Origin of the sequence: Paenibacillus sp. SAF-068 (genome assembly GCF_051967555.1) — a bacterium.
GTDB lineage: Bacteria > Bacillota > Bacilli > Paenibacillales > Paenibacillaceae > Paenibacillus.
Map to the genome: position 1 here is coordinate 1 of NZ_JBQCJX010000011.1, position 55,207 is coordinate 55,207.

The following is a 55,207-nucleotide window of genomic DNA, read 5'->3' on the forward strand; positions in this document are numbered from 1 at the left end:
CATTTTGAATCTGACGAGATTAAACATCTCATTTGTGCTCCAGCCGATTCAAGCCAAGGCTTGTCTCGAACTTTCGCATTCATTCTGCAAGCAGAATGTTTACTCACTCGTTGTTCAGTTTTCAAAGATCAAACATTCAATTTGGTGCTATTTTTCATGTTGTCGTCGTTTCAGCGGCGACTTTTATAATATATCATGTTGTAGTTCTCTTTGCAAGCATTATTTTTTCGATTCTTTTCAATCGTTTTATTTTCATGCTTGTTTCGGTGAACCGCTCCTAAAAAAGGAACGAAAATTAATTTACCATATGAATTTAGAAAGGTCAACCCTTTTTCGACAAAAAGTATGATCCCCTCAACAATTCCACACTTTCACGGTTCAGAGGTACAGCCCCCGCTATTAAGAGCCGCACCTCACTTCAACTACGGTAAATCCCAATATATAACCAGCTACAGCATTAAGGCTTCGACTTTTTCAGCTTCCCACCTCTTGCATATTTGGACAGCTCTTTTGGCGGGGCAAAGCGTGCATACATACGGAACACAGTCTTATATCGGCTCGCGATAGCATATTTGATCTCTTGGTCAAGACGATTATCACTTAGATCGAAAAGCATCTCATCTAGTTCTTTACGCAGCACATAGTCCAGTTCCTTGCATTCCTTCTCGTTAAACAACATACCCAGCATCAGAGTTCTCCTTTTTGTGCATAGCCTCTTTATCACACACCTTCACAAGTTCCATGCAGCACCCCGTGCATTCGCTTTTTGTGAGTGCTGCAGGAACCCGTTTTATTGTTATGGTCAACTTTCAGAAAATTTATGAATGCCAACCATCACAAAATTTTATCCTCTCACCAGAGTATACGTAAGTGTGCTTTCGATGATTGCTGCAACAAGAAGCAAGATGACAACCCAGAAGGATGCTGTTAGCGTCCTGTTTATAAACGCTCTCCACCGGCTACCCATCGTATTTCGTTTATCACTTCCAAGTTGTACAAGACTTTTAATCACCAGGCCCCCCAACTTCAATCCAAATGCGCAAGCAATAATAATGACGGGAATCTCAATAATGCCATGCGGAAGCAAGCCTTTAACCACAATATCGTAGAAGCTCGCTCCGTAATTCATGGTGGTGTGCACTACAAATCCAAGGACCATACCATTGATCAGCAGGAAAATGACTGGCAGAATACCGAAGAATATACCGGCATAGATGACAAGCACACTTTTGATCGCATTATTAAAAAAGATAAACAGGAAGAAGTTCCATTGCACATTGCCCCCCTGCTCCAGCCGTTCACTGACTTCACGTAGTCCTCCAATTTGATTCAATAATAATTCTTCCAATGGCCCTGTACTCACCCATCCTGCCCCTATTCCAACGACAAACAATATCACAGCCCAGATTAAGGCACTGCGGATGGAACCAAGATCTCTAAGAAATGTACTGAATTTTAACATAATAACCTCCTGTAGAATCTAAAATGATGGACAAACAAGGTTCGTTACGAATAACTGGGGAGTACGAGCATACATTGGAGAGTAAACAAGCATTTCTTATGGGAGAGGGGCGCTTATTGAAATGAACTCGTTCTATGTATTTAGCGGCAAAAAGATTAAACGGTACCTGATTGTCCTCGTTGCTGCCATCTTTGCGATCGGTATTATTTATCTGGAGAGTGGCAATGTCTCCGTATTCTCGGAGGAAGCACCATCAGCCGTCTACAGCGTTCCAACCGAGAAGAAGGTAATTGCACTTACCTTTGACATTAGCTGGGGAGATAAACGTACTGAGCCAATTCTGAAAGTTCTTCAGGAAAACAAAGTGCAAAAGGCTACCTTTTTCCTTTCCTCCCCCTGGAGCAAGACACACCCCGAAATTGTCACTGCCATCAAAGAGGCAGGATATGAAATTGGCAGCCATGGGCACAGACATGAGAACTACAGCAGCCTGACCGAGGATGAGATTCGCAAAGAAATTTCGACAGCTCATAGCATTTTAACCGATTTAACGGGAAAAGAACCGAAATTACTGCGTCTGCCCAACGGGGACTTTGACAAGCGGGTACTTCAGGTAGCCAATAGTCTCAATTATCAGGTCGTTCAGTGGGACACCGACTCTTTGGATTGGAAAAACCCCGGTGTACAGACCATTGTTGATCGCGTAGTTAGCAAAGCACATCCAGGGGACATCGTACTTCTGCATGCAAGCGATTCTTCTAAACAAACTCATGAGGCACTTCCTGTCATTATCGACAAATTAAAAAATCAGGGCTATGAATTCGTAACCGTGTCTGAGTTGCTTAACCATTCCAGTGTCGAGGGTAAGGAAGTCCGTGATCAAGCCAGCGGTCAGTGATTGGAAAATTAAATCAGAACTACAGCTCCTATACAAATGACAGAGTGTAAAAAGAGTGTAAAAGTTGAAAAGAGCTAACCAGGTTAGCTCTTTTTGGTATGTTTTATACTAAACGAAATTTATGCTCGACTTTCTTTCATCTGTTCTGCTTCTCCACTTACGCTGCGCTTCACCGATACATCCACCAGCCTATGCAATATCAGCATTTGGTATGCATTACATAAGAGCAAGGGAACCACAATAAATATGGTTGCAGCATTTACATCAATACGCAATACGCCGATCGTCTCCACAATGGTGACGGCAATCATGAAAAAGAGTGTAGGTACGAGCGCGGAGATATGCGTCAGCTTAACTTTAACGTAAGCGGTAACAATTGCAGCTGCCAAAATAATGATACCTAACACAATATCCGATATACGCTCCCGGTCTCCCCCAACAAACAGACGTAAAAACATCACGTCAAACAGGGCTAACACCGTTAATACAACCTGCACGATCTGCCAACCGCGCTTTGGGAATACACCTTTACCCATATAATTCAATATCAGATATGCAAAGAAACCCATTTGTGAATACACGCTGATCATAACCCCTGATCCAAATAGGATCAAAAGATACAGAAGAAAATCATTTAACCCATTTGTTTTCTCCCCGTTCACCAGCATCATAATCAATCCTGTACCTAACGCTCCCGCGGCCCCAATAAGCAAGGCTGTCCAAAACAGGAAAAACCATTTACGTAAATTCAAATGTTTTCCACCCCCGAGTGTTTATTTTACCAACCTTCTCAGCAAAAAACCATCATTGCTCAACATATTTCACCCTTTCCCATCACATACTACATCCAGTATCTAATCAAGGAGGGATTGTAAACATGAAACGGCCTTTGTGGCAGCTATGCTGTGTCGTACTGGGGCTATCCGTCATGCTTGCCGGCTGCGGTTCAGATCAAAGTTCTTCGCCTCCTCAGGGCAGTTATAAAGAGATGAAAACAATGGTTGTAGATATTTTGAAAAGTGATGAAGGCAAGAAAGCAGTGGAGGAAGCTCTTACAGGTCAAAGCTCATCGAGCGGAAGCAGCGGTTCGGAAGAAGGTGGCGGTTCGGGTGGTGCTTCGGGATCCATTGGTATGAAAATGTTAATGCCTGTGCAATCTTCGGAACAAATACGTATTGCAGTAAAAGATACCATTACAGCTCCCGAATATAAGAAAGAATTCGAAAAGATTATGACCGATCCGCAGTTTGCGGGTGAATTTGCCAAAGTAATCAACGCACAAAGTAAACAACTTCATATGCAATTGATAAAAGATCCCACCTATCAAAAGTCTGTTGAAGACATCATGAAGTCACCTGAGGTATCCAAGATGTTCATGGATATGACGAAGACTCCGGATTATCGTAAACAGACGATGACTGTCATGCAGGAAGTGATGCAAAACCCGTTGTTCCGTATGGAAGTACTCACTTTGCTCAAGAAAGTAGTACAGGACGAGTTGCAACCCAAAGTAGAAAGCGGAGGTAAACAAGGGCAAGAGCAAGGCGGACAGCAAGACGGTCAAGGTGGTAGTGATGGCGGCGGAGATGGTGGAGGCAGTGGAGATTCGGGCGACGGCGGATCATAAACACAGGTGTGAATGTGCACCACAGATACTGAAAAGCCTGCATCCAAGTGGACGCAGGCTTTATTTGTATCTATAACACTCAATACCATTAGAATTTGGATTCAATGGACCGGGCCACTTCATCATAGATAGCCCCGATACGAGAATCTGCTTTGTAGACAGAAGGTGAGAAATCAGGCTCAGAAGGATGATTATCCGGCGTGCCTAACGGAATCTGGGCAAGCAAGCTTGTATGCAGACTTTCCGCAAGTCTTCCCCCGCCACCTCGACCAAAAACATAATCCTTCTCTCCGCAACTGCCACACTCATAGTAAGCCATGTTCTCAACCACACCAAGTAACTCATGATCGGTCTGTATGGCCATTGCACCCGCACGTGCTGCAACAAAGGCCGCTGTTGCATGCGGGGTAGTAACGATAATTTCCTTGCTCTGTGGCAACATCTGATGCACATCCAAAGCGACATCTCCCGTACCTGGTGGCAAATCCAATAACACATAATCCAACTCGCCCCACTGGACATCGGTAAAGAATTGACGCAGCATCCGACCAAGCATGGGCCCTCGCCAGATCACTGGATTGTTCTCCCGAATAAAGAAGCCCATCGACATGACTTTGACTCCGAAACGTTCAACCGGTTGGATAACACCATCTTCAACAACCGGATATTCTTCAATCCCCATCATGTCGGGTACGCTGAAGCCATAGATATCCGCATCAATTAAGCCCACTTTTTTGCCTTGACGTGCCAAGGCTGCAGCGAGATTAACGGTTACCGTTGATTTGCCAACGCCACCTTTACCGCTGGCCACTGCAATAAAACGAACACCTGATTCAGGACTTAACAGCTCATGTCCATCCAGGCCCGCTGCATGACCTTTTACGAGCACTTCGTCCCGATCCGGCTCTTCATCGGGTTGTCCCATATTCAGGCTCTCACGATCATGCTCAGAAGCTGCACGCACACGAATATGTACGTCCTTCAGTCCGTGCTGGGACAACAGATTACGCGCTGCATCACTCAAGGCTGTTGTATCCTCAGGTCGATTTTCCAGTGTCACTATGGTCAGAGCCACATGATTTTCTTTTACCATAATATCTCGAACCCATTCCAGTTCAGTCAGACTTACTCCCAATTGTGGTTCTTGTAATGGCTGTAATAGTTCAAGTACCTGTTCTTTTGATAACATCAGACAGCACCTCAGCTTTATCTATTGGCATGTAATTAGGTATGCTGATCCAATTATATCATTACCTTTCTTATTCTGACTAACTTTTAGGCCGTTCCCCTGAGGAATATCTGAGAATCCCATTATAGATCGATGCAGCTACCTTGCGTTGATACGCTTCATCCGCAAGCATACGTGCCTCTTCCGGATGAGAAAGAAAACCCACTTCTACCAGCGCTGAAGGTATCTTCAGAGCCTGTAACAGATAAACCGTATTCACCGTTTTGGCGATTCGATCCGTATTCTCCAGATTACGAACCATCTCTTGTTGAAGCAGATTAGCCAAACCTTCGTTATCCGGATGGTTAGGTGTATAGAAAACCTGCGCTCCACTCCATCGGTTGGATGGAACACTGTTCATGTGAATGCTAATAAAGAGATCTGCTTGTTTATCCTCTATCCGCCGTACTCTTTGTTTCAAATCTTCCGTCTTGCGTTTGGAATACCCCTTGGTGTCCGATTCTGCCAAATCGGTGTCTATCTCTCGTGTCATAACCACTAGGGCCCCTGCCTGTTGCAAATAATCCCTCACATACAAGGCGATCGACAGGTTGATATCTTTTTCAATAACCCCCTGCTTACTTACGGCTCCTCCATCTGGACCTCCGTGTCCTGCATCAATGGCAATGACTTTACCCGCCATCGGCAAACTCCAATAACCAGATGTCTTTGTGGAAGGCAGTTCATAGGACATTACCGCCACTAACATGGCCAGCAGACAGAGGCTCAGCATGACCCTTTTGATTGTTTTTAACCTGATCCAGACTACAAAGTGCTTCCCCATATTTTTACGCATAAAAAAACCACCTCGTCCCTATAAATGACTCTAATCATCTATATGGGACAAGATGGACAAATATACCGTTAGGACCGGACTTGCTCCGCCATTCCTTCAATCAGTACCTCAGCTACCTCAGGACGTGTAAATTCAGGTGGAGGGCACTGGCCGTCACGGAGCAACCCGCGTACTTTGGTGCCGGAAAGTTTCAACTGCTCACCAATCTGGACGGCTTGTTTATCATCAACAGCAAGTGTAATCGGTATACTCCAGACTGTTCCATCTGCGAGACGCATGCGAGACACAACCGAAAGGTAATCTTCCTCATTCAAGAAACCTTAAAGTGGTGAGAACGCACCAACACCAATCAGATCCAAATCGGATATCGTACAGGTATTAATAAGTAAAGAGGATAAGCATTTACTGTCTTGCAACAATTGCTCCCGTTCTTCTCCTTGTACGATACGCTGAACCAGCGTACCTCCATGAGGCAGAATCGATGTCTTCTGGGTCAGCTCCTTGTATATCTATTATTTATGAAGGCCACATTCCGTTTTATCATTACCAGACCAGCGTCCAGCACGAGGGTCCTCACCAGGCATAACCTGACGTGTGCAATGCTCACAACCAATACTCGGGTAGTTCTGATCATGAAGAGGATTATACACAACGTTATTCTCACGGATATATTGCCATACATCCTCTGTCGTCCAGTGGGCAATTGGATTAAACTTCATCAGGCCAAATTTAGAATCATATTCAACCTTTTTCGAGTTAGCACGAGTTGGTGCTTGATCTCTGCGAATACCTGTAATCCATGCATCATACTGTGAAAGAATACGTGTTAACGGTTCAACTTTACGAATGTTACAGCAGCCATTGGGATCCGACTTCCACAACTCTTCACCGTGCTGAGCTGCCTGCTCTTCCGGAGTAATTTTAGGTGAAACGCGTACAAATTCAAGATTATAGTTCTCCTGCATCTTGTCCCGTGTTTCGTATGTTTCTTTGAAATGAAAATCAGTATCCAGATAAAAAATATCTGTCGATGGGCTGATCTTCTGCAACATATCTACAAGTACAACATCCTCTGCTCCGAAGCTACAAGCAAAAGTGATATTGGGAAATGTTTCAATAGCATACCGAATGATATCCTCTGGACTGGCATGTTCCAGTTCCTCAGCCTTCGTCCGTGCCAATTCCTCTTTCTCCAACAAGTTCATCTGTGATTCCCCCCATTCTGCATTTCAATGAAACTTAAAGCCGACTAATCTAATATGAATTATGTTTAGTATAAATCTTTCATTGCGGATGTCAATGCCTGCCATATGGTAAAATAAATCAGTGTTGAACCATTTTTGATCATTGCTCTCACACAATATTTTGGTTCAATTTATCCATTTCTCTGTTAATGAGATAAAAACAATGTTGTTGATCCAGTTCATTAGGCAAATGAAAATACATTGCTTACCCATGGAAACCTTTGTTCTTGCTGGGTTGAACAGTTCATGACGATAATAACTGCGTCAAAAAATCACTGATCGATTGAAAGTGAATGAAGAAAAGAAGAAGATTTAATGACCGTATCGTTGGCACATTTAGCGAAAGATATGTAAGATACTTTTATCAATTCCATAAGAAAAACTGATAAGATTTGCAGTTATGAATATATGCTAAAACAATAACCCGAGTCCATTCAGGAAATCCGGCATGAGCGGTAATAGATGCTTTTATAAGGAGGTATAATAGAACGAGTGGTAAGCGAAGATGATCTATAACGATTAGAGAGGTTCAGTACGATCCATTCACACCTATAATATAGGACTGTCCTGAGGGACATGATGAGATCAATAAAGCTGCGTTAAAAGAGGGAAACGTACAAGCATAAGGAGAGGCATCAGTAATATGAGAACTCTTTACTAAGATCTAAAGTATCAGACTGAATAGTTATGAATATATAAAAAAGCCTTTGGCCGAGGCCAAAGGCTTTTAATATTAACGTTTGGAGAACTGAGGTGCGCGACGAGCCGCTTTAAGACCGTATTTTTTACGCTCTTTCATACGTGGGTCACGAGTCAGGAATCCTGCTTTTTTCAGGGATGCACGGTATTCCGGATCTGCTTTAAGCAGAGCGCGGGAGATACCATGACGGATTGCGCCGGCTTGACCGGAGATTCCGCCACCATGAGCAATAACAAGAACGTCATAGTTGTTCAGCGTTTCTGTCAAGTTCAGTGGTTGTTTTACGATCAGTTTGAGTGTTTCCAAACCGAAGTATTCATTAATATCACGTTTATTGATGACAATGCGTCCTTCACCCGGTACAAGGCGAACACGTGCTACCGAATGTTTACGACGACCTGTCCCATAGTATTGTACTTGTGCCATGAAACTGTCCTCCTTTTAATTAACCGCGAAGTTCGTAAACTTCTGGTTTTTGTGCTGCATGTGGATGCTCAGTGCCTCTGTACGCTTTAAGTCTCAACTTCATTTTCTCGCCCATGCGAGTTTTAGGAAGCATACCGCGAACAGCCAATTCCAACATACGCTCAGGTTTGTTTTTAACCATCTCTTCAGCTGTAGTTACTTTCAAACCACCTGGGTGCATCGAGTGACGGTAGTATTTTTTACCTTGCATTTTCTTACCAGTCAATACGATTTTCTCAGCATTGATGATAACAACGAAATCGCCAGTGTCCACATGTGGAGTGAATTGTGGCTTGTGTTTGCCGCGAATCAAAGCAGCTGCTTCGCTCGCCAAACGTCCGAGGGTTTTGCCTTCAGCATCAATGATGTGCCATTGGCGCTCAACTTCGTTAGGCTTCGCCATGTACGTAGTACGCATGAAAAGTTCCTCCTTAAATGTTCAAAATCATCATTTTCATTTATCTTCGTTCGTTAAGTTATAACTTTAGGTGTTGATGGATTGTAAATTTGATGTGAACCTCTTAATTGGGGCTGTGGGAAAGCCATTAAGAAAACACAACTTTTATATTACATGATAGGCGATTAAATCGCAAGTGTTAATTAAGCTTTTCACTCACCAAATTTAATCTTTTTTGTATTCAAGATCCCAGAGCATTAAACCGCAGCTAACTGCAGTAGGTCCTGCAGCAGATCGATTACATGCAGCAATCATATTCGGTACATCAGAGGCTTTCCGTTTGCCCTCTCCGATCTCCAGCAGTGTCCCTACAATGATACGAACCATATGCTGCAAAAAGCCGTTACCACTCACATAAATGTGAATGACACCCTGATCGCGCGGATGGTCTCTGCACATTGAACGGTCCACTTCAATCCATGCTTCGTATACCGAACGGACATGATTCTCTTTCTGAGACTTGCGTGAAGCAAAAGAGGTATAATCATACGTTCCTATGAAATGTCGTAATCCTTCCTGCATGGCCTTAATATCAAGCTTCGCATGATGATGATACTGCAGTCTTCTGTTGAATACATCCGGAAATTGATTCGCATTGACTGTATAACGATACGTTTTCTTTTTCGCCGCATAGCGAGAATGAAAATCAGCCGAAACTTCAATCGCATCAATAACGACAATATCAGAGGGTAATCTCGAGTTGAGTGCAATACACCAACGTTCAATCGGGATCTGGGATTCCGTAGGAAAATTGAAGATCTGTCTGCGAGCGTGAACGCCTGCATCTGTTCGGCCTGAACCTGTAATCTTAACAGACTCACCGGTCAAAGCACGAATTGCATCTTCAAGATGGTCCTGAATGGTATTCCCTCCCGGTTGTACTTGGAAGCCGTAATAGGCAGTGCCATCATAAGTTAACGTCATACATAAGTTCCGCATTATTACCACACCTTTGTTCCATACTATACATATCCCTATCCCGAACAGCAAAAGAAGCCCCTTACGGAGCTTCTATTACAGCACGAATTCCGAAATGAAGAGAAAAAAAGGGTTAATCCAGAATCGTTGATTCTGTCCCCTTTCCTCATCTCATCTGTTTTACGCGCGGTCTACCAGTTCCAAGTAAACCATTGGCGCTGCGTCACCACGACGAGGTCCCAGTTTCAGGATACGAGTGTATCCACCTGGACGCTCAGCGTAACGACCGGACAATTCGCTAAACAGTTTTTGGATTGCATCTTGCTCACCATCGATAGTTTCGCGGCGAACATAAGCTGCCACTTGGCGACGGGCATGAAGATCTCCCTTTTTCGCTTTAGTGATCAGTTTTTCAGCAATAGAGCGAACCTCTTTTGCTTTCGCTTCAGTTGTCTGAATGCGTTCGTATAAGAACAGGTCGGTTACCAGGTCACGGAACAAAGCTTTACGTGCGCTGGAATTACGGCCCAACTTTTGGTATGCCATTGTTTTCCCTCCTTCACTTCAAGCACTCGGCTGTCTATTCTTCTGTACGGAGTCCCAAACCAAGTTCCTCAAGCTTCTCTTGAACTTCTTCCAAAGACTTGCGTCCGAGGTTACGGACTTTCATCATGTCTTCTTCCGTTTTCGTAGTCAGCTCTTGCACGGTATTAATACCGGCACGTTTGAGGCAGTTGTAGGAACGAACAGAGAGATCCAGCTCTTCGATCGTCATTTCGAGTACTTTTTCTTTTTTGTCTTCTTCTTTTTCGACCATGATCTCTGCATCTTTCGCTTCGTCTGTAAGACCCACGAAGAGCATCAAATGCTCAGTCAAAATTTTAGCGCCGAGGCTTACTGCCTCTTCAGGACGAATACTTCCATCAGTCCAAACTTCCAACGTGAGCTTGTCATAGTTGGTCACTTGACCGACACGCGTATTTTCCACAGCGTAGTTAACGCGACTGATCGGGGTGAAGATGGAATCGACTGGGATGACGCCGATCGGCTGGTCATCGCGTTTATTCCGATCTGCCTGGACGTAGCCGCGACCGCGATTGGCAAAAATACGCATGTGAAGTCTCGAACCTGGTCCGAGCGTAGCAATGTGAAGATCCGGGTTAAGGATTTCCACATCGGAGTCAGCACGGATATCTCCAGCCGTAATTGCTCCTTCGCCTTCAGCATCAATCTCGAGCACTTTCTCCTCATCCGAATGAATCTTAAGCGACAAAGCTTTCAGGTTAAGAATAACCTCCGTAACATCTTCCATTACGCCAGGAACTGTAGCAAATTCATGCAGAACGCCATCGATTTGAACCGAAGACACTGCCGCACCCGGCAGTGACGAGAGCAAGATTCGGCGAAGCGAGTTTCCAAGCGTCGTACCGTATCCGCGCTCAAGCGGTTCTACTACGAATTTCCCATAGGTGCCATCATCGTTGACGTCTACCGTCTCAATTTTCGGCTTTTCGATTTCAATCACTGCAATACCCCTCCTTCAAAACGTCGGTCCTCTATGAAACATTTACCTTCTCTTGCGAAAACATGTAGTAGTATGCCTAAACAACCATTATTAGCAGATTGTGCCGGAAATATACCACACGCAGGGGCAAATCTCATTAGACACGACGACGTTTTGGAGGACGGCATCCGTTATGCGGGACTGGAGTTACGTCTTTGATCAGGTTAACTTCAAGACCAGCAGCTTGCAAAGAGCGGATCGCTGCTTCACGGCCTGCGCCTGGTCCTTTAACCATAACCTCAACGGCTTTCATCCCATGTTCCATTGCAGCTTTGGCAGCAGTCTCAGCAGCCATTTGTGCAGCAAACGGAGTCGATTTACGGGAACCTCTGAATCCGAGGCCGCCTGAGCTTGCCCACGAAATTGCATTTCCGTGAGGATCCGTAATAGTAACGATAGTGTTATTGAAAGTGGAACGGATATGTGCCACGCCAGATTCAATATTCTTACGGTCACGACGTTTAGTACGTACGACTTTTTTCGGTTTAGCCATTTTCTCTTATCCCCCCTTATTATTTCTTCTTGTTCGCTACTGTACGACGAGGACCTTTACGAGTACGAGCATTCGTTTTCGTACGTTGTCCACGAACAGGCAGACCACGACGATGACGAACTCCACGGTAACAACCGATCTCCGTCAAACGTTTAATATTCAAAGAGATTTCTCGACGCAGGTCACCTTCTACTTTGACCTCTTTATCGATACTTTCACGCAATTTGCTGACTTCATCTTCCGTCAAATCACGAACACGAGTGTCCGGATTGATGCCTGTTGTGCTCAGAATTTTCTGGGAAGTCGTTTTACCGATTCCGAAAATATAAGTCAAGGCGATCTCAACGCGCTTATCACGTGGCAAATCCACACCAGCTATACGTGCCATTTTACGCTACACCCCCTTCTTTAACCTTGTTTTTGTTTGTGTTTCGGATTTTCACAGATAACCATAACATTCCCTTTGCGGCGAATGACTTTGCATTTTTCGCAAATCGGCTTGACCGAAGGTCTTACCTTCATGTGAATTACCTCCTCAAAGTTTTGCTTAGCAAAACCCTCTTCGTAAGCATTGACCTTGTTCTACTATTGTAAAACCGGCTTCGAAGCTTTCGCAAGTTTTGCCGGGCAAAACCCGCTCATAAGCTTCACAGTTCATTGCAACTGTCTACTACTATTTACGGTAAGTTATACGACCTTTTGTTAAATCATAAGGCGATAACTGAACAACTACTTTGTCTCCAGTCAGGATACGAATAAAGTGCATCCGCAGTTTTCCGGAAACGTGAGCGAGAATTTGATGACCGTTCTCAAGCTCAACCTTGAATGTTGCATTCGGTAGCGGTTCAAGAACCGTACCTTCCACTTCAATGACATCTTCCTTGGCCATTAGTCAGTCTCCTTTCTCTTCAGCTTGAATGTTGGTGGATTCCAAAAATGAATGAACCGCATAACGGAGCTTTCCATTTGTCACCCGACCACTCTCGTTTAAACTGTTCACAACCTCGCTGCTAATCATGGGCTGGAGTTCAAGATGAAGAAGATTCTTCTTCTTGGGTTGATCAAACTTACGTTTGTCTCCATCCGCAATATATACGAACTTACTGTCCGCTATAGCAACAATTACTGCGGCTTGGTCCGCATTGCGGCCTTTACGGATCTTCACAAGTTGACCGAGCTGCGGATTAGACTGATTGTTCATGCCTTATCACCTACGCATCCAGTTTCGTGAAAATTTCCATACCATCAGGTGTAACTGCTACGGTGTGTTCAAAGTGGGCACATAACTTTCCATCAACCGTGACGACAGTCCAGTTATCTTCCAACGTTTTCACATACCGTCTACCTACGTTAACCATCGGCTCTATGGCCAGCACCATGCCCGCTTTAAGCCGTGGTCCCCGATCGGGAAGACCATAGTTCGGAATCTGTGGTTCTTCGTGCAGATCTGCGCCTATGCCGTGACCGACATATTCACGAACTACGGAGAACCCTTCATCTTCAATATATTTCTGAATCGCATGAGATATTGTAAACAAGCGAACGTCCGGTTTTACCAGCGCCAGACCTGCGTATAACGAAGCCTCGGTAACGTCCAGAAGACGACGGGCTTCTTCGGAAATACGGCCGACTGGATAAGTCCAGGCGGAATCTCCATGATACCCCTGGTACTGCGCGCCAATGTCAAACGTAACGATATCGCCCTCGTTCAACTTGCGTTTGCCGGGAAATCCATGTACCAACTCTTCATTTACTGAAGCGCACACACTGGCAGGGAAACCGTTATAACCTTTGAAAGACGGCACAGCTCCTTGACTGCGGATATATTGATCGGCCATATGGTCAAGTTCTCCAGTCGTAATACCGGGAGCGATATGCTCTGCCAAGAGACGATGCGTTTCCGCAACAATTCTCCCTGCTTCCCTCATCAAGCCCAGTTCCGTTTCGGACTTACCAATGATCATCAATTAACCTCTCAGTAAGGACACGATTTCTTGAGAAACTTGATCGATATCCTGTTCTCCGTTCATTTGACGAAGAAGACCTTTAGTCTCATAGAACGTGAGGAGTGGTGCTGTTTTGTTGATATACTCGTCCAGTCGTGTACCTACACTCTCTTCATTATCATCAGAGCGTTGATACAATTCACCAGCGCATTTATCACAAATACCTTCCTGCTTAGGCGGATTGAATACCACATGATAAGTGGAACCACAATTTTTACAAATTCTACGACCCGTCAAACGAGCGAGCAATTTGTTGCGATCCACTTTCAGGTTGATTACATGATCGAGACCTGAGTTCAATCGATCCAGAATGCCATCAAGCGCTTCTGCTTGCGAAAGGGTTCTTGGAAAACCATCCAAGAGGAAACCTTCTCTGCAGTCAGGCTGCTGCAAACGTTCTTCAACGATGCCAATGGTTACATCATCTGGTACAAGCAATCCTTGATCCATATATTCCTTGGCTTTCATGCCAATGGGAGTTCCCTGTTTGATCGCGAGACGAAATGCATCGCCTGTTGAAATATGGGGAATACCGAACTCTTTCACGATGACGTCTGCTTGCGTTCCTTTTCCTGCCCCCGGAGGGCCCATGAATAGGATGTTCACGTTATGTCACTCCCTCCAAGACTACCCTACATCAACAAACAGCACAATAGGTGCCGGCAAGTAAATCTTCACTCGACCGGTACCTATTGCCTATTTATTGATAAAACCTTTGTAGTGGCGTTTGATCAATTGGCTTTCGATTTGCTTCATCGTATCCAGCGCAACACCGATAACGATCAGGAGGGATGTTCCTCCAATTTGCGCAGATTGAGGCAAACCAGAAAGTGCCCCTAAGAATACAGGCAGAACGGAAATGACTGCCAAGAAGATGGCTCCGGCCATTGTCAAACGAGTCATGACACGGGTCAGATATTTCTCGGTTGCTTTACCCGGGCGAATGCCTGGGATGTAACCGCCGTTCTTTTTCATATTATCAGCCATCTGCTGTGGATTCATCTGTACGAAAGTATAGAAGAATGTGAAACCGAAGATCATCACAACATACAGCAACATACCCAGAGGTTTGTGTGTAGTCAGGTTCTGTCCGATCCACTGTGCCCAGAGGCGATCTGCCCAGAAGTTGGCGATGATCGTTGGGAACATCAACAGCGATGAAGCAAAGATGACAGGGATAACACCTGCTGCATTAATTTTCAGCGGGATATGTGTATTCTGTCCACCGTACATTTTGTTACCTACGACACGTTTCGCGTACTGTACAGGAATTTTCCGAATCGCCTGCTGAATGTAAATGACCCCTATGATGATCAACACAATAACAATTGCGATGATTACACCTTTCAGAATATTCATAAACAGTTGGTCAGGTTGAATGAAGTCGGATTCGATCGTTTGTTTGATAATGTTAGGCACCGTTGATAGGATACCCGCAAAGATCAAGATCGAAATCCCGTTTCCTATGCCCTTCTCGGTGATTTGCTCACCAAGCCACATCAGGAATGAAGTACCGGCCGTAAGTACAATTGCGATCAAGATATAATCTGCAAATGTAGCGTTAGGCACCATCTCTGTATTGTACAAGCGGTTGAATCCGATCGACGTACCAAACGCTTGAATCAATGCCAGCCCGATGGTTAAATAACGGGTCAACTGTGCAGATTTCTTCTTACCTTGTTCACCTTGCTTTGCCCACTCCGCTAATTTAGGAATAACGTCCATGGAAAGCAACTGTACTATGATAGACGCAGTGATGTAAGGCACGATCCCGAGCGCAAATATCGAGAACTGGAAGAGCGCTCCACCCGAGAACGTATTGAGAAGTCCAAAAACTTCTTTACCCGCAGAATTTGTCGCTTCGAACACATCTTTGTTAACTCCCGGAACGGGAACAAAGGAGCCGATGCGGTAAATGATCAGTACAAAAAGGGTAAATAATACCCTTTTGCGCAGATCTTCAACCCGCCAGATATTCTTTAGGGTCTTGAACATTAAATCACCTCAGTTGTACCGCCGGCAGCTTCAATTTTCTCAATAGCAGATTGAGAAAACTTGTTAGCTTTAACAGTCAGCTTCACAGTGACATCACCGTTACCCAGGATTTTGATTCCGGATTTAGCGTTTTTAACTACGCCATTCGTCATCAAGAATTCTGGAGTTACTTCAGTACCCGCAGCAAAACTGTTCAGGTCTTCAGTATTCACAACTGCATATTCTTTGCGAGTTGGGTTTACAAAACCACGTTTTGGCAAGCGACGATACAATGGATTTTGTCCACCTTCGAAGCCTGGACGTACTCCACCGCCAGAACGAGCGTTTTGTCCTTTGTGACCGCGACCTGATGTTTTACCTGTACCACTACTTGGACCGCGACCAAGACGTTTACGTTCTTTGCGGGATCCAGGAGATGGTGAAAGCTCATGTAACTTCATCGTTCGTTGCACCTCCTTAAAGATTTGTGGGATTAACCCGTTTTTAAGCTTCTACTTCTTTAACAGCAACTAAGTGGCTTACTTTGTTAATCATACCACGGATGGCAGGATTGTCGTTTTGTACCACTTTGCTATTGATTTTGCGCAAACCCAATGTTTTCACAGTTGTTCTTTGCGTCTCCGGACGTCCGATCAAGCTGCGGACGAGGGTAATTTCTAATTTAGCCATGAGAATTCCCTCCTTAACCCAGAAGCTCTTCGACGGATTTTCCGCGCAGTTTAGCCACGTCTTCAGCACGCTTCAAACGGGACAAACCTTCCAAAGTCGCATTGACCATGTTCATGGAATTCGAAGAACCCAGAGATTTTGTCAAAATGTCACCTACACCAGCAAGTTCGAGAACCGCACGTACAGGACCACCAGCGATAACACCAGTACCTTCAGATGCTGGTTTCAACAGCACGCGTCCTGCGCCGAACTTACCTGTTACCAAGTGAGGAATCGATGTTCCTACGAGTGGAACGTGTACAAGGTTTTTCTTAGCGTCTTCAATACCTTTGCGAATTGCATCAGGTACTTCGCCCGCTTTACCGATACCAGCTCCAACCCAGCCGTTGCCGTCGCCGACTACAACCAGTGCGCTAAAGCTGAAACGGCGTCCGCCTTTTACTACTTTAGCTACGCGATTAATATTTACAACTCTTTCAGTCAGTTCCAAAGTATTCGGATCTACACGCAAGTCGTTAACCTCCTTTTGAAAAATATCTTAAAACTCAAGTCCTGCTTCACGAGCCGCTTCAGCCAAAGCTGCGATACGACCATGGTACAGATATCCGCTACGGTCAAATACGATGTTGGAAACACCTTTGTCTTTCGCACGTTTAGCAACGAGTTCGCCAACTTTACGAGCTGATTCAACAGATGCACCATTTTTGATGTCAGTGCTCAATTCTTTGTCTACGGTAGACGCGGAAGCGATTGTTACACCAGCAACATCATCGATGATTTGAGCGTACATATGTTTACCAGAACGGAATACGTTCAAACGAGGACGTGTTGCCGTTCCTTGGATTTTCTTACGAACACGAAGGTGTCTTTTCAGACGAGCCTTATTTTTATCTGGTTTCGTAATCATCTCAAAGATTCACTCCTTTCAGGTTACCTCGCTGGCTTCAAAGCAGAAGCCACGGGGTATATTAGTAGCACACGAAGCAAGCAAGCCGAAAGCCGCGCAAAGGCGGTAAGAGAAATCTTATTTCTTCTTACCGGCTTTACCTTCCTTACGGATGATACGCTCGCCTTCATATTTAATACCTTTACCTTTGTACGGCTCAGGTTCACGTACGGAACGGATTTTAGCAGCGTAAGCACCTACGCGCTCTTTGTCGATTCCGCGAACGATGATTTTCGTATTCGAAGGTACTTCGAATTCGATTCCCGCTTCCGGTGTAATTTCAACCGGGTGAGAGTAGCCAACGTTCAGAACGATTTTATCTCCGGATTTGCTTGCACGATATCCGACCCCAACCAATTCCAGAGATTTTGCGAATCCTTCAGTAACGCCGCTCACCATGTTGTTTACAACGCTACGCGTTGTGCCGTGCAAAGAACGGTGAGTTTTGTTATCGGAAGGACGCACAACTGTGATTTCGTTATTTTCAACTGTAACCTTCATGTCTTTATGAAGCTCACGAGTCAAAGTTCCTTTTGGTCCTTTTACCGTAATAACGGTGTTGTCCAGGGTGATGTCTACACCACTTGGTACTGTGATTGGTTTGCGACCAATACGAGACATATGTTGCACCTCCTATCTTGTGACGTTATATTACCAAACGTAGCAAACGACTTCTCCGCCGGATTTCGATTGACGAGCTTCTTTGTCCGTCATGATACCTTTAGATGTCGAGATGATCGCGATTCCCAGGCCACCAAGTACACGAGGTACTTCGTTGCTTTTCGTGTAAACACGAAGACCAGGTTTACTGATTCTTTTCAGACCAGTGATAACGCGCTCGTTATTTTGACCGTATTTCAGGAAAACACGGATAATCCCTTGTTTGTTATCATCGATAACTTCAGCGTCACGGATGAAACCTTCACGCTTCAGGATGTCGGCGATTTGTTTTTTCATTGTCGAAGCAGGCATTTCTACCGTTTCGTGACGAACAGTGTTCGCGTTACGAATACGAGTAAGCATATCTGCAATTGGATCAGACATAGTCATTGTGAGTTAACCTCCTTCCCGTTCAGGACTTTTTACCAGCTTGCTTTTTTCACGCCAGGGATCTGGCCTTTATAAGCTAATTCACGGAAGCAAATTCTGCAAATTTTGAACTTTTGCAGGACCGAATGTGGACGTCCGCAACGCTCACAGCGTGTATATGCACGTACTTTGAACTTTGGTGTACGTTGTTGTTTAACTTTCATCGAAGTTTTTGCCACTTAGCCTGACACCTCCTAAATAATTTCGGAGAAAAGGGAGTCTTTCCAGACACCCGGAAACGTTATGCCAACATTACTTAACGAAAGGCATTCCCATTTGCGTGAGCAATTCGCGGGACTCTTCGTCTGTTTTCGCCGTTGTTACGATGACAATATCCATACCGCGGACTTTATCAACTTTATCATACTCGATCTCTGGGAAGATCAATTGCTCTTTCAGACCCAGTGTGTAGTTACCACGTCCGTCGAAAGCTTTGCTCGATACACCGCGGAAGTCGCGGACACGAGGAAGCGTAACGTTGAACAGTTTATCGAGGAAGAAGTACATACGCTCGCCGCGCAATGTTACTTTCACGCCGATAGGCATATTTTCACGCAGTTTGAATCCTGCGATAGATTTTTTTGCACGAGTGATTACAGGTTTTTGACCTGCGATCAGTTGCAAATCGTTTACTGCGGAATCCAACACTTTGGAGTTTTGGACAGCGTCGCCCACACCCATGTTGATAACGATTTTCTCGATTTTCGGCACTTGCATTACCGTTGTATAGTTAAACTTCTGCATCAAAGCAGGAGCGATTTCTTGCAGGTAACGTTCTTTCATTCTTGATGCCATGAATCATAGCCCTCCTTTCTCATTCGGTTCAATTAGTCGATAATTTCTCCGGAACGTTTAGCAACGCGCACTTTCTTTCCGTTATCCAAAACTTTGTAACCTACACGGGTTACATTTCCGCTCTTCGGATCGATGTGCATTACGTTGGAAACGTGAATCGGAGCTTCCTTCTCGATAATGCCGCCTTGCGGATTTTGCTGGTTAGGCTTCTGGTGTTTTTTCACCATGTTAACACCTTCCACAAGGACGCGGTTCTCACGAGGATAAGCAGCGATGACACGGCCTTTTTTACCTTTGTCTTTACCGCTGATCACCATAACCGTATCTTCCTTTTTAACGTGAAGTTTGTTGTTATGGGATTCCAGAACTTTTTTCACTCTTGGCATTTCGTACACCTCCTGTTTCTAACATCACGAGATTAAGCTTTAGATAACTTCTGGAGCCAAGGAAACGATTTTCATGAAGTCTTTATCGCGAAGTTCGCGAGCAACTGGTCCGAAAATACGTGTTCCACGTGGGCTTCTGTCGTCTTTTACAACAACCGCTGCATTTTCATCAAAACCGATGTAGGAACCGTCTTTACGACGTACAGAACGTTTCGTACGAACGACAACCGCTCTAACTACATCACCTTTTTTGACAACGCCGCCTGGTGTTGCTTGTTTAACAGAACAAACGATCAGATCACCGATTTGAGCTGTACGACGTCCCGTACCGCCGAGTACGCGGATACACATCAGTTCCTTCGCACCGGAGTTGTCAGCCACAGTCAAACGTGTAAATGGTTGAATCATTTAGTATTCCTCCTTTCAGCAGTGCTGCTGAGCATTAGATGATAACCGCTTTTTCTACGATTTCAGTAAGTCTCCAGCGTTTATCTTTCGAAAGCGGACGAGTCTCCATGATTTTCACCGTGTCACCGATTTTCGCAGTGTTTTCTTCGTCATGTGCTTTGAATTTTTTAGTAACCTTGATGCGTTTATGGTACAAGTTGTGTTTTTTGTAAGTTTCTACAGCAACAACAATCGTTTTGTCCATTTTATCGCTGACCACTTTACCAGTTTGCACTTTACGTGCGTTACGTTCTTCGCTCATTGTTGGCCTCCTTCCTGATTACGGACGGATTGTACATCCTATCCCTAATTAACCGATTCCCAATTCTCTTTCACGGATAATGGTTTTAGCACGAGCTATTTCTTTCCGCACATCACGAATGCGAGTCGGGTTATCCAGCTGACCGGTAGCTAATTGAAAGCGGAGGTTAAAGAGTTCTTCTTTAAATCCGGCAATCTTTTGCTCGATTTCAGCAGAGGTTAGGTTGCGAAATTCACTAGCTTTCATTTGCTTCACCACCCAATTCTTCACGTTTCACGAACTTCGTTTTGATTGGCAGTTTGTGAGCGGCAAGACGCATTGCTTCGCGTGCAATTTCCTCCGGTACACCAGCAAGTTCAAACATGATCTTACCTGGTTTCACTACTGCAACCCATTTTTCTACGTTACCTTTACCGCTACCCATCCGAACCTCGAGAGGCTTTTGAGTGATTGGTTTGTCTGGGAAGATTTTGATCCAAACTTTACCACCACGTTTGATGTAACGAGTCATCGCAATACGAGCCGCTTCGATCTGACGGTTCGTAATCCAAGCCGGTTCCGTAGCTTGCAGACCGTATTCGCCAAAGTTCAGAGTCGTTCCGCCTTTAGCTTGGCCTTTCATATGTCCACGTTGTTGCTTACGGTGTTTTACGCGTTTTGGTACCAACATGATTAGTTGCCTCCTTCCTTAGCAGCTTGTTTCTTAGCCGTAGGAAGAACCTCTCCACGATAGATCCATACTTTTACGCCGATACGTCCGTAAGTAGTATGAGCCTCTGCTGTACCATAGTCAATGTCAGCACGCAGTGTGTGCAGTGGAACAGTTCCTTCGCTGTAGCCTTCAGAACGTGCGATCTCAGCACCGCCAAGACGTCCGCCTACTTGAGTTTTGATACCTTTAGCACCGGAGCGCATAGTTCTTTGAATTGCTTGTTTCAGAGCACGACGGAAAGAAACGCGACGTTCCAATTGTTGTGCAATGCTTTCAGCTACAAGAATAGCGTCCAAGTCTTGATTCTTAATTTCAGAAATGTTGATGTGTACTTTTTTACCGCCAGCAATTTTCGTAATTTGGTTACGAAGATTTTCAACTTCCGAACCACCCTTACCAATAACCATACCTGGTTTAGCAGTGTGAATCGTTACGTTTACGCGGTTAGCCGCTCTCTCAATTTCCACACGAGATAAAGCGGAGTCTTTCAATTTATTTTTCAGGAATTCACGAATTTTCACGTCTTCCATCAAAAGATCACCGAAGTCTTTGCCTGCATACCACTTAGATTCCCAGTCACGGATAATTCCGACACGGAGTCCGACTGGATTTACCTTTTGGCCCACACATTTCCCCTCCTTCTACTTCTCAGATACCACCAAAGTAATGTGGCTAGTACGTTTGTTAATACGACTTGCACGTCCCATTGCACGAGGGCGGAAACGTTTCATTGTCGGTCCTTGGTTCACGTAAGCTTGCGAGATAACCAAGTTATTAACATCTAAAGAATAGTTATGTTCCGCATTCGCAATAGCGGAGTTAAGCAACTTCTCAACGATAGGAGAAGCGGATTTCGGAGTGTGACGGAGAATGGCAACCGCCTCACCTACTTGCTTGCCGCGAATCAAGTCAACAACGAGTTGAACTTTACGAGGAGCAATCCGGATAAACTTAGCATGTGCTTTTGCTTCCATTGTGTAACCTCCTCTCAAACATTAAAGATGTTCATTTATCTTCTTGTTTTCTTATCATCATCAGTATGGCCTTTGTACGTACGGGTTGGAGCGAACTCACCCAGTTTGTGTCCGACCATGTCCTCAGTTACATACACTGGCACGTGTTTACGACCATCGTAAACGCCGAATGTGTGTCCGATGAATTGTGGGAAAATTGTAGAACGACGGGACCAGGTTTTGATTACGTTCTTCTTACCTGAAGCTTCCATCTCTTCTACCTTTTTGAGCATGTAGCCATCAATGAATGGCCCTTTTTTCAAACTGCGACCCATGTGGAGATCCTCCCTTCAAACGTAGCTATTATGCATCCGCAGATGCCTCACGAAGTTATGCACAGTGTGTATTACTTCGTGCGGCGGCGAATGATGTATTTATCAGAAGCTTTATTTTTCTTACGCGTTTTGTAACCAAGAGTAGGTTTACCCCATGGTGACATTGGCGATTTACGTCCGATTGGAGCACGACCTTCACCACCACCGTGTGGGTGATCGTTAGGGTTCATTACTACACCACGAACCTCAGGACGTTTACCCAACCAACGGCTACGACCGGCTTTACCGATTTTGATGAGCTCGTGGTCTTGGTTACCAACAGATCCGATTGTCGCGCGGCAAACTTTCAAAATACGACGAACTTCTCCGGAAGAGAGACGAACGGAAACGTATTTTTCTTCTTTACCAAGCAATTGAGCTTCTGTACCAGCAGCACGAACCAATTGTCCGCCTTTACCTGGTTTCAACTCGATGTTGTGGATAACGGTACCTACTGGAATGTTTTCAAGTGGTAGTGCGTTACCGATTTTGATGTCTGATTCAGGTCCGGAGAATACTTGATCTCCAACTTTCAAACCTTTAGGAGCGATGATATAACGTTTCTCACCATCAGCATAGTGAATCAGAGCGATATTGGATGTACGGTTCGGGTCATACTCAATCGTAGCAACGCGGCCCGGTATTCCATCTTTAGTACGTTTGAAGTCAATGATACGGTATTTACGTTTGTGTCCACCACCATGGTGACGAACTGTAATTTTACCTTGGTTGTTGCGGCCTGCTTGTTTGCTCAACGGGGCCAACAACGATTTCTCCGGCTGATTTGTGGTGATTTCCTCAAATGTAGAAACGGACATGTTCCGTCTTGCCGGGGATGTTGGTTTATACTTTTTGATTGGCACTTGGTTTCCCTCCTTACTTCAAAAATTCAATTATACTGTTTCAAAGAACTCAAGCGTTTTGCTGTCTTTAGTCAACGTTACAAACGCTTTTTTCCATTCGCTAGTATATCCGGAATAACGTCCGTACCGTTTAGGCTTAGCTGGAACACGAAGCGTGTTCACGTTTTTCACTTTTACGTTGAAAATAGCTTCTACGGCCTTTTTGATCTCGGTTTTGTTTGCACGGATATCGACTTCAAATACATATTTCAAGTCATTCATCATGTCAGCAGTACGTTCCGTAATAATCGGACGTTTTACAATATCACGAGGATCCTTCATTACGCGAGCACCTCCTCTACCTTCTGAACTGCTTCTTTCGTAATGATCAATTTGTCGTGCGAAAGCACGTCAAGAACATTAATACCGTCAGCAGCTACGAATTTCACGCCTGGAATATTCCGTGCGGAAAGAGCTACATTATCATCATAGCTAGGAGCTACGATCAAAGCTTTACGTCCCACTTTGAGGTTACTCAAGATGGCAGCAAATTCTTTAGTTTTAGGTGTGCTCAACGTGAGAGCGTCCAAAACGATAATGTCATTGTCAATCACTTTGGATGAAAGGGCTGATTTGATCGCCAAGCGACGAACTTTCTTAGGCAGTTTGTACGCATAGCTCCGTGGTGTTGGACCAAATACGATACCGCCGCCTTTCCATTGTGGTGAACGAATTGAACCTTGACGAGCGCGACCTGTACCTTTTTGTTTCCAAGGTTTACGTCCACCGCCACGTACTTCAGAACGTCCTTTTACTTTGTGGGTACCTTGACGAAGGGAAGCGCGTTGCATAAGAACTGCATCGTACAGAACGTGTTGGTTCGGCTCAATTCCGAAAACCGCATCGTTCAACTCAACTTCGCCTACTTGGCTACCATCTACATTGTAAACTGATACTTTTGGCATTTTGTGTTCCTCCTTTCTTCAGTGGTTATTTTTTCACCGTTTCTTTAACTTTAATGAGACTGTTTTTCGGTCCAGGAATGGAACCTTTCACGAGCAACACGTTACGCTCAGCGTCTACTTTAACTACTTCAAGACGTTGGATTGTAACAGTATCATGTCCCATGTGTCCTGGCAGGCGTTTGCCTTTAGGAACGCGGTTAGCTTGGATCGAACCCATTGAACCCGGGCCACGGTGATAACGCGAACCGTGTGACATAGGTCCAGTGCTTTGTCCCCAACGTTTGATTACGCCGGCAAAACCTTTACCTTTAGAAACACCCGTTACGTCAACGAATTCGCCTTCAGCGAAAATGTCAGCTTTCAGTTCTTGGCCAACTTCATATTCAGCGATGTTGATACCGCGAACTTCACGAACGTAGCGCTTAGGGGCAGTGTTCGCTTTTTTAGCGTGACCTGCTTCTGGCTTGTTAGCATTTTTCTCTTTCTTATCGGAGTAACCGATTTGAATTGCTTCGTAGCCATCGTTCTCAATGTCTTTCTTTTGCAAAACAACACAAGGGCCTGCTTCGATAACCGTTACTGGAACAACGTTACCTTCAGGAGTAAATACTTGAGTCATTCCGAGTTTTTTTCCTAAGATTGCTTTCATGTTGACACCTCTTTTCCTTTATACATGGTCTTTGTTGTAACTTGTATTACAATTTAATTTCGATATCTACACCGGACGGCAGATCCAAGCGCATCAAGGCATCCACAGTTTGTGGAGTCGGGTTAACGATGTCGATCAAACGCTTGTGTGTGCGTTGTTCGAATTGTTCCCGAGAATCCTTGTACTTGTGCACCGCACGAAGAATAGTAATGATTTGTTTTTCAGTAGGAAGCGGAATCGGACCGGATACACCAGCACCCGAACGTTTTGCTGTTTCAACAATTTTCTCCGCGGATTGATCAAGAATTCTGTGGTCGTAAGCTTTCAAACGAATACGAATTTTTTGCTTTGCCATTTTAGTCCCTCCTTCTATCGCCCAATTTTTTATCGGACATACTCCGTGAAAATTTTCTAGCCACTCTCCCATGGCAAAGGGGCCGGGTGTGCCAGTAACCTCTCACATCATCGCAACGTCACAGAACAACATTCATTATTATATAGAAAAGATAGGCGTATTGCAAGCATATTTAAGAAAAACATTTAAACTTATCTTTTCTGACGAAATGACCTCGTTTATTGCAGTGTTTATCTTCAATATACAGGCTGCCTTGCCAATCCTTCTAAACTAGTAAATGATGTTCATTTCGCATGACGCAGGTTCCGAAACTTTACACATAATAAAAGAGTTCCTTATCCGATGTCGGATAAGGAACTCTTCCGAAGCTTCGTTACAATACAATGTTACTCGTTCCAGTACACTGTTGCATATGCTTTATTCAGCGTAAAGCTGAATTATTTTTGGATAGATGCTACGGAACCGGCACCTACTGTACGTCCGCCTTCACGAATGGAGAACTTAGTTCCTTCTTCAATCGCGATTGGGGAGATCAGGGAAACAGTAACAGTGATGTTATCACCAGGCATTACCATTTCAGTACCTTCAGGCAAGTTGATGATGCCTGTTACGTCAGTTGTACGGAAGTAGAACTGTGGACGGTAACCAGTGAAGAAAGGTTTGTGACGTCCACCCTCTTCTTTAGTCAGAACGTAGATTTGAGCTGTGAATTCTGTGTGAGGCTTAACAGAACCCGGTTTAGCCAAAACTTGGCCACGCTCGATGTTGTTACGGTCAACACCACGAAGAAGTGCTCCGATGTTGTCACCAGCTTGAGCGGAATCCAGCAATTTGCGGAACATCTCAACGCCTGTTACAACAGATTTTTTAGTTTCTTCAGTGATACCAACGATTTCGATCTCTTCGCCGACTTTAACAGTACCACGCTCTACACGGCCAGTAGCAACAGTACCACGACCAGTGATGGAGAATACGTCCTCGACAGGCATCAAGAAAGGCTTGTCAGTTTGACGCTCAGGCAGTGGGATGTATGTGTCGATTTCTTTGAACATCTCAACGATTTTTTGAGCCCATTCGCCATCTGGGTTTGCCAGTGCTTCACGAGCAGATCCACGAGTGATTGGAGTATCGTCACCTGGGAACTCATATTCGTTAAGAAGGTCGCGAACTTCCATCTCAACCAATTCCAACAACTCTTCGTCTTCAACCATGTCACATTTGTTCAAGAATACAACAATGTAAGGTACGCCTACTTGACGGGAGAGCAAGATGTGCTCACGAGTTTGTGGCATTGGGCCGTCAGCTGCGGATACTACCAAGATAGCTCCGTCCATTTGTGCCGCGCCAGTGATCATGTTTTTAACATAGTCGGCGTGACCTGGGCAGTCTACGTGAGCGTAGTGACGAGTGTCAGTTTCGTACTCAACGTGTGCTGTGGAGATTGTGATACCGCGCTCGCGCTCTTCTGGAGCTTTGTCGATTTGGTCGAATGCTACAGCAGCACCACCGTAAGTTTTGGACAATACAGTTGTGATTGCAGCAGTCAGAGTTGTTTTACCATGATCGACGTGACCGATAGTACCGATGTTAACGTGGGGTTTATTACGTTCGTATTTAGCCTTTGCCATTTGAACGTGGCCTCCTTAAAATTATAATTTTATGTTTTCACTGAATGAAGTGCTCTGAAATGAATTCTTATGCACTTGCATTCAGTGTGAGAAAACTACTCGGTGCCTTTTGTTTTAGCAACGATTTCTTCAGCGATGCTCTTAGGAACTTCTTCATAGTGAGAGAGTTCCATGGAGAACACACCGCGTCCTTGAGTACCGGAACGAAGAGTTGTAGAGTAACCAAACATTTCAGACAAAGGTACCTTAGCACGGATGATTTGAGCTCCACTACGGGAATCCATACCTTCGATGCGGCCACGACGGGAGTTCAACATACCCATTACGTCACCCATGTACTCTTCTGGAACGGTTACTTCTACTTTCATGATAGGCTCAAGCAGAACTGGTTTACACTTGTCTTTAGCCGCTTTAAGCGCCATAGATCCGGCAATTTTAAATGCCATCTCATTGGAATCGACATCATGGTAAGAACCGTCTACGATTGTAGCCTTAACGTCAACAAGCGGGAAGCCTGCGATAACGCCGTTTTTCATTTGCTCTTCAATCCCTGACAGTGCAGGTTGAATGTATTCTCTTGGAACGGAACCACCGACAACCTTACTTTCGAACTGGCTGCCTGTACCCGGCTCGAGAGGTTCGAATTCAACCCATACGTGACCGTATTGACCACGACCACCGGATTGACGTACGAATTTACCTTCAACGCGCGCTGGAGCACGGAATGTTTCACGGTAAGCTACTTGTGGTTTACCCACAGTAGTTTCCACCTTGAACTCACGACGCATACGGTCGATGATGATATCAAGGTGAAGCTCACCCATACCTGCCAAGATTGTTTGGCCAGTTTCTTCGTCAGTATGAGCACGAAGAGTTGGATCCTCTTCAGTCAACTTACCGAGAGCAACACCCATTTTATCTTGGTCAGCTTTGGTTTTAGGTTCAACGGCGATTTCGATAACCGGATCAGGGAAGTTCATTGACTCCAGGATAACCGGATTTTTCTCATCACATAGTGTATCACCTGTACCCGTATCTTTCAAACCTACAGCAGCTGCAATGTCACCGGAGTAAACTTCAGTGATCTCTTGACGGCTGTTTGCATGCATTTGAAGGATACGACCGATACGCTCACGTTTGTTTTTAGTGGCATTCAATACATATGAACCGGATTGAAGAATACCGGAATATACGCGGAAGAATGTCAATTTACCTACGTAAGGGTCAGTCATGATTTTGAATGCCAATGCGGAGAATGGCTCATCATCAGAGGACTTACGAACTGCTTCAGTTCCATCTTCAAGATGACCCGTAATTGACGGTACATCTGTTGGAGCTGGCAAGTAGTCGATAACAGCATCCAACATCAGTTGAACACCTTTGTTACGGTATGAGGATCCACAGATAACAGGGAAGATCTTAACATCTACAACACCTTTACGGAGAGCGCCTTTGATCTCTTCAATAGTGATCTCTTCGCCTTCCAGGTATTTCATTGTCAGTTCTTCATCCAGTTCTGCAACACGCTCAATCAATTCGTTACGGAGCTCTTCAACTTGCTCTTTGAATTCCGCAGGAATTTCTGTTTCTTCGATATTTTGACCAAGGTCATCTTTGTACATATGAGCCTTTTGTTCAACGATATCGATAATACCAATGAAATCATTTTCAGCACCGATTGGAAGTTGAATTGCAACAGCGTTCGCTTGAAGGCGATCACGCATGTCGGATACAACGTTCAGGAAGTCAGCACCGATGATATCCATTTTGTTTACATATGCGATACGAGGTACGCCGTACTTGTCAGCCTGTCTCCATACGGTTTCGGACTGAGGCTCAACGCCTTCTTTCGCACTGAATACACCAACTGCTCCGTCCAATACACGAAGGGAACGTTCAACTTCAACAGTGAAGTCAACGTGTCCCGGGGTATCAATAATATTAACGCGGTGGCCTTTCCAAGCAGCGGTAGTTGCAGCGGAAGTAATCGTAATTCCGCGCTCCTGTTCCTGTTCCATCCAGTCCATTGTCGCAGCGCCTTCGTGTACTTCACCGATTTTGTGCGTACGTCCTGTGTAGAACAAGATCCGCTCAGTTGTCGTGGTTTTACCCGCATCAATATGAGCCATGATCCCGATATTACGTGTATTTTTCAAGGAGAACTCTCTAGCCATGAAATGGGTCTCCCTTCAAAATTGAAGTTTTTTTATTGTGAACTGAATCCTACCAACGGTAGTGAGCAAACGCTTTGTTCGCTTCAGCCATTTTGTGCGTGTCTTCACGTTTTTTAACGGAAGCGCCTGTGTTGTTGGAAGCGTCGATGATCTCAGCCGCCAAACGCTCTTCCATTGTTTTCTCACCGCGGTTGCGGGAGTAGTTCACGAGCCAACGTAGTCCCAGAGCAGTACGTCTCTCTGGTTTTACCTCGATTGGTACTTGGTAGTTGGCACCGCCGACACGGCGAGCTTTAACTTCCAGGACTGGCATGATATTCTTGATTGCTGCTTCAAATACTTCCATCGGGTCATTACCCGTACGTTCTTGAATCAACTTGAACGCATTATACAGAATGCTTTGAGCAACACCGCGTTTTCCGTCGAGCATGATGCGATTGATCAAACGAGTAACCAACTTGGAGTTGTATACCGGATCTGGCAACACGTCTCTTTTCGTAACTGGACCTTTGCGTGGCATGGATATCCCCCTTTCTTTCTTGTTCAGCAGATCCTGTACCTTCCAGACCTAAGCCAGAAGGCTTTCAGGTTTTCCGCTTATAATGGTTTAGGCTTTTTTAGCTTTTGGACGTTTTGCACCGTATTTCGAACGAGCTTGCATACGGTTGTTTACGCCTGCAGTATCGAGAGCTCCACGAACGATGTGATAACGAACCCCTGCAAGGTCTTTAACTTTACCTCCGCGGATCAATACCACACTGTGCTCTTGAAGGTTATGTCCGATTCCCGGGATATAAGCAGTTACCTCGAGACGGTTCGTCAAACGAACACGGGCATATTTACGAAGTGCAGAGTTTGGTTTACGTGGAGTCATTGTACCTACACGAGTGCAGACACCACGTTTTTGTGGGGCACTGATGTTAGTAGATTCACGTTTCAAAGCGTTGAATCCTTTTTGCAAAGCAGGAGATTTTGACTTCTCAACTTTTGCTTGACGTCCTTTACGAACCAGTTGGTTAATAGTTGGCATGTGATTGCCACCCCCTTCCTCAAATATTCATGTTTCTTTATAAACCTCTTTTCGCTAAGTCCACAGACCCAGGCGGTTCATAAAAAGACAAATGAAAAGTTTTTGCCTTGGAGAATCCCTAAAAGTTCTCGGACAAAAACGTTCCTTACACTATCATTTTACGACAGCAGCCATTGCTGCTCCCACTCCAATCCCGCAAGCCTTGCCGAGATTTTTCATTGTGTCCACTTTCGTGTACTTCACATTGTGCTGTTCACACAAAGCAATGATTTTGGAAGTGAGCTGCGGATCACTATCTTCTGCGACATAGACTTCGGAAGCCATACCTGTCTGCACCATCCGCATGGTCTGTTTGGTACCTATCTTGACATGAGCATCTTGCAAGGCTTTTTCATTAGACATTGAGCATTCCTCCGAATAGAACCATATACAATCCGCTGCCCACGCACCTTTGATATATTAGCATCTAGCGCAAGCATTGTCAATGCTAATCCCAAAACATTTTTTAAAAAGTTTACGCACATCAGGATTCGTCCACCTGTATTATACAAGCGTCCGCCTCCTGACGTACCAAACTTTCAATCCCCTCTATAGAGGAGCACACTATTTAATCAACAGAAACGGGCTCAAGTTCTTCTACTGAAGATTGGCCATCTTCTGGCTCAGCAAATTTGATGCTGCGGTAACGGTGCATACCTGTACCTGCAGGAATCAGTTTACCGATGATTACATTTTCCTTCAGACCGAGCAACTGATCGACTTTACCTTTGATCGCTGCATCTGTCAATACACGTGTAGTTTCTTGGAACGAAGCCGCTGAGAGGAAGGAGTCTGTTTCCAGGGACGCTTTCGTGATACCGAGCAGGATTGGTTTAGCAACCGCTGGCTCTTTATCACTAAGAATCGCAATTTTGTTAGCTCTTTCGTACTCATGCGTATCAACGAACGATCCTGGCAACAGCGTTGTATCACCTGCATCTACGATGCGGATTTTACGCAGCATTTGACGGATCATAACTTCAACGTGTTTGTCATTGATTTCTACGCCTTGGTTACGGTATACGCGCTGTACTTCCTGCAAAATGTAGTTTTGTACGCCACGTACGCCTTTAATGCGCAGCATTTCTTTTGGATCGATGGAACCGTCTGTCAACTCGTCACCAGCTTCAATTTCCATGCCTTCGCTTACGCGCACACGGGAACCGTAGGTAACAGAGTATACTTTGGACTCCGCTTCACCTTGAATTTCGATTTCACGACGATCTTTCGCTTCGCGAATCTCTTTAACTACACCATCAATCTCACTGATCGTTGCTTGACCCTTAGGATTACGAGCTTCAAACAACTCTTGGATACGCGGCAAACCTTGCGTAATATCGTCTCCGGCTACACCGCCGGTGTGGAACGTACGCATTGTAAGCTGTGTTCCTGGCTCACCAATGGATTGTGCTGCAATAATACCAACTGCTTCACCAATCTCCACGTGTTTACCTGTCGCAAGGTTACGACCGTAACACTTCTTGCAGACACCGTGACTTGCACGGCAGCTGAGTACGGAGCGAATTTGCAATTTGGTTACGCCCGCTTTGATGATTGCCTCTGCTTTATCGGAGTCAATCAATTCATTACGACCTGCAATAATTTCTTTGGTTTCCGGATGACGAACTGTCTCGAAGCAGTATCTGCCTTCAATACGGTCGTAGAGATCTTCGATAACCTCTTTACCATCCTGGATACGACTAACCGTAAAGCCTTTATCTGTACCACAATCATCATCACGCACGATTACGTCTTGGGCTACGTCTACGAGACGACGAGTCAGGTAACCTGAATCGGCTGTACGCAGTGCTGTATCCGCCAAACCTTTACGCGCTCCGTGAGTGGAGATAAAGTACTCGAGTACTGTCAGACCTTCACGGAAGTTCGATTTGATTGGGAGTTCGATAATTCGACCAGACGGGTTGGCCATCAGACCACGCATACCGCCCAATTGGGTGATTTGCGATTTGTTACCCCGTGCTTTGGAGTCTACCATCATCATGATCGAGTTGTAACGATCCATGGACTTCATCAAAATCTCAGTGATGTCATCTTTGGATTTTGACCAGATATCAATAATACGGTCATAACGCTCTTCATTCGTAATCAGACCACGACGGTACTGATTCGTAACGATTTGTGCTTTATCCTCAGACTGTCTAAGAATTTCAAACTTCTCAGGCGGAACGATAACATCAGATACCGCAACCGTAATACCGGCACGAGTAGAATATGTGAATCCAAGTTGTTTGATTTTATCCAAAATAACGGCTGTTTCCGTTGTGTGATAAATTTCAAAACAACGTGCGATGATGGAACCGAGGTATTCTTTGCCGACACCGCCAGCCAGAGGAGCATTCATAATAGCTTCTCTAAGATCAGCACCTTTTTCATATACAAATGAGTGATCTGCAGTACCTTGGTACAGGTTTGCACGAGTCGCGTCATTGATATATGGGAAGCTTGCTGGGAAAATTTCATTGAAGATAATTTTACCAATGGTTGTCAGCAACATTCCTTCTTGCTGCTCTTCCGTAAAGCTTGTTTTACCAAGTGCCTTAACCGGAATAGCTACACGCGCATGCAGACCAGCAGTACCACGTTGGTAAGCCGATACAGCTTCGTTAACTGTACGCAAGATCATACCTGTGCCCTTTTCTTCCTTGTTGTCCATAGTGAGGTAATAAGAACCAAGCACCATATCCTGGGAAGGAGTAACAACCGGTTTACCGTCTTTCGGGTTCAAAATGTTGCCTGATGCAAGCATCAGGATACGTGCTTCCGCTTGAGCTTCAGCGGACAACGGAACGTGCACAGCCATTTGGTCACCGTCAAAGTCGGCATTATATGCCGTACATACGAGCGGGTGGAGACGAATTGCTTTACCTTCAACGAGAATCGGTTCAAATGCTTGAATACCGAGTCTGTGAAGCGTAGGGGCACGGTTCAACAGAACCGGATGCTCCTTGATTACTTCTTCAAGAACATCCCATACCTCAGGACTTACACGCTCAACTTTACGTTTTGCGCTCTTGATGTTGTGGGCAAGCCCTTTATTTACAAGCTCTTTCATAACAAAAGGCTTGAACAATTCAAGTGCCATATCTTTTGGCAGACCACACTGATACATTTTCAGGTAAGGTCCGACAACGATAACGGAACGACCAGAGTAGTCAACCCGTTTACCGAGCAAGTTCTGACGGAAACGTCCTTGTTTACCTTTCAGCATGTGGCTGAGCGATTTCAATGGACGGTTACCAGGACCCGTTACCGGGCGTCCACGACGACCATTATCGATCAATGCGTCAACAGCTTCCTGCAACATCCGTTTTTCATTTTGCACGATAATGTCTGGTGCGCCCAGATCAAGCAGACGTTTCAGACGGTTGTTCCGGTTGATTACACGGCGATACAAGTCATTCAGGTCAGACGTTGCAAAACGTCCACCGTCCAACTGTACCATTGGACGAAGTTCCGGCGGGATAACAGGAAGTACATCCATGATCATCCACTCTGGATTGTTACCGGAGTTGCGGAATGCTTCAATAACTTCCAGACGTTTGATTGCACGATTACGACGTTGTCCTTGCGCAGTCCGGAGCTCTTCTTTCAGGAACTCGAGCTCTTTATCAATGTCAAGGTCTTGAAGCAATTTTTTAACCGCTTCTGCGCCCATGCCAGCCTGGAAACCATAACCGTATTTTTCACGGTAGCTGCGGTATTCTTTCTCGGACAGCAGCTGTTTTTTCTCCAGTGGAGTTTCTCCTGGATCAGTTACAACATATGATGCAAAATAAATAATCTCTTCAAGAGATCTTGGAGACATATCCAGAGCAAGACCCATACGGCTCGGAATACCTTTGAAGTACCAGATATGCGATACCGGAGCAGCGAGCTCAATATGGCCCATCCGTTCGCGGCGTACTTTCGCACGTGTTACTTCAACGCCACAACGATCACAGACAACGCCTTTATAACGGACGCGTTTGTATTTACCGCAATGACATTCCCAGTCTTTTGTAGGGCCAAAAATCTTTTCGCAGAACAGCCCTTCTTTTTCCGGTTTCAACGTACGATAGTTGATCGTTTCCGGTTTTTTCACTTCTCCGCGGGACCAAGAACGAATTTTCTCTGGGGAAGCAAGCCCGATCTTCATGTATTCGAAATTGTTGACGTCCAACAAGGAGCAACCCTCCTTAACCAATTCCTGTATTCTAGGTTACGCCCTCTCCGGCCGAAGCCGGAGCAAGACGTGAGCCTGATGAAAAACGCCGGTCATCATGCGCTCGAAGCGAATTATTCCGCTCCGACCTCTGTACCCTCAAGGTTGAGGCTGAGCTTATCGCTCGCAGCGTCATCTTCATCGTCCATTTCTCTCATTTCAATCTCTTGCTCATCTTCACTCAAAATCTTAACGTCCATACCCAAGCTTTGCAGCTCTTTGATCAATACTTTGAATGATTCAGGAACACCTGGTTCAGGAACATTCTCGCCTTTGACGATGGATTCATACGTTTTAACCCGACCTACAACATCATCGGATTTAACAGTCAAGATTTCTTGCAGTGTATAAGCTGCACCGTATGCCTCAAGCGCCCATACCTCCATCTCCCCGAAACGCTGTCCACCGAATTGGGCTTTACCACCCAATGGCTGTTGCGTAACAAGTGAGTAAGGACCTGTGGAACGGGCATGGATCTTATCATCAACCATGTGTGCCAATTTGATCATGTGCATGACACCCACGGTAACTTCACGCTCAAACTCTTCCCCTGTACGACCATCATACAGGACAGTCTTACCATTACGTTGCATACCTGCTTCTTCCATAGTGTCGAAGACATCGTACTCCTTCGCTCCATCGAATACAGGCGTTGCTACGTGAATACCCAGTTGCATTGCTGCCATACCCAAGTGAACCTCAAGTACTTGACCGATATTCATCCGGGAAGGTACTCCCAGTGGGTTAAGAACGATCTGAACCGGTGTACCGTCTGGCAGGAAAGGCATATCTTCTTCCGGCAAGATGCGGGCCACGACCCCTTTGTTACCGTGACGTCCGGCCATTTTATCACCCTCGGAAATTTTCCGTTTTTGAGCAATATATACACGAACGAGTTGGTTAACGCCAGGAGGCAACTCATCACCGTTTTCACGGGTAAATACTTTCACGTCTACTACGATACCGTCAGTACCATGTGGTACACGCAAGGAAGTATCACGTACTTCACGTGCTTTCTCACCAAAGATCGCATGCAAGAGACGTTCTTCTGCAGTCAGCTCTGTTACACCCTTAGGTGTTACTTTACCAACGAGAATGTCGCCAGCGCTAATCTCAGCACCGATGCGGATAATACCGCGCTCATCCAAGTTACGCAACGCTTCTTCCCCAACGTTAGGGATATCACGTGTAATCTCTTCAGGTCCGAGCTTAGTATCACGTGCTTCTGACTCATACTCCTCGATATGGATGGATGTGTACACATCTTCCTTAACGAGTTTTTCACTGAGCAAGATCGCATCCTCGTAGTTGTAACCTTCCCAAGTCATGAAGGCAACAACGACGTTACGTCCCAAAGCCAATTCACCCATTTCCGTTGAAGGACCATCAGCGAGGATATCGCCAGCTTTGACAGCTGCACCTCTTTTGACAATCGGACGCTGGTTAATGCATGTTCCTTGGTTCGAACGCATAAATTTGTGTAATTTATATTTAACGATGTCGCCTTTAACTTCCTGACCGTCCACTTCTTCAACACGGCGGAGCCAAATCTCGTTCGCAGAAGAACGTTCAATAATTCCGTCATAATCGGAGACAATACATACACCAGAGTCTTTAGCAGCTTTGTGTTCCATACCCGTTCCTACAAGTGGTGCTTTAGGAATCAAGAGTGGAACTGCCTGCCGCTGCATGTTAGATCCCATGAGTGCACGGTTGGAGTCATCGTTCTCAAGGAACGGGATCAGCGCTGTAGCGACGGATACAACCTGTTTAGGAGATACGTCCATGTAGTCAACTCGCTCACTCGGCATCGTTAGGATGTTATCCGACTGTTTGTTGTAACGTACAATGATCGCTTCTTCTTCAAATGTACCGTCTTCGTTCAACTTCGCATTCGCTTGCGCGATAACATAGTTGTCCTCTTCGTCGGCTGTCAGGTAATCAATTTGTTCGGTTACAATACCTGTCTTCGGATCAACCCAACGATATGGAGCTTCAATGAAGCCATATTCATTCACACGGGCGAACGTCGACAAGGAGTTGATCAAACCGATATTTGGTCCCTCTGGTGTCTCGATTGGACACATACGGCCATAGTGGGATGGATGGACGTCACGTACTTCCATACCTGCGCGCTCACGCGTCAAACCACCGGGTCCGAGTGCGGACAAACGACGTTTATGCGTCAACTCACCCAGTGGGTTCGTTTGATCCATAAACTGTGACAATTGAGAGCTACCAAAGAACTCTTTAATCGATGCAATAACAGGACGTATGTTGATCAAAGCCTGTGGTGTAATGACGTTAGCATCCTGAATGGACATTCTCTCACGAACCACACGCTCCATACGGGACAAACCGATACGGAACTGGTTCTGCAGGAGTTCACCCACCGAACGCAAACGACGGTTACCCAGATGATCGATATCATCCGTGCTACCAATTCCCTGCAGAAGGTTAAGGAAGTAACTGATGGAGGAAATGATATCCGCCGGTGTCACGTTTTTAACGGACTTGTCAATATTTGCATTGGCAATCAGTTTGACCACTTTACCATCTTCAGTTGGTGAGAACACATCAATCGTTTGCATAGGGATATCATTGGCATCCAAAACGCCGTTACCCACGTGATACGTGCGGAATCCAACGCTCTTCTCCAGATACGGCATGATTTCATCCAACAAACGACGGTCAACCATTTGACCTGCTTCAGCAATGATTTCCCCTGTTTCAGCGTCAACAAGTGACTCAGCCAAGCGTTGGTTGAACAAACGGTTTTTGATGTGAAGTTTTTTATTCATTTTGTAACGACCTACATTAGCGAGGTCATAACGTTTTGGATCAAAGAAACGTGCTACGAGCAAGCTCTTCGCATTATCCAACGTTGGAGGCTCGCCCGGACGAAGACGCTCATAGATCTCAATGAGTGCTTTCTCCGTGGAATCCGTGTTGTCTTTGTCCAGTGTGTTGCGGATATATTCGTCATTACCGAGCAGATCCAGAATCTCAGCATCTGTGCCAAAACCAAGTGAACGCAGGAGAACCGTAACCGGTATTTTACGTGTACGGTCGATCCGGACGTAAACAACATCCTTCGCGTCCATCTCCAGTTCGAGCCAAGCGCCGCGGTTAGGAATAACTGTAGCGGTATACGTTTTTTTGGCGTTTTTATCTACTTTGGTACTGAAGTAAACGCTAGGAGAGCGAACCAACTGGCTGACAATAACCCGTTCCGCACCATTAATAATAAATGTGCCCGTGTTGGTCATCAGCGGGAAATCTCCCATGAATACTTCCTGCTCTTTGACTTCGCCGGTTTCCTTATTAATGAGCCGGACTTTGACCCGAAGCGGTGCTGCATAAGTAACGTCACGCTCTTTCGCGTCGTCTACTGTATACTTCGGTTCACCGAGACTGTAATCGATAAATTCCAAAATCAAGTTACCTGTAAAATCCTGGATCGGCGAGATATCCTGGAACATTTCGCGCAACCCTTCCTCCAAAAACCAATCATAGGATTTTTGTTGGATTTCAATCAGGTTCGGAACTTCGAGTATCTCGTTAATTCGTGCATAACTGCGCCGAGTGCGTCGACCATATTGAACAAGATGTCCTGCCAACTTAAACTCACCCCTCAATGTCTACTCACTTTAAAAATTTCGTTGCGAACCTCTGTTTGTAACCTTATAATGGTACACATACAGAGCAAAGCAATGCATCCACAAATAAAGAAAAGCCCTTACTCGAAATGTCGTTCGAAAAAAGAGCAACTTTGATCGGCGGATGTCTTTCCAAATCATTCTTATCCCCAGTTTGCCCAAAATGTACATATTATACGCCAAACGTAGGCATAATAAGCCCGTTCGGCGTAAAAAAAAGGTTGACATTTTTAGTTAGCTAAAGCCAAGTAGGGCATCTTAATACTGACATTTTACAATAATACCACGGCCTGAATTTCAAGTCAATAGTCCTATTGCAAAAAAAATGATCCCCTGCTTACTTTACAAACTCGGATTCAGCTTCTAGTAGAACCCTCTTCCGACTTCACCGCTTTGAAAATCCGATAGCCTTTATCTTTCGTCACTTCTTCCACTCTTCCAAACAAAGATTCCAATTTTGCTTTTGCTGATGGAGCCCCTTGTTTCTTCTGAATGACAATCCACAACGAACCGCCTACCTTCAGATGGCGATGTGCCTGTTCGAAAATAGTATGAACCGTCTCTTTCCCAGCCCGTATAGGCGGATTGGTTAAGATAACGTCATAATCTTGCTTATTTACTTCAGCCAGTAGATTACTCTGCAAAACTGTAACATTGTTAATTCCGTTCGCCTTAGCATTTTCCCTGGAAAGTTCAACGGCTCTCTCGTTGATGTCGATCATGGTGACATGCCCATCCGGTACAAGTTTGGCTGCTGTTAGACCCATCGGCCCGTATCCACAACCCACATCGAGAACATGAGCCCCTGATGGCAACTCTATCGCATCAATCAATACTCTGCTGCCATAATCGATTCCGTTTTTGGAAAACACACCGGCATCCGTCACGAATCGCAGACTGAATCCGCGAAGAACCGCTTCAGTTGCTCTGCGATCATGCGCTACTTGCGGTTTGTCCGAATAATAATGATTGGACATGCCCTCACTCACTTTCCATTTACAATTACAGCAACAAACCCCTTGATATAAGTCAAGGGGTTTGTTGTTTTGTTCATCTAGCTTATAAAAGCTAAATTATTTAACTTCGATTGTAGCGCCAGCTTCTTCAAGCTTAGCTTTAACCGCTTCTGCTTCTTCTTTAGCAACTTTTTCTTTCAATGCTTTTGGAGCGTTGTCAACCAGTTCTTTTGCTTCTTTCAGGCCAAGACCTGTGATTTCGCGAACTGCTTTGATAACGTTGATTTTGGAAGCACCAGCGTTAGTCAAGATTACGTCGAACTCGGATTGCTCAGCTTCAGCAGAAGCAGCGCCTGCACCTGCAGCAGCTACTGGAGCTGCAGCAGTTACGCCGAATTCTTCTTCGATTGCTTTAACAAGATCGTTCAATTCCAGTACAGTCATGCCTTTGATTGCTTCCAAGATTTGCTCTTTACTCATGAGTGAACCTCCATATATAATATTATTTTTTTAATTCATTTGCCGCCTAAGCAGCGATCAGATCAAGTTGCTTACGCACCTTGTTCTTCTTTTTCTGCAACTGCTTTAACCGCAAGCGCGAAGTTCCGCACTGGCGCTTGAAGCACGCTGAGGAGCATGGAGAGGAGTCCATCGCGGGATGGCAATTCTGCCAATGCCTTAACTTCTTCTACTCCGATTACGCGACCTTCTACGATAGCACCTTTCAATTCCAGAGCATCGTTCTTTTTCGCGAAGTCGTTCAGAATTTTAGCTGGAGCCACAACGTCATCTACGCTGAATGCAATTGCAGTAGGACCTGTAAGAACACTATCGAGTTCTGTCAGTTCTGCTGCTGCAGCTGCACGGCGAAGCAACGAGTTTTTCAGCACTTGGAATTCGATCCCTGCTTCACGAAGTTGCTTACGCAACTCAGTTACTTGGGCAACGTTCAATCCGCGATAGTCAACAACAACAGTTGTAACGCTCTCGCGCAATTTTGCTGTTACTGCATCAACGGACTCTTGTTTTGCTTGAATCACTTTTGCGTTTGCCAATCTGTACACCTCCTGATCAAATTTATCCCATTAAGAAAAGCCTCCGTAGAATCACGAAGGCTTGATATATACTCATCATCGATTTACATCGTTCTAAGTTCTATAATCACACCTCGGCAGGAAATTAAGCCAAACGGCACCTACTGTCTACGGCAAGCATATTCAAATGTCAACGGTCAGTCACTCAGACTCACAACTTTTATATCTTATCAAAAACAGGACAAGCCTGTCAAGAGATATTATCTAAAAGCTGCTGCGTTCACGCGTGCGCCAGGGCCCATCGTAGAAGAAATGCTTACATTCTTCAGATAAACACCTTTTGCTGCCGCTGGTTTAGCACGATTCAGAGCGTCCATGAGAGCTTTGAAGTTCTCATTAAGTTGCTCAGAAGAGAAAGAAGCTTTACCAATCGGTGCATGAATTTGACCTGCACGATCCAGACGATATTCGATTTTACCGGCTTTAATTTCTTGAACAGCCTTAGTTACATCGAAAGTTACCGTTCCGGCTTTAGGGTTAGGCATCAGACCTTTACCGCCGAGCAGTCGGCCCAATTTACCTACTTCACTCATCATATCTGGTGTCGCTACGCAGACGTCGAATTCGAACCAGCCTTGTTGGATTTTGTTGATCATGTCTGCATCACCAACATAGTCCGCGCCAGCCGCTTCCGCTTCTTTCGCTTTGTCACCTTTTGCAAATACCAATACGCGTTGTGTTTTACCTGTGCCGTGTGGCAAGACAACAACACCACGTACAGCCTGGTCTTGCTTACGAGGGTCTACACCCAAACGAACTGCTGCTTCGATTGTTTCATCGAATTTTGCAGTGGCTGCCTTTTTCACAAGCTCTACAGCTTCTGAAGGCTCGTAAGTTGCTTCACTGTCAATCAGCTTAGCAGCTTCCAGGTATTTTTTACCGTGTTTAGCCATGTTTTATTCCTCCTTTGTGGTGTTAGCGGATATACCTCCCACATCAACCGGTCGCGAATCGACCGGTTTTACGAAGCCATGTTTCTTATGAAAATTAGTCTTCGATGGTGATACCCATGCTGCGGGCAGTACCTTCGACCATACGCATAGCGGACTCAACGTCTGCTGCATTTAGGTCAGGCATTTTTGTTTCTGCGATTTGACGAACCGCATCACGTTTAACTGTAGCAACTTTTTTCTTGTTCGGTTCGCCGGATCCTTTTTCAACTTTAGCTGCCACTTTCAACAGTACTGCTGCTGGTGGAGTTTTAGTGATGAAAGTAAAGGAACGGTCCTCGAATACAGAAATTTCAACTGGAATAATCAATCCCGCTTGATCAGCTGTACGAGCGTTGAATTCTTTACAGAATGCCATGATGTTGACACCTGCTTGACCCAAAGCTGGACCTACTGGTGGTGCTGGGTTTGCTTTACCTGCTGGAATCTGCAGTTTTACCATTTTAATAACTTTTTTCGCCATGATTGACACCTCCTTGCAAAATAGTGGTTAACGGGCCTCACAGCCCTCCCACAAGAAACTTGAAGAGACTATATCTTCTCCACTTGTGTGTATTCCAACTCAAGCGGTGTTTCCCGTCCAAACATGTTCACATGCACTTTCAACTTGCTTTTGTCTACCAAAATTTCTTCCACGGAGCCCACGAAATTCGCAAAAGGACCGACTTTGATACGTACGGATTCCTTAATATCGAACTCAATTTTCGGCTTAGGTTCAACCATACCCATGTGCTTCAGAATTTGTTCCACTTCTTCAGGCAACAAAGCAGTTGGTTTGGACCCAGAACCTGTCGAACCGACAAATCCTGTAACACCTGGTGTGTTACGAACAACATACCAAGAGTCATCCGTCTGTACCATTTCCACCAAGACATAACCGGGGTAAACTTTACGCATAACGGTTTTTTTCTTACCGTCTTTGTTTACCACTTCTTCTTCCATAGGAACAAGAACGCGGAAAATCTTGTCTTCCATGCCCATAGACTCGACGCGTTTTTCCAAATTGGCCTTGACCTTGTTCTCATACCCTGAATAGGTATGAACGACGTACCATCTTTTTTCCATATCAAGCCACCGGAACCCTTCTTAAATAATCGCTTCGATCACAAAGGAGATGCCAATGTCAATGACCCAAAAAAACAGCGTCATAACCACAACAGTACCAAGTACGATCAATGTGTAGTTGGTCAGCTCTTTACGATTAGGCCAGCGAACTTTTTTAAGTTCAGCCCAGCTTTCTGAGAAAAAGGAAATCAGAGATTTGAAACTTCGTTTCACGCCGACACCTCCAAAAACTATCTGGTTTCGCGATGAGAAGTCTGCTCGTTACAAAACTTGCAAAATTTCTTCATCTCCATGCGGTCGGGGTGATTACGCTTGTTTTTTGTCGTAGTGTAATTTCTTTGTTTGCAGTTAGTACAAGCCAAAGTAATAATTACCCGCATGATGTACACCTCCCGAAGACTTCCACATTCAAGCAGAGTCTCTAAATTGATCCTGAAAAAAAGCCATAAATTTAGGCCTACCTAAAACACTTTATCACAAGGGTATAACCATGTCAATGAAAGAATAGCCTTTCATTCATTGGGTATTACTTCCGTACAACGTACATTCGTTTCTCATCTCTTTTTTTCTCTTCTCCTGCATGGACCGAGCGATTACTAGTATGAACATTCTTAGATTTTATAAACTTGAGACACTAAAAAAAGACTCAAACACCGAGCCTTTTCCGTCAACGACAACATGTGTTTAATTATCTCGAACTTCCAGGTACTTTTCAAGTTTGCGCTTGACGCGCTGAAGTGCGTTATCAATGGACTTCACATGTCTGTCCAAATCAACTGCAATCTCTTGATAAGATCTCCCGTCCAGATACAACATCAATACTTTACGTTCCAGATCACTCAGAATCTCGGACATTTTATCTTCCAGGCCGACAAACTCTTCCTGATTGATGATCAATTCTTCCGGATCACTGACCTGGGTTCCACAAATCACATCGAGTAACGTACGATCAGACTCTTCGTCATAAATAGGCTTGTCCAGAGATACATAAGAATTAAGTGGAATATGTTTCTGGCGTGTTGCCGTCTTAATCGCCGTAATAATCTGTCTTGTAATGCACAGTTCGGCAAAAGCCTTGAACGAAGCCAGCTTGTCCCCTTTGAAATCTCGAATGGATTTATAGAGGCCAATCATTCCTTCTTGAATAATATCTTCCCGGTCTGCTCCAATCAGAAAATAAGATCTTGCCTTGGCGCGTACAAAGTTACGATATTTGTTAATCAAAAACTCTAACGCTTCGCTTTCGCCTTCTCGGAAAGCTTCTACAATGTCTTCGTCACTTTGGTAATCATACTTGGATAACATGATATCTTTGAGGTCGACACTCACAGACAATCCCTCCGGCTGCAACGCAAGGTACCCCGTTACTCTACTCTATGAAATATAGGATCAGTATATATGATGGTACCTCACACCGTCAACCACGCTCTGCCTAAAAAAGAACATCAATAACATAAATGTCAAGAGTTACAATATTCTAAATTTTGTAAAAACACACCTTTATTCCCGGCGCCATCGCTCAAACTCCTTCAATACATCCGGACTTAACTTGCCCCCAAGTGTGTTACGTGTGGTCTTCGCCTGATCTTCTTCCAGTCGTTTCTTTAATTCCTTTTCGTTCTGTTCAACTTCAATAAGCAATTCCCTTGCAGATACACGTAGCGCTCCCTGTCCAAAAATAACATGTTGCTCTACCATATCGCTCGTAGCCACATAGATTTGGCGTCTTCTCATGCTTAGTTCCCGAACGAGTCTCTCAATGCATTCGTCTGCCGTCTCTTTTTCCTTTGTAAAATAGATCTGCACTTTACTCTGTGTAAAGGATTTACCGAGTCCAGGCACGAGGTAGGCGTCAAATACAACAATGACTCGCCGGCCGGAGAAAGCCTGATAGTCAGCAAGACGAAAGAGAAGCCTGTTGCGTGCCTCCTCGAGTCCACTTTCCGCCAGTTTGGTTAATTCCGGCCAGTCACCAATCATGTTGTACCCGTCTACAAGAAGCACATCACGGGAATCAGCCATACCTTCTATTCCTGCGCTTGACGTGAGCGGAGCACTTCATACATGACAACACCCGCTGCCACGGAAGCATTCAGGGAATTAATCTGACCTTGCATCGGTAATTTGATCAACACGTCACATTTCTCGCGAATGAGTCGTCCCATGCCTTTATTTTCATTGCCGATAACCAACGCCACAGGACCAGTAAAGACGCCGTTGCCAAAGACACCTTCATTTGCCGTGACATCTGTACCTACAACCCATACACCCTCCTCTTTAAGGCGGTCGATGGTCTGGGCAAGATTGCTTACACGCGCCACTGGCACGTACTCCACGGCGCCTGCTGACGTTTTGGATACCGTTACCGTTACCGCTGCCGAGCGACGTTTGGGCACAATGACACCATGCGCACCCGTGCAGTCTGCTGTCCGCAAAATTGACCCCAGGTTATGAGGATCTTCGATCTCATCCAGCAGGATCAGGAAAGGATGCTCATTCTTCGCTTTCGCTGCAGCAAGAATGTCTTCTACCTCCACATAAGCGTAAGGTGCCGCTTGTGCAACTACCCCCTGATGCTGAATGCCTGGTACCGTTTGATCCAGCTTGCGCTTGTCCACGTGTTGAATGACAATCCCTAGCTTTTTGGCTTCCGAGATAATAGGTTGAGTTAGATGTTTCTGTGCTGTATCGGCAATCCATATTTTATTAATGGTCCGGCCTGAACGCAGCGCCTCCGTTACGGAGTGTTTACCGGCAATCCATTCTTCTTCCATCGTTGTTCGATCCTCTCTGTAATGCGTTGTTTTGTTGAAATTACTATTTTTTTGTCGGCGATGGCGATTGTTGTTCCGCGTGCTCAATGCCAAGCCCGATCAGTTCAATCATGCGATCATGATGACCACTGCTGTAGAGGAAACCAATGAGACATTCAAAGGCCGTGGCATGTCTGTACTCCAACACATCGGCATTTTTGGGTACACTACCCGACTTGGCATTCCGCCCTTGCCGGACGATATCACGTTCTTCCTCTGTCAGTTCAGCCTCAATCGTAGTAAGTATGCGGCTCTGTGCCTTCGCTGATACCAAACCGGTTGCACTACGGTGCAGATGATTGGGACGCATGTTGGGCTTCGACAACAAATATTGACGAACAGCCACCTCATATACCGCATCACCAATATAGGCCAGTGCAATAGGTGGAATCAACCTCGCAGGTCTGGAAGGAGGGTACGGGAACCAGCCTCCCTCTGCGACCTGCACCTGTTGTTTTGGTGTATTCGGATGTCCTTCGCTCATTTGCGCCGCCATCTCATGCCCTGTGCCGTATCTTCAAGCAGAATGCCACGCGCAGACAATTCATCGCGAATTTCATCAGCTCTTGCCCAATTTTTGGACTTACGCGCTTCCACACGCTCTTCAATCAGACGTTCCACTTCCTCATCCAGAAGTTCCGGCTCTGCATCAGTATAGATACGCAGCACAGCATTCAGTTCACTGAACAATTCGAGGAGCGCACGAATATCCGCCGCATTAACTACTTCTTGCTGCAACAGTTGGTTGGCTTCCCCAGCCCACTCAAACATAGCAGTGATTGCATCAGGAGTATTGAAATCATCCTGCATCTTCTCGTGGTACTGCTGACGAATTTGGTCGAGTCTTGCCGCAAACTCTGCTGTGATATCCTGATCCACGGTTACCGCATTCAGACGATGGTTCAGGTTACCTACAGCATTCGCAATCCGGTCCACACTGTTCTGTGCCTGCTCCATCGTATCCTCCGTGAAGTTCAAAGGGTTACGATAGTGGGTAGACAACATGAAATAACGAATCGCTTCACGTTTATATTGATTCCGCAAGTCTTTAACCAGAACACCGTTACCGAGTGATTTCGACATCTTCTCGTTATCAATCCGGATGAATCCATTATGCATCCAGTAGTTGGCAAGTGGTTTACCTGTTAATACCTCGGATTGGGCGCATTCGCACTCATGGTGCGGGAACTGCAGATCCTGTCCACCCCCATGAATATCCAGTGTATCCCCAAGGTACTCCCTAGCCATGGCGGAGCACTCAATATGCCAACCTGGTCGACCATCGCCCCAAGGACTGGACCAATAGATCTCACCTGGTTTGGCAGCCTTCCAAAGCACAAAATCTTCGGGATGCTCTTTACGCTCGTCCACACCCACACGAATTCCGAATTGCAGCTCCTGCAAGTTTTGTTTCGAAAGTTTGCCATACTCGCTGAATTTGCCTGTACGATAATAAACGTCACCGCCATTTTCATACGCAAATCCTTTTTCAACCAACTCACGGATAAAATCAATGATCAGCGGCATGTTTTCCGTTACTCTCGGGTTGCTGCTTGCCTTGGGAATACCCAATCCTTCAAGGTCTTCATAATAGGCCGCAATAAACTTTTCCGCGACATGAGGAACGTCTGTTCCAAGTTGTTCTGCTTTGCGAATCAGCTTATCATCCACATCCGTGAAGTTCACCACATAGTTTACATCATGTCCTGTCTGTTCCAGGTATCCACGCACTGTGTCGAAAAAGATAACCGGGCGAGCATTCCCGATGTGAATGTAGTCATATACCGTTGGTCCGCAGACATACATTTTTACTTTCCCTGGCTCTTGGGGAACAAACTCCTCTTTGGTACGACTCATCGTATTATAAATCTGAAGCGTCATGGTCACTTATCCTTTCATCCTATACTGCCTTTAGTTATTGTATCACGTATCACGCACAGTCTCATTTTCACGGGCATTCTGCAGTGTACGTACTTCTTCCTGCAATCGTTCGAGTTCTTGTTGCATACTCCGCAAAGAATCAACGACCGGATCGGGCAATTGTTGACTGAGGCGATCTACCCGTCGGCCATCCTGTTTGACTATTCTGCCCGGTATACCTACCACAGTACTATTGGAAGGGACCTCCTTAAGCACAACGGAATTTGCACCAATGTTGCATTGATCCCCCACGCTAAATGAACCCAGCACTTTGGCTCCCGATGAGATAACCACATTATTGCCAATGGTCGGATGTCTCTTTCCTTTTTCTTTCCCTGTTCCGCCGAGGGTAACCCCCTGATAGATAACAACATCATCGCCAATCTCACATGTTTCCCCAATAACGACGCCCATTCCATGGTCAATAAACAACCGATTTCCAATCGTAGCTCCAGGATGTATCTCAATTCCTGTCATGAATCGGCTTACCTGTGAAATGAACCTGGCGAACGAGAACCATCTTCGTTTGTATAAAAAATGTGCCATCCGGTGTGCCCATATCGCGTGCAGCCCTGAGTAGGTAAATACCACTTCAAACCATCCCCGCGCTGCCGGATCGTTCTCAAACACCGCCTGGATATCTGATCTGATCTTCTTGAACATGCTCGTTCCCCTCTTGTTCAGGTTCCCGTCCTCCGGCTTACCGGACGGCGCGTTCCTTGGTAGTGTACTGCACACTCGCCTAAACAAAAAACGCCCCTGCAGCATTTAGCTGCAGAGGCGTTTATCGCGGTCCCACTCTGCTCGGTTCATTCTCAAATAGAATGATCCCTCAAGCGGTTTGGTAACGGAAACCAATCGTCACAACCTATCCTAACGTTTTCCCATGTCATGATCGACAAAGGCGGGGCTGGATTCGGCTGTGCAGCTCACGGGTGCATTTCGACTGATGGGCAGTGGATGGCTCACAGCCACCGCAACCAAAGAAATCTTTCTTTGCTGCGGGACCATCCTCTCTGAATCTGTCCGGGTCAGTCTACTTCTCCCGATCTTTGCTGTTCTATTAGATAAATCATATCAATTATTCGTTGTGTTGTTATTATAGCGAAAAGGCCTCAGACTGACAACAGCCTACTGCGTAATCCATACATCATAGGGCTGTATACAGATTCCGCATAACAGGAATGTGCCCGAATAAGCTTATTTTACTTGCGCAAGCAAGCGTTCAATCACCGTATCACGTCCCAGAAGCACGATCGTTTGGTTCAGGTCCCGTCCATGCGTCTGTCCAGTCAAGGCTACACGAATTGGCATAAAGAGCTGTTTGCCCTTAAAGCCGGTTTCTTTCTGTACTTCCTTGATTAATGCAGCCATTTTGCTTGGCGTGAACTCTTCATTTGTCTGTACTTTATCCGCAAATGCCTTCAGCACGGTCGGCACTTGCTCTTCAGCGAGAACCACGGCACCTTCACTTTCCAGCTCAACCTCTGAACGGAAGAACACTTCCGACAATTCTACGATATCGGATGCGGCATTCATCTGTTCCTGATAGAGATGTACGAGGGTATGCGCCCACTCTTTTTGCTCAGCGGACAGATCCCCAGGAAGACGTCCTGCTTTTTGCAGATGCGGAATGGCCATCTCGGCAATACGTTCCGGGTCAGCATGTTTGATATAGTGGTTGTTCAAGTGAGCCAGCTTGTGTGTATCAAATACCGCCGGGCTCTTGGACAGACGTTTCGTATCAAAGATGGAGATCAGCTGCTCTTGCGAGAAGATCTCTTCTTCCCCTTCCGGCGACCAGCCGAGGAGGGAAATGAAGTTAAACATCGCTTCAGGCAAGTAGCCAAGCTGATCATACTGTTCAATAAACTGAATAACGGATTCATCCCGTTTACTCAGCTTCTTGTGATTTTCATTCACGATCAGCGTCATATGGCCGAATTGCGGCGGCTCCCAGCCGAGCGCTTCATAGATCATCAGTTGACGCGGCGTGTTCGAGATGTGGTCTTCCCCACGCAGCACGTGGGAGATCTTCATCAAGTGATCATCCACAGCAACGGCATAGTTGTAGGTGGGAATGCCGTCTTTTTTTACAATGACAAAGTCGCCGGATTCCTTGCTGTTGAACGAGATTGTACCTTTAACCATGTCATCAAACGTGTATACGCGCTCTTCGGGCACACGGAAACGAATACTCGCTACGCGACCTTCCGCTTCAAACGCACTAATTTGCTCTGGAGTCAGGTCACGGTGTTTGCCCGAATAACGCGGTGTTTCTCCACGTGCTGACTGTTCTTCGCGTTCTTGCTCCAATTCTTCTTCGGTGCAGAAGCAAGGGTAAGCCAGCCCTTTATCCAGCAATTCCTGCGTATATTTACGATAGAGGTCCAGACGTTCTGTTTGACGGTATGGTCCGTATTCTCCGCCCACGTCAATACTTTCGTCCCACTCGATCCCGAGCCATTTTAGGTATTTCAGCTGACTTTCTTCACCACCGGCAATGTTCCGTTTCACGTCCGTATCTTCAATACGAATGATAAATTTACCGTTGTTATGTTTGGCATATAGATAGTTAAACAACGCCGTACGGGCATTCCCGATATGCAGGTGTCCCGTTGGACTCGGCGCGTAACGCACACGAATTTCCGTGCTCATATAATCCCCTCCGTCACTAATTGATTGATGATATCACACACGTACAAGGCAAACCACGGACTGAGCGGCAATGCCCTCTCCCCGTCCCGGGAATCCCAGTTGCTCTGTTGTTGTTGCTTTCACGTTCACCTGTGTTACATCCGCTTCCAGTGCCTTGGCAATAACCTCAGCCATTTGCGGGATGTAAGGAGCCATCTTCGGCTTTTGGGCAATTATCGTTGAGTCGATATTTCCCAACTTATATCCGCGATCCTTCACAAGTTGCCATACATGCTCCAGCAATTTCAGGCTGTCGGCATCCTTGAATTCCGGATCGGTATCCGGGAAGTGCTTGCCAATATCCCCGAGTGCCAGCGCACCCAGAATGGCATCACTAATCGCGTGCAACAGCACGTCTGCGTCCGAGTGACCCAACAGTCCTTTTTCATAAGGAATCGTTACTCCGCCAATAATACACGGGCGTCCCTCTACCAGCTGATGTACATCAAATCCCTGTCCTACTCGTATCATCGCTTCTTCTCTCCCCCCAGCAAAAACGCAGCGTATTGCAAATCTTCCGGCGTTGTTAATTTGATATTGGTATAATTGCCTTCCACAACCTTGACCGACATTCCCTGACGTTCAGCCAGCATGGCGTCATCTGTCCCCAGAAATCCGTCCCGCTCGGCTGATTCATAGGCGGAGAGCAGGGAAGAAAGACGAAAAGCCTGCGGGGTTTGAATGCTCCACAGACTGCTGCGGTCTGGCGTCGCCGTAACGACTCCTTCCGCATTCACTTGTTTGATCGTATCCTTCACGGGAACCGCCAATACAGCTGCTCCACCACCGGACATGGCAGCCGCCATGCATCCCTTGATCTGCTCATGGTTCACAAAAGGACGTACCCCGTCGTGAACGAGAACCCAATCCGTCCCAAGAGCCTCAAGGCCTTTATGGACAGAATGTTGTCTCTCTTTCCCTCCGGGGATAACACGGACACGTGAATCCAGTTGGTATTCTTTTACCCAATCCTGGCAGCGTTCAACATCTGCGGCTCCTGTGACCAGCACCATCTCGCGGATCTCGTCCAGCGCAGCAAATACCTCAAGCGTATGTATGAAAACGGGCTTGTCCTGCAGCAACAAAAACTGTTTGCTCTCGGTTGTCCCCATCCGGGTTCCGCGACCTGCTGCCACAATGACAATGCCCCACCCTTTATCCATGCCGCAATCCCTGCCTTGTCTGTCAGTTTATCGTCCAAAGATATACAATATCGTTCAACGATACACTACCCATCATACCGCTTTATTGGGCTTTTTCCAACAGTTTCGGCTTGGCAAAAATCATTCGTCCCGCCGATGTCTGCAGTACACTGGTCACCAGCACTTCCATCATCATGCCGATATACTCGCGTCCGCCCTCCACAACGATCATTGTGCCATCATCCAGATAGGCTACACCTTGACCATGCTCCTTGCCATCCTTGATGATCTGTACCATGATCTCCTCACCTGGCAGAACAACTGGCTTAACTGCATTGGCGAGATCATTAATATTCAACACAGATACACCCTGGAGCTCGCACACTTTGTTCAGATTAAAGTCATTGGTGACCACTTTGCCCTGAAGTACTTTAGCCAGTTTAACAAGTTTGCTGTCCACTTCGGAGATTTCCTCAAAATCCCCTTCGTAGATCAGGACTTTTACATCGAGTTCCTTCTGGATTTTGTTCAAAATGTCCAATCCGCGTCTTCCTCTGTTCCGCTTAAGCAGATCCGATGAATCGGCAATATGCTGCAGCTCCTCCAGAACAAATTCCGGAATGACAATCGTGCCTTCAATAAATCCGGTTTTGCATATATCAGCGATACGCCCATCGATAATAACACTGGTATCCAGAATTTTATGTTCTTCCATCCGTCTATCCTCGTCCACCTCGGGATGACCCCATCGTCCAGACATCCAGAAAGCCCCCAGATCGTCTTTCTTCGCCATGGCAAGGGTGTAGCCGGAATACGCACTAATTAGCGTCAGTGCCACTTGCAGCACTTCTCCTGCCGTCCCCATCCATCCAACAACAGGATAGAGCAACAAGGCGACCAGCAACCCCGCAACGGTACCTGCGGCACCTGCAGCCAGTTCGTTCATAGGTACTTTTGCCAAAGAATTGATTCCACTATGCAGCCTGTCCGCCATCAATGTTCCACCAATATTACATACAGCCATAAATATTACAGCTCCCAGCAGCGTTGATACACCAGCTCCCAGTAATCCTGCTGACTGAATCCATTCAGCCATCCATGGGACCGATTTTCCTGCCAGATGATATGCCGTGTAGCCGAACCATGCACCGCACAATCCTGTAAAAGTTAAAATGCCTTTTTTCCACATTAGTCCCTGCACCTCCTTCAATGTATCTTGATCTTTATATCCAGTATGATCCAATTCCTGAATTGCTAATCCCATCCGCAAGAACTTTTTGGAAATGTTGCAATCGTCAGTTGAAAGTAGGTAAATTATTGGCATATAATGAATTCAATTCATATCCCGAGGTGAGTGGCAAAATGAGTACGCTAAGTTTACAGGCTTTCCAGGATCAAGTTTCTGAACTGTTGCTGCGTCATCGCAGTCTGATTGATGTACTGTCCAAAACGGGACAAGCCGGAGCGTCTGTTAACCGTGCCGTGTCCAAAGCCATTACCGAATGCGGCTGCATCGAGCTGCACGCCACCAAGCAGAAATATGTCCCGGAGAGCGATATCGCTCAAACCAAGGGCCTGCTAGAAACGCATGTGGAAGGTGAATTGTGTGAGAACTGCAGAGAGGTCATCAGCTCTGAACTAGGGCGGAACCTGTTCTACATGTCGGCTCTCTGCAATCTGCTGGACATTAACATGGAAGAGGTCGTAAATCACGAATCACAGAAGTGTTCAACGTTAGGGATGTTTAATCTGTCGTAAGAAAATATGCATGTCGCTTGCAAAGGGTTTCTTTTACCGTAAATAGAAATAGATATGAATGAATACACAAAAAGCACGCATTCTCCAGTTCAGGAGAGTACGTGCTTTCTTTGTATCGTGTCTGTACCCAAGGCTGCTTAACGATCGGAAGGACGGGAAGACTTCTCATCCTTGCGCTTTTTCGCCCGACTACGCGAGGCCGCTGTGCGCACATTATGTTTCATTCCATACAAGGCGTATAACACGAGCGGAATAAAGATCAGTTTGGATAACTGCTCCGGGAAAATAACGGCTACGGCTATGGCAAATAACACAACCCATGGAGCAATCCAGATTGCCTTGCGTGGCAACCCGACTTTTTTGAAATTGGGATATTTAAGCGAACTGACCATCAGATACGATAACAGCAACGTAGCAATCATCATGCTGACCGGGCCAATATCCTTATTGAACAAGGACAATGTAGCCAGCACTCCGCCGGCTGCCGGTATCGGCAGACCTGTGAAGTACCCGGGGATTCCCGGACGAACATTAAACCGAGCAAGACGAATGGCTCCACAGATTGGAAAAGCCGCTGTTGCAATCCACGCCAGAATCGGCATCGAATCTTGAAACGACACCATAAATATGATCAGGGCCGGTGCTGCACCAAAGGAAACCATGTCTGACAAGGAATCCAGTTCTTTGCCGAATTCGCTTTGCGCATTCAGTGCACGTGCCACTCGACCATCCAGACCATCCAGCAGCATCGCTACAATGACCATAATGGCAGCCAAACTGTAATTTCCATCAATCGCAAACAAAATTGCCATCATTCCAAGAAACAGATTACCCAAGGTAAAGAGATTCGGAATGAATCTGGTTAGCATTGTTGTTTCACCTCATCCATTTCAAGCCTTTATATAGGCAAACCCTTACATCTGTCTGTCGATAAACATCTGCTCCTGCAAACGTTTGAGGCCTTCCTTAATGGTCCGGGCACGAACTTCACCAATACCGTCCACTTCGTCCAGTTCTTCTATTGTAGCCATAATCACATGAGGTAATTGTTCAAATTGATCCACCAGGTTATGGATAATGACATTAGGCAGACGAGGGATCTTATTTAATACCCGGAATCCGCGAGGTGCAACCGAATCCTCTGAAGTAGCTGCTGATGATGGGTAGCCGAGCAGACGGACAATATGGTGTGCATCCAGCAATTCATCGTCCGACAATCTTTTCAGTCCAACGATAATTTCACGGATTTTGTCATCACTGTCGTCACGGGCATAGTCTTTATACAGCAACCAGGCCTCTTCTTCCGTTGTACCCACGAGCTCTTCCATTTGCATGGAAATAAGTCGTCCCTCATTCCCGAGTTCATGAATGTACCGTTTGATTTCCGTTTTGATCCGCATCACCATTTCGGTACGTTGAATCACATTAACCACTTCAGGAATCGTCACCAGTTCCTCAAATTCAGAGGCACTCAGATTCGTAAGTGACTGTGTTAATACAGCTTTATATTTCTCCAGGGTTTGAATCGCTTGATTCGCTTTGGTCAAAATAACCCCGATTTCCTTGAGGGAATACCGAAGTGTTCCCTGATACAAGGTAATGATATTCCGGCGCTGTGAAATGGATACGACCAATTTACCCGTCTGCTTCGCTACACGCTCTGCCGTCCGGTGACGAATCCCCGTCTCTGATGAAGAGATCGAGGAATCCGGGATTAACTGGGTGTTGGCGTAAAGAATACGCTTCAAATCCTCGCTAAGAATAATGGCTCCATCCATCTTGGCGAGTTCGTACAGATAGTTTGGGGAGAAATCACAGTTAATCGAGAATCCCCCATCCACCACTTCCATTACTTCAGGGCTGTATCCTACAACAAGCAGTGCGCCCGTCTTGGCGCGCAGCACATTTTCCAGACCTTCGCGGAAAGGTGTACCTGGTGCGATCAGCCTTAATAATTCATTCATATTATCCAGTTGGCTCGAATCTTTCATCTTGTTATGCCCCCTAATCTAAAGCAACCGCTAGTGCATCTGCCACGGTATTCACACCGATCAGTTGTATCCCGCGAGGATGTTTCCAGCCCTTTAAGCTTTTTTCCGGTAAAATGACTCGCTTGAAGCCCAGTTTCGCGGCTTCCTTCACTCGTTGTTCGGCCCGAGATACGGCTCGAACCTCACCTGTCAGACCGATCTCGCCAAAGATGACGTCATCCGGCTTGGTCGGTACATCTCTCAAACTGGATGCAATGCTGACAGCAACCGCCAAATCAACAGCGGGTTCATCCAGCCGCACTCCACCCGCCACGTTCAGATACGCATCCTGGGTCTGTAAAAACATGCCCATCCGTTTCTCCAGCACGGCAATGATCAGGTTTAATCGATGCAGATCCACCCCTGTTGCCATACGGCGGGGAGAAGGGAAATGGGTGGTCGAGATCAAAGCCTGCAATTCCACAAGCAGAGGTCGTGTGCCCTCCATGCTGGCAACTACCGTAGAACCTGCTACACCCAGTGGCCGTTCCGACAGAAAGAGTTCGGACGGGTTGCCCACCTCACGAAGTCCATCCTCGCCCATTTCAAAAATGCCAATCTCATTGGTGGAACCAAAACGGTTCTTCACCGCACGCAGTAAGCGATACGTATGATGCCGTTCTCCTTCAAAATAAAGCACGCAATCCACCATATGTTCCAACATACGTGGACCGGCAATGGCACCTTCTTTGGTAACATGCCCCACAAGAACCGTTGCAATGCCTCTCCCTTT

The 55,207-nt window shown here is 45.7% G+C and carries 71 protein-coding genes, 1 pseudogene and 1 other annotated feature (1 of these 73 cut by a window edge); of the genes and pseudogenes, 3 read left to right on the forward strand and 69 right to left on the reverse strand.

The window, feature by feature from the left end; translation table 11 throughout:
• Positions 1 to 457 precede the first annotated feature (457 nt).
• Both ACTHPG_RS27325 and ACTHPG_RS27330 read right to left on the reverse strand, forming a co-directional pair.
• Positions 458 to 688: a hypothetical protein gene (locus ACTHPG_RS27325; protein WP_017692114.1), complete on the reverse strand. Its 231-nt coding sequence runs from the start codon at positions 686 to 688 to the stop codon at positions 458 to 460.
• 156 nt (positions 689 to 844) lie between these two features.
• Entirely contained in the window at positions 845 to 1,462 is a 618-nt protein-coding gene (locus tag ACTHPG_RS27330; protein WP_440392478.1) for a stage II sporulation protein M, read from the reverse strand.
• Positions 1,463 to 1,583: 121 nt separating this feature from the next.
• Here ACTHPG_RS27330 and pdaB point away from each other — a divergent pair, with 121 nt between their 5' ends.
• Positions 1,584 to 2,360 (forward strand): polysaccharide deacetylase family sporulation protein PdaB, encoded by a 777-nt coding sequence (pdaB, locus tag ACTHPG_RS27335; RefSeq protein WP_440392479.1) that lies wholly within the window; start codon positions 1,584 to 1,586, stop codon positions 2,358 to 2,360.
• A 119-nt stretch (positions 2,361 to 2,479) separates the two neighbouring features.
• Here pdaB and ACTHPG_RS27340 read toward each other — a convergent pair whose 3' ends face one another.
• Complete coding sequence (locus tag ACTHPG_RS27340; protein WP_440392480.1) at positions 2,480 to 3,112, reverse strand: KinB-signaling pathway activation protein; 633 nt, start codon at positions 3,110 to 3,112, stop codon at positions 2,480 to 2,482.
• Between the two features lie 125 nt (positions 3,113 to 3,237).
• On the opposite strand from ACTHPG_RS27340, the gene gerD reads away from it, so the two are divergent.
• Positions 3,238 to 3,987 carry a spore germination lipoprotein GerD gene (gene gerD / locus ACTHPG_RS27345; protein ID WP_440392481.1) on the forward strand — a complete coding sequence of 250 codons (750 nt, stop codon included), beginning with the start codon at positions 3,238 to 3,240 and terminating at the stop codon, positions 3,985 to 3,987.
• Between the two features lie 88 nt (positions 3,988 to 4,075).
• Here the strand turns inward: gerD and ACTHPG_RS27350 are convergent, their stop codons facing one another.
• From ACTHPG_RS27350 to ACTHPG_RS27660, 63 genes and pseudogenes are all read right to left on the reverse strand, one after another.
• Complete coding sequence (locus tag ACTHPG_RS27350) at positions 4,076 to 5,176, reverse strand: P-loop NTPase (protein WP_440392482.1); 1,101 nt, start codon at positions 5,174 to 5,176, stop codon at positions 4,076 to 4,078.
• Between the two features lie 79 nt (positions 5,177 to 5,255).
• Positions 5,256 to 6,011, reverse strand: coding sequence for an N-acetylmuramoyl-L-alanine amidase CwlD (gene cwlD / locus ACTHPG_RS27355; protein WP_440392483.1), 756 nt, complete (start codon positions 6,009 to 6,011; stop codon positions 5,256 to 5,258).
• 68 nt (positions 6,012 to 6,079) lie between these two features.
• Positions 6,080 to 6,508 (reverse strand): annotated as a pseudogene (locus tag ACTHPG_RS27360) (hypothetical protein).
• Between the two features lie 15 nt (positions 6,509 to 6,523).
• Positions 6,524 to 7,216, reverse strand: a complete 693-nt coding sequence (locus ACTHPG_RS27365; protein ID WP_440392484.1) for a phosphoadenylyl-sulfate reductase — start codon at positions 7,214 to 7,216, stop codon at positions 6,524 to 6,526.
• A 772-nt stretch (positions 7,217 to 7,988) separates the two neighbouring features.
• Positions 7,989 to 8,381 (reverse strand): 30S ribosomal protein S9, encoded by a 393-nt coding sequence (gene rpsI / locus ACTHPG_RS27370; RefSeq protein WP_017692105.1) that lies wholly within the window; start codon positions 8,379 to 8,381, stop codon positions 7,989 to 7,991.
• Positions 8,382 to 8,400: 19 nt separating this feature from the next.
• The gene (rplM, locus tag ACTHPG_RS27375) at positions 8,401 to 8,838 is read right to left on the reverse strand and encodes a 50S ribosomal protein L13 (protein WP_024633564.1); all 438 of its coding nucleotides are present in this window, start codon (positions 8,836 to 8,838) and stop codon (positions 8,401 to 8,403) included.
• Positions 8,839 to 9,042: 204 nt separating this feature from the next.
• A complete protein-coding gene (gene truA, locus ACTHPG_RS27380; protein WP_440392485.1) occupies positions 9,043 to 9,816 on the reverse strand; it encodes a tRNA pseudouridine(38-40) synthase TruA in 774 nt (257 codons plus the stop codon).
• Between the two features lie 159 nt (positions 9,817 to 9,975).
• Positions 9,976 to 10,341 (reverse strand): 50S ribosomal protein L17, encoded by a 366-nt coding sequence (gene rplQ / locus ACTHPG_RS27385; protein ID WP_017692102.1) that lies wholly within the window; start codon positions 10,339 to 10,341, stop codon positions 9,976 to 9,978.
• Positions 10,342 to 10,375: 34 nt separating this feature from the next.
• Positions 10,376 to 11,320, reverse strand: coding sequence for a DNA-directed RNA polymerase subunit alpha (locus ACTHPG_RS27390; protein ID WP_017692101.1), 945 nt, complete (start codon positions 11,318 to 11,320; stop codon positions 10,376 to 10,378).
• Positions 11,321 to 11,456: 136 nt separating this feature from the next.
• Complete coding sequence (rpsK, locus tag ACTHPG_RS27395) at positions 11,457 to 11,852, reverse strand: 30S ribosomal protein S11 (protein WP_017692100.1); 396 nt, start codon at positions 11,850 to 11,852, stop codon at positions 11,457 to 11,459.
• A gap of 19 nt (positions 11,853 to 11,871) precedes the next feature.
• Entirely contained in the window at positions 11,872 to 12,240 is a 369-nt protein-coding gene (gene rpsM / locus ACTHPG_RS27400) for a 30S ribosomal protein S13 (protein WP_062329455.1), read from the reverse strand.
• Positions 12,241 to 12,260: 20 nt separating this feature from the next.
• Positions 12,261 to 12,374, reverse strand: a complete 114-nt coding sequence (gene rpmJ, locus ACTHPG_RS27405) for a 50S ribosomal protein L36 (RefSeq protein WP_003333770.1) — start codon at positions 12,372 to 12,374, stop codon at positions 12,261 to 12,263.
• A 151-nt stretch (positions 12,375 to 12,525) separates the two neighbouring features.
• The gene (gene infA / locus ACTHPG_RS27410) at positions 12,526 to 12,741 is read right to left on the reverse strand and encodes a translation initiation factor IF-1 (protein WP_017692098.1); all 216 of its coding nucleotides are present in this window, start codon (positions 12,739 to 12,741) and stop codon (positions 12,526 to 12,528) included.
• 3 nt (positions 12,742 to 12,744) lie between these two features.
• Entirely contained in the window at positions 12,745 to 13,053 is a 309-nt protein-coding gene (locus tag ACTHPG_RS27415) for a KOW domain-containing RNA-binding protein (RefSeq protein WP_017692097.1), read from the reverse strand.
• 10 nt (positions 13,054 to 13,063) lie between these two features.
• Entirely contained in the window at positions 13,064 to 13,816 is a 753-nt protein-coding gene (gene map / locus ACTHPG_RS27420; RefSeq protein WP_440392486.1) for a type I methionyl aminopeptidase, read from the reverse strand.
• Between the two features lie 3 nt (positions 13,817 to 13,819).
• Entirely contained in the window at positions 13,820 to 14,464 is a 645-nt protein-coding gene (locus ACTHPG_RS27425) for an adenylate kinase (protein WP_036607188.1), read from the reverse strand.
• Between the two features lie 90 nt (positions 14,465 to 14,554).
• On the reverse strand, positions 14,555 to 15,853 hold the full coding sequence (gene secY, locus ACTHPG_RS27430) for a preprotein translocase subunit SecY (protein WP_047841120.1): 1,299 nt from the start codon (positions 15,851 to 15,853) through the stop codon (positions 14,555 to 14,557).
• Positions 15,853 to 16,293: a 50S ribosomal protein L15 gene (gene rplO, locus ACTHPG_RS27435; protein ID WP_062836188.1), complete on the reverse strand. Its 441-nt coding sequence runs from the start codon at positions 16,291 to 16,293 to the stop codon at positions 15,853 to 15,855. Before rplO ends, secY begins: the two co-directional genes overlap by 1 nt.
• Before the next feature lie 43 nt (positions 16,294 to 16,336).
• A complete protein-coding gene (rpmD, locus tag ACTHPG_RS27440) occupies positions 16,337 to 16,522 on the reverse strand; it encodes a 50S ribosomal protein L30 (protein ID WP_017692092.1) in 186 nt (61 codons plus the stop codon).
• A gap of 13 nt (positions 16,523 to 16,535) precedes the next feature.
• Positions 16,536 to 17,033, reverse strand: coding sequence for a 30S ribosomal protein S5 (gene rpsE, locus ACTHPG_RS27445; protein WP_017692091.1), 498 nt, complete (start codon positions 17,031 to 17,033; stop codon positions 16,536 to 16,538).
• Between the two features lie 27 nt (positions 17,034 to 17,060).
• A complete protein-coding gene (gene rplR / locus ACTHPG_RS27450) occupies positions 17,061 to 17,429 on the reverse strand; it encodes a 50S ribosomal protein L18 (protein WP_062836186.1) in 369 nt (122 codons plus the stop codon).
• Positions 17,430 to 17,546: 117 nt separating this feature from the next.
• Complete coding sequence (rplF, locus tag ACTHPG_RS27455) at positions 17,547 to 18,089, reverse strand: 50S ribosomal protein L6 (RefSeq protein WP_017692089.1); 543 nt, start codon at positions 18,087 to 18,089, stop codon at positions 17,547 to 17,549.
• 30 nt (positions 18,090 to 18,119) lie between these two features.
• Positions 18,120 to 18,518, reverse strand: coding sequence for a 30S ribosomal protein S8 (rpsH, locus tag ACTHPG_RS27460; protein WP_017692088.1), 399 nt, complete (start codon positions 18,516 to 18,518; stop codon positions 18,120 to 18,122).
• A 32-nt stretch (positions 18,519 to 18,550) separates the two neighbouring features.
• Positions 18,551 to 18,736 carry a type Z 30S ribosomal protein S14 gene (locus tag ACTHPG_RS27465; protein ID WP_013312154.1) on the reverse strand — a complete coding sequence of 62 codons (186 nt, stop codon included), beginning with the start codon at positions 18,734 to 18,736 and terminating at the stop codon, positions 18,551 to 18,553.
• A gap of 73 nt (positions 18,737 to 18,809) precedes the next feature.
• Positions 18,810 to 19,352 carry a 50S ribosomal protein L5 gene (rplE, locus tag ACTHPG_RS27470; RefSeq protein WP_253441169.1) on the reverse strand — a complete coding sequence of 181 codons (543 nt, stop codon included), beginning with the start codon at positions 19,350 to 19,352 and terminating at the stop codon, positions 18,810 to 18,812.
• Between the two features lie 32 nt (positions 19,353 to 19,384).
• Positions 19,385 to 19,738: a 50S ribosomal protein L24 gene (rplX, locus tag ACTHPG_RS27475; protein ID WP_145053336.1), complete on the reverse strand. Its 354-nt coding sequence runs from the start codon at positions 19,736 to 19,738 to the stop codon at positions 19,385 to 19,387.
• Between the two features lie 39 nt (positions 19,739 to 19,777).
• Positions 19,778 to 20,146 (reverse strand): 50S ribosomal protein L14, encoded by a 369-nt coding sequence (gene rplN / locus ACTHPG_RS27480; protein WP_017692085.1) that lies wholly within the window; start codon positions 20,144 to 20,146, stop codon positions 19,778 to 19,780.
• Between the two features lie 34 nt (positions 20,147 to 20,180).
• Positions 20,181 to 20,447 carry a 30S ribosomal protein S17 gene (rpsQ, locus tag ACTHPG_RS27485; RefSeq protein WP_017692084.1) on the reverse strand — a complete coding sequence of 89 codons (267 nt, stop codon included), beginning with the start codon at positions 20,445 to 20,447 and terminating at the stop codon, positions 20,181 to 20,183.
• A gap of 48 nt (positions 20,448 to 20,495) precedes the next feature.
• The gene (rpmC, locus tag ACTHPG_RS27490; protein WP_017692083.1) at positions 20,496 to 20,693 is read right to left on the reverse strand and encodes a 50S ribosomal protein L29; all 198 of its coding nucleotides are present in this window, start codon (positions 20,691 to 20,693) and stop codon (positions 20,496 to 20,498) included.
• Complete coding sequence (gene rplP / locus ACTHPG_RS27495; RefSeq protein WP_017692082.1) at positions 20,683 to 21,117, reverse strand: 50S ribosomal protein L16; 435 nt, start codon at positions 21,115 to 21,117, stop codon at positions 20,683 to 20,685. The genes rpmC and rplP overlap by 11 nt, the downstream gene beginning before the upstream one ends.
• A 2-nt stretch (positions 21,118 to 21,119) precedes the next feature.
• Entirely contained in the window at positions 21,120 to 21,785 is a 666-nt protein-coding gene (gene rpsC / locus ACTHPG_RS27500) for a 30S ribosomal protein S3 (protein ID WP_339237997.1), read from the reverse strand.
• Between the two features lie 15 nt (positions 21,786 to 21,800).
• Entirely contained in the window at positions 21,801 to 22,133 is a 333-nt protein-coding gene (rplV, locus tag ACTHPG_RS27505) for a 50S ribosomal protein L22 (protein ID WP_024633583.1), read from the reverse strand.
• 35 nt (positions 22,134 to 22,168) lie between these two features.
• A complete protein-coding gene (gene rpsS / locus ACTHPG_RS27510; RefSeq protein WP_062836183.1) occupies positions 22,169 to 22,447 on the reverse strand; it encodes a 30S ribosomal protein S19 in 279 nt (92 codons plus the stop codon).
• A gap of 71 nt (positions 22,448 to 22,518) precedes the next feature.
• Positions 22,519 to 23,349, reverse strand: coding sequence for a 50S ribosomal protein L2 (gene rplB, locus ACTHPG_RS27515; RefSeq protein ID WP_017692078.1), 831 nt, complete (start codon positions 23,347 to 23,349; stop codon positions 22,519 to 22,521).
• Positions 23,350 to 23,379: 30 nt separating this feature from the next.
• Complete coding sequence (gene rplW / locus ACTHPG_RS27520) at positions 23,380 to 23,670, reverse strand: 50S ribosomal protein L23 (RefSeq protein ID WP_017692077.1); 291 nt, start codon at positions 23,668 to 23,670, stop codon at positions 23,380 to 23,382.
• Positions 23,670 to 24,293: a 50S ribosomal protein L4 gene (gene rplD, locus ACTHPG_RS27525; protein WP_278298120.1), complete on the reverse strand. Its 624-nt coding sequence runs from the start codon at positions 24,291 to 24,293 to the stop codon at positions 23,670 to 23,672. Before rplD ends, rplW begins: the two co-directional genes overlap by 1 nt.
• A gap of 25 nt (positions 24,294 to 24,318) precedes the next feature.
• A complete protein-coding gene (gene rplC / locus ACTHPG_RS27530; protein ID WP_053779208.1) occupies positions 24,319 to 24,942 on the reverse strand; it encodes a 50S ribosomal protein L3 in 624 nt (207 codons plus the stop codon).
• A gap of 46 nt (positions 24,943 to 24,988) precedes the next feature.
• Entirely contained in the window at positions 24,989 to 25,297 is a 309-nt protein-coding gene (rpsJ, locus tag ACTHPG_RS27535) for a 30S ribosomal protein S10 (RefSeq protein ID WP_017692074.1), read from the reverse strand.
• Between the two features lie 437 nt (positions 25,298 to 25,734).
• Positions 25,735 to 26,925: an elongation factor Tu gene (gene tuf / locus ACTHPG_RS27540; protein ID WP_062836181.1), complete on the reverse strand. Its 1,191-nt coding sequence runs from the start codon at positions 26,923 to 26,925 to the stop codon at positions 25,735 to 25,737.
• A 95-nt stretch (positions 26,926 to 27,020) separates the two neighbouring features.
• Positions 27,021 to 29,099, reverse strand: coding sequence for an elongation factor G (gene fusA / locus ACTHPG_RS27545; RefSeq protein WP_440392487.1), 2,079 nt, complete (start codon positions 29,097 to 29,099; stop codon positions 27,021 to 27,023).
• Positions 29,100 to 29,148: 49 nt separating this feature from the next.
• Positions 29,149 to 29,619 carry a 30S ribosomal protein S7 gene (gene rpsG, locus ACTHPG_RS27550; protein WP_018753997.1) on the reverse strand — a complete coding sequence of 157 codons (471 nt, stop codon included), beginning with the start codon at positions 29,617 to 29,619 and terminating at the stop codon, positions 29,149 to 29,151.
• A gap of 87 nt (positions 29,620 to 29,706) precedes the next feature.
• Positions 29,707 to 30,129 (reverse strand): 30S ribosomal protein S12, encoded by a 423-nt coding sequence (rpsL, locus tag ACTHPG_RS27555; RefSeq protein WP_017692070.1) that lies wholly within the window; start codon positions 30,127 to 30,129, stop codon positions 29,707 to 29,709.
• A gap of 153 nt (positions 30,130 to 30,282) precedes the next feature.
• Positions 30,283 to 30,531, reverse strand: coding sequence for a ribosomal L7Ae/L30e/S12e/Gadd45 family protein (locus ACTHPG_RS27560; RefSeq protein ID WP_047841123.1), 249 nt, complete (start codon positions 30,529 to 30,531; stop codon positions 30,283 to 30,285).
• A gap of 205 nt (positions 30,532 to 30,736) precedes the next feature.
• The gene (rpoC, locus tag ACTHPG_RS27565) at positions 30,737 to 34,351 is read right to left on the reverse strand and encodes a DNA-directed RNA polymerase subunit beta' (RefSeq protein WP_440392488.1); all 3,615 of its coding nucleotides are present in this window, start codon (positions 34,349 to 34,351) and stop codon (positions 30,737 to 30,739) included.
• A 113-nt stretch (positions 34,352 to 34,464) separates the two neighbouring features.
• The gene (gene rpoB / locus ACTHPG_RS27570) at positions 34,465 to 38,010 is read right to left on the reverse strand and encodes a DNA-directed RNA polymerase subunit beta (protein ID WP_091039164.1); all 3,546 of its coding nucleotides are present in this window, start codon (positions 38,008 to 38,010) and stop codon (positions 34,465 to 34,467) included.
• A gap of 395 nt (positions 38,011 to 38,405) precedes the next feature.
• A complete protein-coding gene (locus tag ACTHPG_RS27575; RefSeq protein WP_440392489.1) occupies positions 38,406 to 39,026 on the reverse strand; it encodes a class I SAM-dependent methyltransferase in 621 nt (206 codons plus the stop codon).
• A 96-nt stretch (positions 39,027 to 39,122) separates the two neighbouring features.
• Positions 39,123 to 39,485 (reverse strand): 50S ribosomal protein L7/L12, encoded by a 363-nt coding sequence (gene rplL / locus ACTHPG_RS27580; RefSeq protein ID WP_278298116.1) that lies wholly within the window; start codon positions 39,483 to 39,485, stop codon positions 39,123 to 39,125.
• A 71-nt stretch (positions 39,486 to 39,556) separates the two neighbouring features.
• Entirely contained in the window at positions 39,557 to 40,060 is a 504-nt protein-coding gene (rplJ, locus tag ACTHPG_RS27585) for a 50S ribosomal protein L10 (RefSeq protein ID WP_440392490.1), read from the reverse strand.
• A 24-nt stretch (positions 40,061 to 40,084) separates the two neighbouring features.
• Positions 40,085 to 40,231: a sequence feature (ribosomal protein L10 leader region), on the reverse strand.
• A 68-nt stretch (positions 40,232 to 40,299) separates the two neighbouring features.
• A complete protein-coding gene (gene rplA / locus ACTHPG_RS27590; protein ID WP_440392491.1) occupies positions 40,300 to 40,992 on the reverse strand; it encodes a 50S ribosomal protein L1 in 693 nt (230 codons plus the stop codon).
• Between the two features lie 94 nt (positions 40,993 to 41,086).
• Positions 41,087 to 41,512: a 50S ribosomal protein L11 gene (gene rplK / locus ACTHPG_RS27595; RefSeq protein WP_017692062.1), complete on the reverse strand. Its 426-nt coding sequence runs from the start codon at positions 41,510 to 41,512 to the stop codon at positions 41,087 to 41,089.
• Between the two features lie 68 nt (positions 41,513 to 41,580).
• On the reverse strand, positions 41,581 to 42,114 hold the full coding sequence (gene nusG, locus ACTHPG_RS27600) for a transcription termination/antitermination protein NusG (RefSeq protein WP_024633599.1): 534 nt from the start codon (positions 42,112 to 42,114) through the stop codon (positions 41,581 to 41,583).
• A gap of 21 nt (positions 42,115 to 42,135) precedes the next feature.
• Positions 42,136 to 42,327, reverse strand: a complete 192-nt coding sequence (gene secE, locus ACTHPG_RS27605) for a preprotein translocase subunit SecE (protein WP_017692060.1) — start codon at positions 42,325 to 42,327, stop codon at positions 42,136 to 42,138.
• Positions 42,328 to 42,344: 17 nt separating this feature from the next.
• On the reverse strand, positions 42,345 to 42,494 hold the full coding sequence (rpmG, locus tag ACTHPG_RS27610; RefSeq protein WP_072735843.1) for a 50S ribosomal protein L33: 150 nt from the start codon (positions 42,492 to 42,494) through the stop codon (positions 42,345 to 42,347).
• A 304-nt stretch (positions 42,495 to 42,798) separates the two neighbouring features.
• Positions 42,799 to 43,443, reverse strand: a complete 645-nt coding sequence (sigH, locus tag ACTHPG_RS27615) for an RNA polymerase sporulation sigma factor SigH (RefSeq protein WP_017692059.1) — start codon at positions 43,441 to 43,443, stop codon at positions 42,799 to 42,801.
• Between the two features lie 171 nt (positions 43,444 to 43,614).
• On the reverse strand, positions 43,615 to 44,136 hold the full coding sequence (locus ACTHPG_RS27620) for an NYN domain-containing protein (RefSeq protein WP_036607162.1): 522 nt from the start codon (positions 44,134 to 44,136) through the stop codon (positions 43,615 to 43,617).
• A 5-nt stretch (positions 44,137 to 44,141) separates the two neighbouring features.
• Positions 44,142 to 44,888 carry a 23S rRNA (guanosine(2251)-2'-O)-methyltransferase RlmB gene (rlmB, locus tag ACTHPG_RS27625; RefSeq protein WP_440392492.1) on the reverse strand — a complete coding sequence of 249 codons (747 nt, stop codon included), beginning with the start codon at positions 44,886 to 44,888 and terminating at the stop codon, positions 44,142 to 44,144.
• Positions 44,889 to 44,931: 43 nt separating this feature from the next.
• On the reverse strand, positions 44,932 to 45,411 hold the full coding sequence (locus tag ACTHPG_RS27630; RefSeq protein WP_440392493.1) for a Mini-ribonuclease 3: 480 nt from the start codon (positions 45,409 to 45,411) through the stop codon (positions 44,932 to 44,934).
• Positions 45,408 to 46,808, reverse strand: coding sequence for a cysteine--tRNA ligase (cysS, locus tag ACTHPG_RS27635; RefSeq protein ID WP_440392494.1), 1,401 nt, complete (start codon positions 46,806 to 46,808; stop codon positions 45,408 to 45,410). Before cysS ends, ACTHPG_RS27630 begins: the two co-directional genes overlap by 4 nt.
• A 42-nt stretch (positions 46,809 to 46,850) precedes the next feature.
• Positions 46,851 to 47,510: a serine O-acetyltransferase gene (cysE, locus tag ACTHPG_RS27640; protein ID WP_433747620.1), complete on the reverse strand. Its 660-nt coding sequence runs from the start codon at positions 47,508 to 47,510 to the stop codon at positions 46,851 to 46,853.
• Positions 47,511 to 48,047: 537 nt separating this feature from the next.
• Positions 48,048 to 49,505 (reverse strand): glutamate--tRNA ligase, encoded by a 1,458-nt coding sequence (gene gltX, locus ACTHPG_RS27645; RefSeq protein WP_440392495.1) that lies wholly within the window; start codon positions 49,503 to 49,505, stop codon positions 48,048 to 48,050.
• Positions 49,506 to 49,538: 33 nt separating this feature from the next.
• Entirely contained in the window at positions 49,539 to 50,015 is a 477-nt protein-coding gene (ispF, locus tag ACTHPG_RS27650) for a 2-C-methyl-D-erythritol 2,4-cyclodiphosphate synthase (RefSeq protein ID WP_017692052.1), read from the reverse strand.
• Positions 50,012 to 50,707, reverse strand: coding sequence for a 2-C-methyl-D-erythritol 4-phosphate cytidylyltransferase (gene ispD, locus ACTHPG_RS27655; protein WP_440392496.1), 696 nt, complete (start codon positions 50,705 to 50,707; stop codon positions 50,012 to 50,014). Before ispD ends, ispF begins: the two co-directional genes overlap by 4 nt.
• A gap of 82 nt (positions 50,708 to 50,789) precedes the next feature.
• Positions 50,790 to 51,875 (reverse strand): PIN/TRAM domain-containing protein, encoded by a 1,086-nt coding sequence (locus tag ACTHPG_RS27660; protein ID WP_440392497.1) that lies wholly within the window; start codon positions 51,873 to 51,875, stop codon positions 50,790 to 50,792.
• Between the two features lie 173 nt (positions 51,876 to 52,048).
• Here ACTHPG_RS27660 and ACTHPG_RS27665 point away from each other — a divergent pair, with 173 nt between their 5' ends.
• Positions 52,049 to 52,444, forward strand: coding sequence for a DUF1573 domain-containing protein (locus ACTHPG_RS27665; RefSeq protein ID WP_440392498.1), 396 nt, complete (start codon positions 52,049 to 52,051; stop codon positions 52,442 to 52,444).
• Between the two features lie 137 nt (positions 52,445 to 52,581).
• Here the strand turns inward: ACTHPG_RS27665 and pssA are convergent, their stop codons facing one another.
• The 3 genes in view from pssA to radA are tightly spaced (at most 45 nt apart) and all read right to left on the reverse strand, a layout consistent with a single transcriptional unit that may run on beyond the window.
• Entirely contained in the window at positions 52,582 to 53,313 is a 732-nt protein-coding gene (gene pssA / locus ACTHPG_RS27670; protein WP_440392499.1) for a CDP-diacylglycerol--serine O-phosphatidyltransferase, read from the reverse strand.
• Between the two features lie 45 nt (positions 53,314 to 53,358).
• Positions 53,359 to 54,435 carry a DNA integrity scanning diadenylate cyclase DisA gene (disA, locus tag ACTHPG_RS27675; protein WP_062836168.1) on the reverse strand — a complete coding sequence of 359 codons (1,077 nt, stop codon included), beginning with the start codon at positions 54,433 to 54,435 and terminating at the stop codon, positions 53,359 to 53,361.
• A gap of 13 nt (positions 54,436 to 54,448) precedes the next feature.
• On the reverse strand, positions 54,449 to 55,207 hold the 3' portion of the coding sequence (radA, locus tag ACTHPG_RS27680) for a DNA repair protein RadA (protein WP_440392500.1). 609 nt of this gene lie beyond the right edge of the window; only the last 759 of its 1,368 coding nucleotides appear in the window; the start codon falls outside the window, past its right edge; it ends in the stop codon at positions 54,449 to 54,451.

What these genes read in the sequence shown, in the direction of transcription:
- ACTHPG_RS27325 (WP_017692114.1), bottom strand. Translation starts at nt 688, where the DNA reads ATGCTGGGTATGTTGTTTAACGAGAAGGAATGCAAGGAACTGGACTAT.
- ACTHPG_RS27330 (WP_440392478.1), bottom strand. Translation starts at nt 1,462, where the DNA reads ATGTTAAAATTCAGTACATTTCTTAGAGATCTTGGTTCCATCCGCAGT.
- pdaB (WP_440392479.1), top strand. Translation starts at nt 1,584, where the DNA reads ATGAACTCGTTCTATGTATTTAGCGGCAAAAAGATTAAACGGTACCTG.
- gerD (WP_440392481.1), top strand. Translation starts at nt 3,238, where the DNA reads ATGAAACGGCCTTTGTGGCAGCTATGCTGTGTCGTACTGGGGCTATCC.
- ACTHPG_RS27350 (WP_440392482.1), bottom strand. Translation starts at nt 5,176, where the DNA reads ATGTTATCAAAAGAACAGGTACTTGAACTATTACAGCCATTACAAGAA.
- cwlD (WP_440392483.1), bottom strand. Translation starts at nt 6,011, where the DNA reads ATGCGTAAAAATATGGGGAAGCACTTTGTAGTCTGGATCAGGTTAAAA.
- ACTHPG_RS27365 (WP_440392484.1), bottom strand. Translation starts at nt 7,216, where the DNA reads ATGAACTTGTTGGAGAAAGAGGAATTGGCACGGACGAAGGCTGAGGAA.
- rpsI (WP_017692105.1), bottom strand. Translation starts at nt 8,381, where the DNA reads ATGGCACAAGTACAATACTATGGGACAGGTCGTCGTAAACATTCGGTA.
- rplM (WP_024633564.1), bottom strand. Translation starts at nt 8,838, where the DNA reads ATGCGTACTACGTACATGGCGAAGCCTAACGAAGTTGAGCGCCAATGG.
- truA (WP_440392485.1), bottom strand. Translation starts at nt 9,816, where the DNA reads ATGCGGAACTTATGTATGACGTTAACTTATGATGGCACTGCCTATTAC.
- rplQ (WP_017692102.1), bottom strand. Translation starts at nt 10,341, where the DNA reads ATGGCATACCAAAAGTTGGGCCGTAATTCCAGCGCACGTAAAGCTTTG.
- rpsK (WP_017692100.1), bottom strand. Translation starts at nt 11,852, where the DNA reads ATGGCTAAACCGAAAAAAGTCGTACGTACTAAACGTCGTGACCGTAAG.
- rpsM (WP_062329455.1), bottom strand. Translation starts at nt 12,240, where the DNA reads ATGGCACGTATAGCTGGTGTGGATTTGCCACGTGATAAGCGCGTTGAG.
- rpmJ (WP_003333770.1), bottom strand. Translation starts at nt 12,374, where the DNA reads ATGAAGGTAAGACCTTCGGTCAAGCCGATTTGCGAAAAATGCAAAGTC.
- infA (WP_017692098.1), bottom strand. Translation starts at nt 12,741, where the DNA reads ATGGCCAAGGAAGATGTCATTGAAGTGGAAGGTACGGTTCTTGAACCG.
- ACTHPG_RS27415 (WP_017692097.1), bottom strand. Translation starts at nt 13,053, where the DNA reads ATGAACAATCAGTCTAATCCGCAGCTCGGTCAACTTGTGAAGATCCGT.
- map (WP_440392486.1), bottom strand. Translation starts at nt 13,816, where the DNA reads ATGATCATTGGTAAGTCCGAAACGGAACTGGGCTTGATGAGGGAAGCA.
- secY (WP_047841120.1), bottom strand. Translation starts at nt 15,853, where the DNA reads ATGTTCAAGACCCTAAAGAATATCTGGCGGGTTGAAGATCTGCGCAAA.
- rplO (WP_062836188.1), bottom strand. Translation starts at nt 16,293, where the DNA reads ATGAAGTTACATGAGCTTTCACCATCTCCTGGATCCCGCAAAGAACGT.
- rpmD (WP_017692092.1), bottom strand. Translation starts at nt 16,522, where the DNA reads ATGGCTAAATTAGAAATTACCCTCGTCCGCAGCTTGATCGGACGTCCG.
- rplR (WP_062836186.1), bottom strand. Translation starts at nt 17,429, where the DNA reads ATGATTACGAAACCAGATAAAAATAAGGCTCGTCTGAAAAGACACCTT.
- rplF (WP_017692089.1), bottom strand. Translation starts at nt 18,089, where the DNA reads ATGTCTCGTATTGGTCGCAAACCAATCACAGTACCAAGTGGTGTAGAC.
- rpsH (WP_017692088.1), bottom strand. Translation starts at nt 18,518, where the DNA reads ATGACTATGTCTGATCCAATTGCAGATATGCTTACTCGTATTCGTAAC.
- rplE (WP_253441169.1), bottom strand. Translation starts at nt 19,352, where the DNA reads ATGGCATCAAGAATGAAAGAACGTTACCTGCAAGAAATCGCTCCTGCT.
- rplX (WP_145053336.1), bottom strand. Translation starts at nt 19,738, where the DNA reads ATGCCAAGAGTGAAAAAAGTTCTGGAATCCCATAACAACAAACTTCAC.
- rplN (WP_017692085.1), bottom strand. Translation starts at nt 20,146, where the DNA reads ATGATTCAACCATTTACACGTTTGACTGTGGCTGACAACTCCGGTGCG.
- rpsQ (WP_017692084.1), bottom strand. Translation starts at nt 20,447, where the DNA reads ATGAGCGAAGAACGTAACGCACGTAAAGTGCAAACTGGTAAAGTGGTC.
- rpmC (WP_017692083.1), bottom strand. Translation starts at nt 20,693, where the DNA reads ATGAAAGCTAGTGAATTTCGCAACCTAACCTCTGCTGAAATCGAGCAA.
- rplP (WP_017692082.1), bottom strand. Translation starts at nt 21,117, where the DNA reads ATGTTGGTACCAAAACGCGTAAAACACCGTAAGCAACAACGTGGACAT.
- rplV (WP_024633583.1), bottom strand. Translation starts at nt 22,133, where the DNA reads ATGGAAGCAAAAGCACATGCTAAGTTTATCCGGATTGCTCCTCGTAAA.
- rpsS (WP_062836183.1), bottom strand. Translation starts at nt 22,447, where the DNA reads ATGGGTCGCAGTTTGAAAAAAGGGCCATTCATTGATGGCTACATGCTC.
- rplW (WP_017692077.1), bottom strand. Translation starts at nt 23,670, where the DNA reads ATGAAGGATCCTCGTGATATTGTAAAACGTCCGATTATTACGGAACGT.
- rplD (WP_278298120.1), bottom strand. Translation starts at nt 24,293, where the DNA reads ATGCCAAAAGTATCAGTTTACAATGTAGATGGTAGCCAAGTAGGCGAA.
- rplC (WP_053779208.1), bottom strand. Translation starts at nt 24,942, where the DNA reads ATGAAAGCAATCTTAGGAAAAAAACTCGGAATGACTCAAGTATTTACT.
- rpsJ (WP_017692074.1), bottom strand. Translation starts at nt 25,297, where the DNA reads ATGGCAAAGCAAAAAATTCGTATTCGTTTGAAAGCTTACGACCACAGA.
- tuf (WP_062836181.1), bottom strand. Translation starts at nt 26,925, where the DNA reads ATGGCAAAGGCTAAATACGAACGTAATAAACCCCACGTTAACATCGGT.
- fusA (WP_440392487.1), bottom strand. Translation starts at nt 29,099, where the DNA reads ATGGCTAGAGAGTTCTCCTTGAAAAATACACGTAATATCGGGATCATG.
- rpsG (WP_018753997.1), bottom strand. Translation starts at nt 29,619, where the DNA reads ATGCCACGCAAAGGTCCAGTTACGAAAAGAGACGTGTTGCCAGATCCG.
- rpsL (WP_017692070.1), bottom strand. Translation starts at nt 30,129, where the DNA reads ATGCCAACTATTAACCAACTGGTTCGTAAAGGACGTCAAGCAAAAGTT.
- ACTHPG_RS27560 (WP_047841123.1), bottom strand. Translation starts at nt 30,531, where the DNA reads ATGTCTAATGAAAAAGCCTTGCAAGATGCTCATGTCAAGATAGGTACC.
- ACTHPG_RS27575 (WP_440392489.1), bottom strand. Translation starts at nt 39,026, where the DNA reads ATGTCCAATCATTATTATTCGGACAAACCGCAAGTAGCGCATGATCGC.
- rplL (WP_278298116.1), bottom strand. Translation starts at nt 39,485, where the DNA reads ATGAGTAAAGAGCAAATCTTGGAAGCAATCAAAGGCATGACTGTACTG.
- rplA (WP_440392491.1), bottom strand. Translation starts at nt 40,992, where the DNA reads ATGGCTAAACACGGTAAAAAATACCTGGAAGCTGCTAAGCTGATTGAC.
- rplK (WP_017692062.1), bottom strand. Translation starts at nt 41,512, where the DNA reads ATGGCGAAAAAAGTTATTAAAATGGTAAAACTGCAGATTCCAGCAGGT.
- nusG (WP_024633599.1), bottom strand. Translation starts at nt 42,114, where the DNA reads ATGGAAAAAAGATGGTACGTCGTTCATACCTATTCAGGGTATGAGAAC.
- rpmG (WP_072735843.1), bottom strand. Translation starts at nt 42,494, where the DNA reads ATGCGGGTAATTATTACTTTGGCTTGTACTAACTGCAAACAAAGAAAT.
- ACTHPG_RS27620 (WP_036607162.1), bottom strand. Translation starts at nt 44,136, where the DNA reads ATGGCTGATTCCCGTGATGTGCTTCTTGTAGACGGGTACAACATGATT.
- rlmB (WP_440392492.1), bottom strand. Translation starts at nt 44,888, where the DNA reads ATGGAAGAAGAATGGATTGCCGGTAAACACTCCGTAACGGAGGCGCTG.
- ACTHPG_RS27630 (WP_440392493.1), bottom strand. Translation starts at nt 45,411, where the DNA reads ATGAGCGAAGGACATCCGAATACACCAAAACAACAGGTGCAGGTCGCA.
- cysS (WP_440392494.1), bottom strand. Translation starts at nt 46,808, where the DNA reads ATGACGCTTCAGATTTATAATACGATGAGTCGTACCAAAGAGGAGTTT.
- cysE (WP_433747620.1), bottom strand. Translation starts at nt 47,510, where the DNA reads ATGTTCAAGAAGATCAGATCAGATATCCAGGCGGTGTTTGAGAACGAT.
- gltX (WP_440392495.1), bottom strand. Translation starts at nt 49,505, where the DNA reads ATGAGCACGGAAATTCGTGTGCGTTACGCGCCGAGTCCAACGGGACAC.
- ispF (WP_017692052.1), bottom strand. Translation starts at nt 50,015, where the DNA reads ATGATACGAGTAGGACAGGGATTTGATGTACATCAGCTGGTAGAGGGA.
- ispD (WP_440392496.1), bottom strand. Translation starts at nt 50,707, where the DNA reads ATGGATAAAGGGTGGGGCATTGTCATTGTGGCAGCAGGTCGCGGAACC.
- ACTHPG_RS27660 (WP_440392497.1), bottom strand. Translation starts at nt 51,875, where the DNA reads ATGTGGAAAAAAGGCATTTTAACTTTTACAGGATTGTGCGGTGCATGG.
- ACTHPG_RS27665 (WP_440392498.1), top strand. Translation starts at nt 52,049, where the DNA reads ATGAGTACGCTAAGTTTACAGGCTTTCCAGGATCAAGTTTCTGAACTG.
- pssA (WP_440392499.1), bottom strand. Translation starts at nt 53,313, where the DNA reads ATGCTAACCAGATTCATTCCGAATCTCTTTACCTTGGGTAATCTGTTT.
- disA (WP_062836168.1), bottom strand. Translation starts at nt 54,435, where the DNA reads ATGAAAGATTCGAGCCAACTGGATAATATGAATGAATTATTAAGGCTG.